The following is a 57,671-nucleotide window of genomic DNA, read 5'->3' as shown; positions in this document are numbered from 1 at the left end:
GAAAGGCCGGAATCGATTCCCTCAAAGGTCTCCAACCATTGCACGGCATACTGCAGCTCATCGGACGTATATATGCTTTTAACCTTGGATAGATCTGGTTCCCGAAACACGATGACGCGTCCGGAATCCCGCTGCCCTCGTCGGTTCACCCGACCGGCGCGCTGCACCAATGCGCTGGCCGAAGGCAATTCGGTGATCAACGTGCAGAAATCGGCGTCGATGCCCACTTCCAGAGTCTGCGTGGCGATGACATAGTGCAGATTCGTAGATTCGACAGCCTGTTCATTGCCTTTTATGGCCTCGAACAGATCACTGTCGGTAAGCTGCTTCTTGTCATATCGACGCATCGGACCAACGAAAGAACAAATCTCCCCGCGGAATGTTTTTCCTTCCTTCCTCCACTCTTTCTGAATGGATCGCATGGCCTTCATCACCTCCTCGGCCATTTTCACGGAATTGACAATGCACCCCACGACGGATTTAGCGTTGTACTCGGCGACGCACCGTTCAGCCATCGCTCGAGCCAGGTCTTTTCGATCGACAGTGACGATATCCACCGGCTTGGGTTTGGTCAAGCGAGCGCACAGATCCGTATCCGTTTCGAAATCGGACTCTTCGACGGCCACATTCAGATCATCATCACTGATCGTCTGAGTCGCCGTGGTCGACATCACCTGCAATGGTGACACTCCCCGCAGTACAACGCCATTCCCGGACCGTTCCAATCGCTTCACGGATTTTGCAGTCTGAACCAACTGCCGACTAAGATGCGCCTCATCGGCGACCAACACCGTATCGTAGGCGAGCAGACCGGCTTCGATCGGGCGCGCTTGCGGTGTCGTACCGTATCCGCTGAACAGCAGACGACTGCCGAACATATCAGGAGTCGCGCAGATCACCTGACAGGCGGTTGGACGATACCGCCACTCCCTAATCGCATGATCCACCGGTTCGCCGCCACGGAGTCTGGTGACACGGAAGGAATCATACGACTCGGCATCGCCACGCTCCTGGATGATGGCGCCTTCACGTGCATCCAACCCGTGACGAATCAGGGAGAGAATACAACTCTCTCGCCCATCAACTTCCCTATCGACTGTTCGAATGCGATTCTCCAGTTCGACCGCCTCATCATATTGATCGTCCACCAGAGAACGTCGGTTGACGGTCATGACCAGACGCCTCGGAAGCGTCTCCAAACATAAACCACGCACTGCAGCGACAAGTTCAGGATCGGAAGATTCCTCATCCTCACGAGATAGGCCGGCAAGAGCATTAAGAAACACATGCACGTCGATAACCATGGTCTTACCTGAACCGGTAGGGGCAGACAGCCGATCCGGCCAGCGCCCAGAACCGATGATGGTGAGAACCAAACGTTTCTGCCACTGGTATGGTCTACGGCCATCATGAACGGCAGCGATGAATCGTTCGAACCGTTCCTCGATAATGGTTGCAATTGTCTCGTCAATCATCGTATCCACTTCGGCTTTCCTGTATCGTCAAACAGCTGCTTGGGAACATCCATCGGTATGAGCAGCCCTCCTCCCAAATGCCGACTCTGACCAATCACCAGAACACTTCGATCCAGTCCATACCGCGCATCGAATGACAGCAAAGCGGACAATCCAACCAGCAGATTCCCACGTTGCGTTTTATGTACGTAATCATTCATATGGGTACGTGTCACCATATTGGCATCATGAATTCTGACGGGACTGTGCTCGCCGAAAATCCAGTCGACCTGTCGCCAGTATTGTGTTTCCCTATCAAGGTTTCCATTCACCGCATCATCATTCGATTGGTTGAAATAGTCACGCCAGACATGAGCGATTGTGAGGGCGATGCTTTCCCGTGCTCCCCATTTGCGTATACCGGCCGGATCGGGAATGCGCCTCGTCTCCCTCATGCACAACGGATAGGGTACCCACAGTCGAGCACATCCTTCCTCAACCGGCCGCCACAGCCTGTTAAGATCAATCGTCGTATTGGCGGCGCCCAGTTCCAATGTCTGGGAACGTTTAGAATAGAACAGTTTCCTCCCCTGTAACCGGTCGCATATGTCCGCCATTATATTCATTTCCTCTACCGGCATATCCCGAGGGATCATCAGCAGGAATCCAGGAAGGTCAAGATCAAGATTCGAACTGATCGGCATGTCTGATGTCAATATCTGTATAGCCACATTATTTGCCGGCCGTTCCATAGCATCAGCTCGCTCATACTTTCCCGTGAGCATTGGAGAAGCGCCATAACCCCACTCTCGGACCAGTGTGCGATGCATGGCGACGGCCCACGAGACCAGCGTGGACTCTTCGGGTTCCCACTCCCGATACCGGCTAGATGCGTGATCGATAGAATTCTCTTGATCTATAACGACCCGCGCCGGAATGAAAAAACCCTGCGTCCATGGTTGCAGTAACTTCTGCCCGTCATTGCCTCTGAGACGCCTATATCCGATATGCCGTACGCAAGAAACCAGCGTATTGGGTAGTACCTTTTTCTCCTCCTCGCCACCATTTCCACGTATCCTGGGCGGCTTCCGCGAATATACGCTGGAATACCCGCGCTGTAGTTCCTGAAGATGACCTTCCCAAGGCACGGAAAATTCCATCGTCGATGACATCCCATCAAAGGACAGATCATCATCGCCGATTTTCAGACAGTGCTCCTCATCAATCGGAAATCCTTCGGCATCGACTGTCGTTGCAGTGATTCTGACCGGAACGCACGCCTCTCCCAAATATGGAATCTCCCAACACATGCGAGACAGCAGATCGACGATTTCCGGCTCAGGCGTTCGATCCCATTGCCAAAGCAGCAGGTCGCTTTCGGTATCGCCATACGCCACCGAAGACATGGCGCTCACGCCCTTGGCCTTTGCTTTGCTATAAGACCCTCGGTTGCGATACACGATTACCGACGAACGCCGGTTGTCCCGCATATGCAACGGTAATCGAACCCAATCAGGAGGGTTGGATTCAAGCCAGTGGAACACCGATTCCAGCTGAGCATCGGTCACACCACTTTCACCCTGCCCATATTCAGAATGAAATCCAAATGACCCGTAAGCCACGGAAACCAGCGCCTTGTATAGTCGTTCAGGAGACGGATAACATTCCGGACCACCGGTATCGTCCGCCCCCTGATAGGTGTGCATTAGGAAGCCAGCGGAAATGACGAAAGGCATGAACTATCGCCCTCCCCCTACTCGTTGGATTCATCGTCGCTGCCAGACTTCACCACCAGCGAGTTGCCTTCGACCTCCAACGTCTGACCTTGCCAGTCGATGCCCGCCTTGTCATGCGCCTGTTCATAGGCCTGCTTAAGAAGTACATCGGCGTCTTCGAGCGTGATCATCGAAAGTTCCTCACTCTCACCAAAGCGCTTGTCGAGAATGGTCGTCGGTTTCCCGGACTCGCGCAGAAGGCAATTCGCTCGCAAATTGAGTTCAGCGTTGCTACCCGCCATGGCATCAATAATCATCGCAGCGATCAGAGCTCTAACGGCCTCATCCCCCTCTCGTCCCTTACCGAATCGCAATGAACGCAACGCGGAAAAGCTCAACACATGAGTACGAATGATATTACTGACGGCGATGCCATCGAAGTTCGCTTCGTTACTGGACGGCGGTATGGCACCAAGTCCAATGACAGAACCCTTGCCATCCTTTTCAAATTTGGTTTTCAGCTTCTTGCTGACCTCCGGCTCAATAATCTTGCCGATTTTTTTGGCATCTCCCGTATCAAAACTAATGCTCGCAGCGACAGGATCCACTCGCGCTCCAGCACGGAACACGGGACGGTCGTCATTCTGATTGGCCAATACGCCAATGATTTCCCCATTAAATGACGATGCAATACGCAGCTGGTTCTTGTTCCGAGTGGAATCCCAAGCGCCAAATGCCACGGTAACCGGAGAGAGTTCAAATAACGGCATCATGTCGTCCGCCGTTGAATTACGCGCTCCGACATATTCCGGAAGCTCGGACGTCGAGGCGCCATTCACCGTTCCGATTCGGACATGTGCGTCAAACGCACGATGCGGAAGCTGAATCTCAAGATAGGACCGTTTGACCGCATTCCCCACTTCATCAGAAAAGTTATAATTCACCTGGATACGAGGCATCCGGGAAAAAATCGGGTGCTCATTCTTAATGGCCTGTACGATATATTCCTCAAGTCTGTTACTTTGCGACGTTCGTGAATCAATCAGAACCGTCCGGACCGATTTGCCATTGACATACCGGTCCTCGAAAATATAAGTGGCGGCATTCCCCTCCGTGTACTTGGCTGGAGCAACGATCCCTTCCTCTCCAGCAGCCGGTTCTAGAATCGTTTTTTCCGATAATGTACTAGAACCCCCAAGACGAGAGGCTTCATTCAAATCTTCAAGAGTCAATTTGCGTGCCATTACGTACCCTTTCCATCAGCAATCACAAGAAACGTCATAGTTCCCAGATATAAGAAGCTAGGCTCTGCCTCCTTTCCCCCAACTCTACCCGAAAAACGGGGGAATTCATGGAATGGGCGCTTCAGCGAAAACCAGCTCCGCTGAAGCGCCCGAAATATGATGCTACTCAAGGAAATCCAGGAATTCCAAGAGCAGCACCCCCAATGAAGGCCTCTGTAACCACAAAGGCAGTATGAATCCATTCCGCTAAGGCGGATTATCACACCTACCCTCAATGAATAAAAATGCGGTAGCGGAATCGTATCAGACCTAGGGTACCGATCCTTATCAGTTCTTATTGATTAATACCCAAGCCTTTGAACCAACTCCGGAGATTCAATGCGTGACACCGGAGAACGTTTAAATGCCTTGCGGTCAGTACTCACGATGTAATCAGCACCAGCTAATTCGGCACACGCCCTGACCAAGCCATCTTCAAAATCAGGTTCATCCGATGCCAATGACCGACGACATAGCGCCGCATCAACCGGTACCACATCAAATCTATCGAGGAAAAATGACAACCAGCCGCGCCTACCATCCTCAGTGCAGAAATTTCGTGCCACATAATATGCATCGTTCAAGCTCCCGGCACAAAGAACAATCGACACAGCACCGTCATTGAAAGCATCTATCACACGAATCGAACTAGAAGAGTTGACACGGTCCGGAATCATCAAATCAAGAAGAAAATTCGTATCAATGAGAATTTTCACGATTCGAAAGTTCCTTTTTCAAATCATCAGGTGACATCGTCGCAAAGCGAGTGCCCAACGGCGTCAACGACCTCAAACGACGAAGTTCCACATTCGCCTGCTCCGTCGTCATACGACGCGGTGCACGATCTACACGAAAATTAACGTCAACAACCGTCATAATTACACCTCACTTTCACTCGTAATACCAAGCATACCCGTAAACGACATACGAAATATAGTCTAAGACTCACAAATCCTTCTTTCTCTACTAGGTTTGATATTTTGCGTTAGCAAATATCAATTTCATACCAACTCTATCACGTATCGATACGACCCAACTTCACCGATAACGAAATGAGGCCCGCATCCCTCTCGCTAGAGGGATGCGGGCCTCATTTTGGCGTCAACACAATCGACGAATTACTTCGCAGTGATCAATTACTCCACGGCATTCTCCGGGACGTCGATGCCGTTGCCGAACTTGACGTCGCGGGCGGCGGCGACTCGGCTCGGCAGACCGTAGATGTCGATGAAGCCGTTGGAGGACTTCGAGTCGAAACTGTCGCCGGAATCGTAGGTGGCGAGGTTGTAGTCGTACAGCGAGGTGTCGGAACGACGACCGGTGACCACGGCACGACCGCCGTGCAGCACCATGCGGATCTCGCCGGAAACGTACTTCTGGGTTTCCTCGATGAACGCGTTGAGCGAGCGGACGGCCGGGCTGAACCACTGGGCGTCGTACACGAGCTCGCCCCAGCGCTTGTCGATGTCGCGCTTGATGCGGTGCTGCTCGCGCTCGAGGCAGCAGTTCTCGAGCTCCTGATGGGCGGTGATCAGCGCCACGGCACCCGGGGCCTCGTACAGTTCGCGGGACTTGATGCCGACCAGACGATCCTCGATCAGGTCGATGCGGCCGATGCCCTGAGCACCGGCACGGCGGTTCATCTCCTCGATGGCCTGCAGCGGGGTGACGTCGCGTCCGTCGATCTTCACCGGAACACCCTGCTTGAATTCGATGACGACCTCATCCTCGACCGGCGGGAAGGCCGGGTCGTCGGTGTAGGAGTAGCAGTCCTTGGTCGGGCCGTTCCACGGATCCTCGAGGAAGCCGGTTTCGATGGCGCGGCCCCACACGTTCTGGTCGATGGAGTATGGGCTCTTCTCGGTCTGCACGATGGGCAGCTTGTGCTCCTTGGCGAACTTGATCTCCACGTCACGGGTCAAAGCCAGATCACGGATCGGGCTGATGGCCTTGAGCGTCGGGTCGATGGAGGCGATGGACACCTCGAAACGCACCTGATCGTTGCCCTTGCCGGTGCAGCCATGGGAGATGGTGTCGGCGCCGAACTGGTGGGCGGCGCGCACGAGGTGCTTGGAGATCAGCGGGCGGGAGATGGCGGAGACCAGCGGGTACACGCCTTCATACATGGCGTTGGCCTTGAGGGCCAGCATGCAGTATTCGTTGGCGAATTCGTTACGGGCGTCGACCACGTAGGCTTCGACGGCGCCGCAGGCCAGAGCACGTTGCTTGATGGTCTCCAGGCTTTCGCCGCCCTGACCGACGTCGAGGGACACGGCGACGACGTCCTTGCCGGTGCGCTCCTTGAGGTACGAAATGGCAACGGAGGTATCGAGACCGCCGGAGTATGCCAGAACAAGACGATTGTTATCCGCCATGACTTCCCTTTCTAGTCGGTATGGCCCGCTCTTCTATGATTCGCGATTACGAGTTCACGATTACGTGCTGCGTATATTATGCACGACTATGCATAACTATGCAAATCGGTGAGTCGCAGCCCCTCACTCCGCTGTATCGGCCCAATGTATCGGCCCAATGTATCGACCCAGTGCATCGGCGCACGCACCAACCGGCACATCCGACCGTCAGCTATACCCGACAGTCAGCCGTACCCGACCGTCAGCTCTTCGACACTAATGCCAACAGCCAGTCGGCACGCCTTTGGGCGCTGTCGTCGTCGGTGCAGATCATCATCACCGTATCATCCCCGGCGATGGTGCCCAGCACATCGGCTATCGGCTGACGGTCGATCACGCTGGCAACATACTGCGCGGCACCGGACGGCGTATGGATGACCACCAGATTACGAGCCGCGGCCACCGAGGTGATCAGTCCGGAAAGCACCTTGGCCATCTGCTGTTCGCCCTTGGACTCCCCGCCCGCCTCGGAACGGGCCGGCGCCTCCACGGCCCGTCCGATCGCATACGCCACCGTGCCGTCGGTCAGACGGGTTTTGGTGGCGTTCATCTCATCGAGATCACGACTCAGCGTGGCCTGGGTGACGGCGATGCCCTGATCCGCGAGAATCTGGGAAAGCTGCGACTGCGAGGTGACGACGTAATGGGCCAGCGCCTGTTCGATGGCGCTCAGCCGCGCTGCACGATTCGCCGGACGCTGCAATGACGGAATGGAATCGGCCATGGAGATCAGGCGAGCTCACCCAGAAGCGACAGATCCTCACGCTGCCATGCGACCAGCCAGGTCAGCAGGGCCTTCTGCGCGTGCAGACGGTTTTCGGCCTCGTCCCACACCACCGACTGCGGCCCGTCGATCACTTCGGAGGTGACCTCCTTGCCGCGATAGGCGGGAAGGCAGTGCTGGAACAGGGCGTCCGGCTTGGCGTACGACATCAGCTCGGCATTCACCTGATAGTTCCAGAACGGCTTGGATCGGATGGCGTATTCGGCCTCCTCACCCATGGAAACCCAGGTGTCGGTGAACACGCAGTCAGCATCAGCCACGGCCTCCTTCGGATCGGTGGTGACGAGGATGGACCCGCCATTTTCGGCCGCGATGCGTTCGGCGTCGGCCACGATCTTCGGGTCGGGCAGGTATCCCTCCGGGCCGGCCACGCGCACGTTCATGCCGGCGACGGCACCACCGAGCAGATAGGAGTTGGCCATGTTGTTCGCCGCGTCGCCAAGGTAGGCGATGGTCTGACCGGGCAGTGCGTCCACGCCGCCTCGATGCATGGCGATGGTCTGCAGATCGGCAAGCACCTGACAGGGGTGGAACTGATCGGTCAGCGCGTTGACCACCGGGCAGGTGGCGTATTTGGCCATCTCCTCAACACGATCCTGACCGAAGGTGCGCCACACGATGCCGTAGGCCATGCGGGTGAGCACCCGGGCCGTGTCGGCGACCGGCTCGCCACGACCGAGCTGGGAGCTGGACTTGTCGATCACCAGCGGGTATCCGCCGAGTTCGGCAACGCCGATGGAGAAGCTGGATCGGGTGCGGGTGCTGGGCTTGTCGAACAGCACCGCCACCGCCTGCGGGCCTTCGAACGGGCGAGAGTAGAAGCGGTCGGCGCGGAATTTCTCCGCGAGTTTGAGGATCTGCCTCTGCTCCTCATGATTGATGTCGTCGTCGCGCAGCATATGCCGCAGTTCGTGTGCCATCGTGTGTTCTCCTTAGGCGTTACGGGATTCGATTACGGATTTGTATGGGAGTGAAAGACCACTGCTGATCGTCGGAACGATTCCACGAGGCCCACGTTCCGACGTCAGGCAGGTCAGCCGTCGTGCGGATCGACAGTCTGAACGGATCAGTCGTCAGGCAGATCGGCCGGTACCCCGGCGAGAATCTCCAGACACTGATTCACATCATTCTCGGTGATGATCAGCGGCGGGGCAAACCGCAGGGCGTTCGGAGCCACGGCGTTGACGATCAGCCCGCGCTGAAGCGCCCAATCGGCCACGGCATGCGCACACGGATGGGCCAGCTGCACCGCATCGAGCAGACCGCGGCCGCGCACCGCAACGAACAGCGGATTGTCAAGGGAGGCAAGGCCTTCGCGCAGCTGGCGTCCACGTTGCTCAGCGTTCTCCAGCAGGTTCTCGTCCTCGATGACCTTCAGCGTGGCGAGGCCCGCTGCGGCGCCCAACGGATTGCCCGCGAAGGTGGATCCGTGCGAACCGGGGGTGAACAGGGAGGAGAGCTTCTCGCCGAAGGCGATCAGACCGCCCATCGGGAAGCCGCCGGCCACGCCCTTGGCGAAGGTGATGGCGTCGGGAGTGATGCCCCCGGAAAGATCGTCGCGTTGGAACGAGAACCACTTGCCGGTACGACCGATGCCGCACTGCACTTCGTCGATGATCAGCAACGCGTTATGACGATCGCACAGATTGCGTGCGGCCTTCACATAATCGGAGCCCAGAGGCACCACACCGGCCTCTCCCTGAATCATCTCCATGATCACCGCGGCGACCGGCCCCTTGCCGTAACGGCCGAGACCCGTCTCATTGAACGCACGCTGCAGGGATTCGACGTTGCCTGCCTCCACGAATTCGATCGCGGGAACCAGCGGTTCGAACGGCTTGCGAATCGCAGGCTTCCAAGTGGCGGAAAGCGCGCCGAGCGTACGACCGTGGAAACCGTGGGTCATCGCCAGAATGCGGGCGGGCTTGCCACCGATGTCGGGCAGGGCACCGGGCAGGGTCCGGCCGTAAAGCTTGGCAAGCTTGATGGCCGCCTCGTTGCCCTCAGCACCGGAATTGCCGAAGTACACATGGGACCCCTTCGGAGCGCCGGCAAGCTCGACCAGCTTCGAAGCCAGTTCGATCTGCGGCTCGGTGGCGAAGTAGTTGCTCACATGAGCCACCTTGGCGGCCTGTTCGGAAACAGCCTTCACCCATGCCGGGTGGGCGTATCCAAGAGCGTTCACGGCAATGCCGCCAAGGAAGTCGAGGTATTCGTTGCCATCGACGTCCCAAAGGTGAGCGCCCTCGCCGTGGTCCATCACGCGAAGCGGGGTGCCGAAGACGTTCATATGCACGTCACGGTAGGCACCCAGCCATTTGCTGTCGTTGCTTCCCAGCGTTTCCAGATCAGCCATGATAATACGCGCTCCTCATCTCGATGCCATCTTCGGGAACGACCATGGTGCCGATGCCCTTCGTGGTAAAGATCTCGTTCAGAATCGAATGCGGCTTACGACCGTCGATGATGTGAGCCTGCTCGACACCGCCGTCGATCGCCCGCACGCATGCCTCCATTTTCGGACGCATGCCGGACTCCAGCTCAGGCAGCATGTCACGCAGATTCTCCACACCGATGCGGCCCACCAGCGAATCCCTGTCGGGCCAGTCGGCATACAGGCCGTCGACGTCGGTGAGAATCACCAGCTTCCGGGCGCCAAGGGCGGCGGCCAGCGCGGCCGCGGCGGAATCGGCGTTCACATTGAGCACTTCGGTGGGGTCATCCTCGTTCGGTGCCACGGAGGAGACGACCGGAATACGACCGGCCGCGATCAGATCCTCCACAGCGGAGGCGTCGACGCTCACCACATCGCCCACCAAACCGATGTCGGTGGGCTTGCCGTCGATGATCGGCTTGCGCTGCATGGCGGAGAACAGACCTCCGTCCTCACCGGAAAGGCCGACCGCCATCGGACCATGGGAGTTGATCAGTCCCACCAGTTCGCGCGACACCTTGCCGGTGAGCACCATGCGCACCACATCCATGGCCTCGGGCGTGGTGACGCGCAGACCACCCTTGAACTCCGATTTGATGCCCAACGCCTTGAGCATGTTGGAGATCTGCGGCCCGCCGCCGTGAACCACCACCGGGTGAAGGCCCACCTGACGCAGGAACACCATGTCCTCGGCGAAGTTCTGCTTGAGCTTCTCATCGACCATCGCATTGCCGCCGTACTTGATGACCACGCACTGACCGTAGAACTCCTCCAGCCACGGCAATGCCTCGATAAGCACTTCGGCCTTCTGGTCGGCGCGCAGATCGGTATGCACGTCGAAGTGGAAGCCCGGTCCCACCACGTTCTTCGTTTCCGCCTTAACCATTGTTCCTCTTCGTTCCTGTTCCCCTATCGTATGGGATGTTCCGGCCGCAGGGGATTCCCTGTTCCCGAAATGTCGCTGGCGCCCGGAACGCCCGGACGCCAGCGATCCAGCACCGGCTCACGACTCGTAGTCGGCGTTGATATGCACGTATTCGTGCGTCAGATCGTCGGTCCACACGGTGGCGCTTTCGTCGCCTTCGCCCAGATCGATGTCGAAATGCACCTCGCGCGGCGTCATGTCCACGTCGGAGCGCGGGGCGCCGGGCTTGCCGCCGTCGCACACGCGCACGCCGTTGACGTCCACCGTCACGTTGTTCGGATCATACGGCGCCACCTCTTCGGGCACGGTGCCCAGCGAGGAGACCACACGACCCCAATTCGGATCGTTGCCGGCCACGGCGCACTTGAGCAGATTGGAAGCGGCCACGGCGCGAGCGCAGGCCAGAGCCGCCTCTTCGCTGGTGGCCCCGGTGACGGTGACGCGAATGTCGTGCGATGCGCCTTCGCCGTCGCCGATGATCTGCCGGGACAGCGATGCACAGGCCTGTGCCACCAGACGATCGAACTCGGCTTCGTCGGGCTCCACACCAGAAGCTCCGGAGGCGAGCAGCAGCACGGTGTCGTTGGTGGACATGCATCCGTCGACGTCGATGCGGTTGAACGAGGTCTCCACGCCGGCTCCGAGAGCCTTGCGCGCCTGTTCGGCGCTCACCTTGGCGTCCGTGGTGATCACGCACAGCATGGTGGCCAGCTGCGGAGCGATCATGCCCGATCCCTTGACCATGCCGCCGATGCGATATCCGCTGCCTTCGAGAGCCACGGTCTTCTTCTTGGTATCGGTGGTCAGAATGGCTTCGGCGGCCAGCTCCCCGGCCTCGTCGCTTTCGGAAAGCTCGGCATGTGCGGCCTTCACGCCGGCAAGCACGTTGTCGAGCGGCAGCAGATCACCAATCATACCGGTGGAGCACACCGCGACGTTCGAAGCATCGACACCTTCGAGGGCGGCCAGCTCGGCCGCGGTGTCGGCGGACTGACGGTATCCGGCTTCGCCGGTGCAGGCGTTGGCGCAACCGGAATTCAGCACGACGGCCTTGATATGCCCGTCGGCCACGGCCTTACGCGACCACTGCACGGGCGCCGCGCAGAACCGGTTGAAGGTGAACACGCCGGCGGCCACATCCAGCGGCCCGTCGTTCACCACCACGGCGAGATCCTTCTTACCTTTCACCGCCGAAACCCCGGCCGCCACGCCGGCTGCGGAAAATCCCTTGGCGAACGTTACGCTCACGGTGCCACTCCAATCTTTGTCAATCCGGTATCTTCTTCAAGTCCAAGCGCGATGTTCAGCGACTGCACGGCCTGCCCCGCGGTGCCGCGGTTGAGGTTGTCGATGGCAGCGAACGCCAGCAGCCGCTTCGCCCTGCGATCAACCGCCACCTGAATGTGTGCGGCGTTCGATCCGATGATGTTGCCGGTGGCCGGCAGCACACCTTCGGGAAGCAGGATCATGAACGGCTCGTCCCGATAGGCGTTCTCCCATACGGCACGAATCTCGGCGTCGCTCATGGCCAGCGCCTTATCGGTCAGATGCGAGGAGACCGTGGCGAGAATGCCTCGGGACATCGGTGCGAGCACCGGCGTGAATCCCAGAGTGAATCGTTTCGCTTCGGCGGCACCCAGACCGGCCGCATGCGCGAAGTTCTGCAGGATCTCGGGAATATGACGATGGGTGCCGCCCACACCGTAAGGCAGCGCGGAGCCCAGCGCCTCGGCCGCCAGCAGGTTGGTGCGCTTGAGGTTCTTGCCCGCTCCCGAATAGCCGACGACGAGATCGGCCACCAGATCGTCGGGCTCCACCAAGCCTTCGGCGATGCCCGGCTGCATGGCCAGCGTGGTGGCGGTGACATTGCATCCCGGCCCGGCGATGCGTTTCACCTCGGCAAGCGTCTCACGCTGACGCCGGTATGTTCCGTCGCCGTTCTTGCCGGTGATGAGCTCGGGCATGCCGTACGTCCAATGCTCGTAGAAATCACCGCCGTAGTATTCGTCCCATGCCGAGCTTTCCTCCAGACGATGGTCGGCCCCTAGGTCGACCACCACGCTGCCGGGGTCGAGCTGGGCGGCCAGAGCTCCCGAAGCCCCATGCGGCAGCGCCAGAATGATCACGTCGTGACCGTTCAGCACTTCGGGGGTGGTGTCCTCCACCGTAAGATCGGCCAGCTGCGGGATGTGCGGCATATGCTTGCCCAGCTTGTCTCCCACCGAGGAATGACCCGCCACGCAGGTGACCTCCATATTCGGGTGTGCGGCAAGAATGCGCAACGCCTCGCCACCCGCATATCCGGTGGCCCCGGCGACCGCGACCGTATATTTCGCCATGACTCTCCCTATATCGACCGCAATGGCAGGCATCGCAGTCCCTTCGTCCAGTAACAAGCGACGATTATACACACATATGCAGAACTATGCATAATTATGCAATATATCGGGAGTCCGCGTGTTGCCCGACGTCGAGAACGACCATCAGACGCTGGTCGAACCATCTCCCGACCCGCCGGCTCCACCGGTTCCACCGGAATAGTCGAACCCATACAACTGCGCGACGAACTGATACGGATCCATGCCCGTGGCCATCAGATACACCGACAGCGCCGTGGTCAGCAGACTGATAATCACGGCGGCGATCGCCAGACCACGACCCTTCATCCGGAACAGTCTGGTGCGATACACGGAGAGCCCGCCGAGCAGCAGCGGCACGATCGGCACGGACAGCAGGGCCATGACGAATGAGATGATCGCGGCGGGATCCCATCGACCATACAGCGGATTCTGGTTCGGATCCTCCAGATCGATGCCGCCACGATATCGACTCCGATCATTGGGATCCCCCGGAGGCGGCACCTGCGGACCGTAACCGTAGCCGTCCCGTCGACCATACGGATTGCCATACGAATCCGGACCACGCCGGGAATCAGGGGTCTGCGGCCGAGGTCCGCCGCCGTACGCATGCCCTCCGCCGTCATATGCCGATCCCGTATCACTACGGCCGTTTGCGGTCTGGCTCCCGCCATCGTTCTGCGGTTCGGGATCCGGTTCGCCATACACATACGGATTCCAGTTCGGATATCGGCTGGCCAGCTCGCCGTACTCCGGCTCGCGATACTGTCCGTACTCCGGTTCCTGCCGACGCCGATCGGATCCCGACGCCGATTGACCAGTGCCGTTCGAATCGAACCGGTCATGCCATAGGTGCTGTATGTTCATAGTTCCCTTACTAGCAGCATCCTGAGGAAAAATCATGGATTTAGCCGAAACCACGCGCCCTGCCTCACCGAGGATTCGCCCAGGGATGAACGGACCACATATACCGATCTGCATATGCGAAACAGTCCGTACCTACGAACAGACCCCCGCAACCGATTCAACGGTCCGCGGGGGTCGGCAAAGCGTCAGGCGCGCAGCTGGGCGCCCAATTCGGCGGCCTTCTCGACGATGGTCTGCCGGATCGCCTCGCTGTCGGAGGCATCCAGCGTCTTGGTCGGCGAACGGAACACCACGGCGTAGGCCAGCGACTTCTGTCCCTCACCCACCTGCTCGCCGGAGAACACGTCGAACAGTTCGATGGATTCCAGCGCGCCGCCGGCGGCTTCACGGATCACGTCCTCCAGCTGCTTCGAGGTGATCGAATCCGGCACGGTGAACGCGAGATCCTGCCTCACCGGCGGGAACGTGGAGATCGGCTTGGCCTGCACCGGCTTGTCGTCCAGCGTCGGCAACCATGCGGTGAGGTTGAGCTCGAACGCCGCGGAGTGCTCGGGGAAGCCCAGCGCTTCGTTAACGTGCGGGTGGAACTCGCCCACCTCGCCCACCTTGGTGCCATCGGCGGCCACGATTTCGGCATAGCGGCCCGGATGCCATTCGGCGGGAACCTCGGATGCGGCGGGCTGCACGAGATTCATCCCGGCTCCCAGTCGATCGAACACGCGGCGCACGGCTTCAACGGCATCGGACCAGTCAACGTCACGGGTCTCACCGAGCCAGCCCGCGTCCTCGGCCTTGCCGGTGAGGATGGCCGCCACATGCTGCGGCTGTTCGGGCAGGCCCGCGTCGAGCGCGGCCAGCTGTTCGTCGGTCGGCTTCACGCCGCCGGGCAACGCCGGAATGGCGGGGGCGCTCGGATCCCACAGGAACACATGACCCAGCTCGTACAGGCTGACGTTCTGCAGACCACGGCGGATGTTGCGCTGCACGGTTCGCGCCAGCGTCCACAGCAGACGGCGACGCAGGAACGGACGGTCACCGGCCAGCGGATTGGTGATCTCCACGCTCACCGGCTTGATCTCATCGGCGTTCAGCGAGAATGCCTTGTAGTCGGCATCGCCGACGAACGGATAGCTCAGCGTCTCCACCAGACCGTACTGGGCGAGCTCGTCCGCCACCCAGCGCTGACGCCGCTGCTCCAGCGTGAGACCGGTATCGCCGGTCACCGGCACCGGCGGCACGATCACCGGAATCTCGTCGTATCCGACCAGACGGGCCACCTCTTCGACCAGATCGCACGGCTCGGTCAGATCGGGTCGCCACGTCGGCGGCACCACGGAGAACTCGCCGTTGCCGCCACCACCCACATGACATCCGATGTCGGTAAGGATGTCGGAAATGCGGTTGGTGTCAAGATCGAGGCCAGCCACTCGCGACACCTCGCTCACCTTGAAGCGAATGTCGTTCGGACGCTTGGTCTGATCGTAGTCGACCGGGGTGCGCGAACCTTCGCCGGCACCGTAGCGGGTCAGCAGCTCGACGGCCATCTCCACAGCGGCGGGCTGCAGCTGCGGATCCACACCACGCTCGAAGCGGCGGGACGCCTCCGAGGGGATCTTGTGACGGCGGGCGGAACGCGCGATGGTCACCTGATCGAAATGCGCGGCCTCGATGAACAGATCGGTGGTCTCGTCGGTCACCTCACCGTACAGACCGCCCATCACACCGGCGAGGCCGAGAATCCGGGAGGCCCGTTCGTCGTTCGGGGAATCGGTGATCAGCAGATCCTCGGGGCTCAGCTCGTGCTCCTTGCCGTCCAGCGTGGTGAGCTTTTCGCCTTCGCCGGCGCGACGAATCACGATCGGACCTTCGATCCTGTTCAGATCGTAGGCGTGCAACGGCTGGCCCAGATCAAGCATCACGTAGTTGGTCACGTCCACGGCCAGCGAGATGGAGCGCATGCCCGCACGAACCAGACGACGACGCATCCAGCTGGGCGTGGGGGCGGCAGGGTTGAATCCGCGTACGACGCGACCGTAGTATCGATCGCAGCCGATCACGCCGTGGATCGGATTGGAGTCCTCCACGAACACGTCCATGTCCTTCACCGGCGCGGCACCGTCAACGCCTGCGGCCTGGTGAGGGGCCTTCCTGCCCAGTTCGATGGCCGGATCCACGTAGGCGGCGCCGGTGGAATGATGGTATTCGCGGGCCACGCCACGGTAGGAGAACGCATAGCCGCGATCCGGGGTGATGTTGATCTCCAGCAGCGGATTGTTCAGATGCAGCAGCTCCATGGCGTCGTCGCCCGGCTTCAGCTCGTTGTACTCCTCCTTGGAGAAGCCGTATTCGCGCAGCAGAATGATGCCGTCATGGGAATCGCCCAGACCGAGTTCGCGCTCCGAGGCGCACATGCCGTTGGAAATGTGGCCGTAGGTCTTGCGCGGTTCGATCTTGAAATCGCCGGGCAGCACGGCACCGGGAAGGGTCACGACGACCTTCTCGCCGGCGGCCATGTTCGGGGCGCCGCAGATGATGCCGCGCGGCACCTTGTTGCCGTTCTCGTCGGTCTCGTTGTATTCGTCGCCGACGTCCACATGGCACCAGTTGATGATCTTGCCGTTCTTCTGCGGCTCGGGGGTGGCGTCCACCACGTAGCCGACCACGATCGGTCCGGTCAGCTGGGAACGGTGGATCTCCTCCTCTTCAAGACCCACGCGCACCAGATCCTTGGCCAGCTGCTCGTAGGTGAGATCCTCGGGAACCTCGACATGGTCCTTGAGCCAATCAATATCAATCATCGGCATGGTACTTCACTCCCCCATCGCGAACTGTTCGGAGAAACGCACGTCGCCCTCGACCAGGTCGTGCATGTCGTTGATGTCGTGGCGCAGCAGCAGCGTGCGCTCGATGCCCACGCCGAAGGCGAAGCCGGTGTACACGTCCGGGTCGATGCCCGCGGACTTGAGCACATTCGGGTTCACCATGCCGCAGCCGCCCCATTCGATCCAGCCGGGGCCGCCCTTCTTGTCGGGGAACCACAGGTCGAGTTCGGCACTCGGCTCAGTGAACGGGAAGTAGCTCGGGCGCAGACGGCTCTTGGCTTCGGGGCCGAACATGGCCACGGCAAGCTTGTCGAGCACGCCCTTGAGATTGGCCATGGTCAGGTTCTTGTCGACGGCCAGAGCCTCGCACTGGTGGAACACCGGGGTGTGCGTGGCGTCGAGCTCGTCGGTGCGGAACACACGGCCCGTGCAGGCGATGTACAGCGGCACGCCGCGGGTGAGCAGCGCACGCACCTGATCGGACGAGGTCTGGGTGCGCATCACCATGTTGCTGCCGACGAAGCCGGCGGCGTCCTTGGCCTGATTGCCCTTGATGTAGAAGGTGTCCTGCATCTGCCGGGCCGGATGATCGGGACCGAAGTTCAGCGCGTCGAAGTCATACCATTCGGTCTCCACTTCAGGGCCGTCGGCGACCTGCCATCCCATCGAGACGAAGAAATCCTGAACATCCTCCATCACCTTGGGAAGCGGGTGGCGGGCGCCCAGCGGCTTGCGGCGAATGGGCTGAGTCATGTCCACCGTCTCGCTCGCCAGCTTCGCCGCCTCCTCGGCGGCCTTGACCTCGGCCTCCTTGGTGCCGAACGCGCGGCCGAAATCGGCGCGCAGCTTGCCCATCAGCTTGCCCGCATCCTTCTTCCGATCCTTCGGCAGGGCGCCGATGGCCTTGCTGGCGTGGGTCATCGCCGAGTCGGCACCGGCGTAACGGGTCTTGATAGCCTTCAACTCCTCCATCGAGGAGGCGTTCTGAATTTTCTCGATGCCTTCGGCGACGGCAGCGGCCACCGCTTCGGCATCGAATGATGCAACATCTGCCACAGGGACACCTTTCCATAGGCATAACAACGTTTGCTTACAACATTTTCGCGCTGAGACGGCCGGTCCCCGTGCGAAACACCAATCTCACATTGTCCCCATATGACTCGACATAGCCGGTGCGATCACAGGCAGGCGGTTACCGGGGACGGCATTCATGCACTCAGGCCATACGGTCGTGCATGGCCAGCGAATAGAGCAGCACCGAGGCGCTGGTGGCGAGGTTCAGCGACTCCGCCTTCCCGTAGATCGGAATGGAGACGATGCCGTTGCACCGATCAAGGATGTCGTCCTCCAGACCCCTCGCCTCATTGCCGAACAGGATCGCCCTGCCCGAGTGCCCGGCAGCCGCATGATCGGCGATCAGTTCGGGCAGTGGCGTGGGATGCGACGATTCGGTGCCGTACACGTCGGCGGCGAGGGTGGTCAAACCGCTGTCCGCACACCATTCGAAGAACTCATCGGCGGAAGCGCGCAGCACCGGAACGTGGAACAGCGAACCGGCGGTGGAACGAATGACCTTCGGACTGTACGGGGTGACGCAGTCGTCGACCAGCACCACGGCGTCCACGCCCGCGGCATCGGCCGTACGGATCACCGTGCCGGCGTTGCCCGGATCCCGCACCTGCCAGAACGCGGCGACCATCGGCGCACCCGTCTCGCCCCGCCGGCCGCGTTCGCCAGCGGAACGTCCCAGCGTGCCGTAGAGCGAGAAGTCAGCAAGCGAGCCGACAAGATCGCCCATGTCCGCGATGGCGAAGATGCCCTGCGCGTCCGTGCTGATCGAGGTCATCACACGCGAGGAGACATGATGGATGAACACCCGCTGCACGCCCTGCGGCACCCGTTCGGGGGTACCCGACAGAATCTCGCGTTCGATCTCGCCCGCACGCTCGCTGATCGGCGCACCCTCATCGTCCACCTCAAGGTAGAGATCCTCCACCAGATCCGTCCGATACCGCAGGGCCTCGCGCACGGCCTGCGGCGCCTCGATGATGAACTTGCCGGCCTTTCGACGCCCGCGGTTCCTCATGAGTTCGGCCACACGCCTGATGCGCGTGGCTTCGGGATTATCAAGCGTTTCATCATACAGAATGCCATACGTATCAACCATGCGTTCCATGCTAGCGGCATCGATGCGCAACACGGCGATCAGTGAACGTCCAGCTTTCTTTCTGGCAATTGCCCCGTTTCTGCCCGAACACTTCGAGCCGCAGACCAGAGATCTTCCACCACGGCGAACGATTCTCGGAAATGACCATCGCATAGCACGCGGGCGAAGAGCATCGCGTCGCGAACCAATACGAAATCGATACCAGCAAAGGACGATCATGTTCATTCTCAGGAACGCCTGGAGATCGGTGACGAGAAACAAGGGGCGCAACATCCTCATCGTCATCATCGTGGCGATCATCGCCGCGGCGGCCACCATAGGACTGTCCATACGCGACGCCGCGCAGACGGCACGGGACGAAGGTCTGCAGAACACCACGGTGACGGCCACGATCAGCGTGGACCGCGAAAAGCTGATGAGCGAGGCCCGCAGCTCCTCGTCCAGCTCCTCCGACTCCGACGGCAAACCGGACTTCGACGCCATGCGTTCGGCTCTCGATCAGAGTTCGCTCACCCTGAGCGACTATCTCAAATACGCCAAAGCGTCCAGCGTCAAGGTAAGCACCTACTACACCGAGGAAACCTCGGTGAGCGCCACCGACGACTTCCAGCCCGTGGAAAGCAGCACATCCAATTCCAGCGGCTCCAGCAGCTCCGATTCGACTTCGGATTCCGCCTCGTCCGAAACCCGCAACGGCGGCGACCAGAACGGCCAGCCCGGCCCGGGCGACGAAAACGGCCAAGGCGACCGGGGTATGGTCCAAGGCGACTTCTCCCTGACCGGCTTCTCCTCCGACACCGCCGTGGCCAACGCCCGAAACGGCTCGTTCACCATGGTGGACGGTGAGGTCTTCGGCTACGATTCGGCCAGCAACGGCGAAGCGATCATCTCGAAATCGCTGGCCGATTTCAACGATCTCTCCGTCGGCGACACCATCACCGTCACCAATCCGTCCGACGAGTCCACCACCTACAAGCTGAAGATCGTCGGCATCTACAAGAACTCCACCAGCGAGAACACCACAACCACCGGTCCGATGGGAGGCACCAGCCAGGACGCCGCCAACGCGATCTACACCTCCGTCTCCACGCTCAAGTCGCTCGGCCTTGATTCCGATACCACCGCCACGGCCGCATCATCCTCGGATTCCTCCTCGGAGGCGACGACCGCGGCAACCCAGTTGAACTTCACCTACGTGCTCGGCAGCAAGGACGACTATGAGACCTTCGCCAAGGATGTGGCCAAGGCCGGTCTCGACGACACCTACACCGTGCAGTCGTCCGACGTGGAGAGCTACGAATCCTCCCTGGTGCCGCTCGACAATCTCGCCAAATTCGCGCTGACGCTGCTCGTCATCGTGCTGGCTGTGGGTGCCGTGGTGCTGATCGTGATCAATCTGTTCAACATCCGCGAGCGCAAATACGAGGTGGGCGTGCTGACGGCCATCGGCGTGAAGAAGGCGAAGGTGGCCGCCCAGTTCGCCATCGAGCTGCTGATCGTGACGATGATCGGCATCGCGCTTGGCGTGGCCGGGGGCGCCGCCGCATCGGTGCCAGTCTCGAATCAGCTGTTGGCGCAGCAGATCTCCTCGCAGCAGTCCGAGGCACAGTCGCAGCAGGCTCAGTTCGGGCGGAACGCGAACATGGGCGGTCCGGCCGGGCAGACCTCCTCGAATTCCGATGCCGATGACACCGAATCCTCAGGCTCGTCCGATTCCGGCAGCTCCGATTCCACGGATACCGGTTCCACCGAGGCCCAGCCGTCGAACAGCCGCGGCCCGGGCGGCATGCAGCGCGCGGTTGATTACGTCAGCACAGTGAACGCCACGGTGAACTTCAGGATCGTGACCGAGATGATCGGCATCGGACTGCTGCTCACCTTGATTTCGGCATTGGCCGGCATCATTTCGGTGATCCGATACGAGCCGTTGCAGATTCTGGCGGATCGATCCTGATGGATCGTGGCAGGTCATCCGTCATCGTCACGAACATGGAACGCCATACGAATACGAAAGGAACCATCATGACAACCGAACAGGAAACCGTTGCACCGGAAACCACCGAGGCGACGGCGGCAAGACCACGGAATTCGGAACGGAACGCCGCGGATGGCGGCAGGACCGTCGAATCCGGGTCTCAGGCTGTACTGGCGCTTGACAACGTCTCCTACTCCTACACCAAGGGCGGCAAGAAGGTGATCCACGGTCTGAGCCATGCGTTCGAAGCCGGTAAGGTACACGCCATCACCGGTCCGTCCGGAGCCGGCAAGACCACCGTACTGTCGCTGCTTTCGGGGCTCACCAGCCCCACCGAGGGAAGGATTCTGTACAAGGGCGCCGATCTGAGGCAGACCGACAGGTATGACTTTCGCAGTCATGACGTCGGGGTGATCTTCCAGAGCTTCAATCTGCTGCCGTCGCTCACCGTGGAGGAGAACATCATCCTGTCGATGGATGCCAGCGGCAAAAGCTTCGAACGACCGAAACCCGAAATCGTTCGGGGTCTTCTGGCTAAGGTGAGGCTTGCCGAGGAGTATGCGAACGAGCGGATCCTGCATCTTTCCGGAGGCGAGCAGCAGCGTGTGGCCATCGCCCGCGCGCTGAGCTACGGACCGGATGTGATCATCGCCGACGAGCCCACCGGCAACCTCGATCTGGATACGCAGGACGACATCATGCGCATTTTCCGGGATCTGGCTCATGACGAAGGCAAATGCGTGATCATCGTCACGCACAGCCCCGATGTGGCCAGGCAGTCCGACGAAGTGTTCGAACTCGCCCCGCTGAACCGTCGCTGATCCCGCCGCGGCCTTACGAATTTCATCTCTCGTTCATCTTCACGTCAGCCCACCGGTTTTCTCCGTCGGTTTCGTTGCATTAGATTTTGTGTGGTAGCTTCCGAATTGTCTTGCAGCGATGATGGAGGGATCCGCGTGGGCATTCCCGTCGATATACGTCAACGAATCGGCAACATCTACGCTTCGCTTCGCCCTGCGGAGCGTATGGTGGCGACCTATATCCGTGACCATTACGACGACGTGGCGTCGATGACCGTCTCCGACCTCGCCGACAAGGCGGGTGTAAGTCAGCCCACGGTGATCCGTTTTGCCCGCAAGCTCGGATTCACCGGATATCGTGATCTGCGATACACGTTCAATCATCCGACCGAAAGCCCGCAGTCGTTCGATCCGCTTGATGGTTTCGACCTTCATCCGTGGGACAACGTGGATGAGATTCCCGCACGCGCCGCGGCGGGCGCGAAAAGCATGCTCGACGAGCTGCTCGAATCATTGTCCACCAAGGATTTCCGCAAGGCCGTGAATCTGATCGGCGGGGCGCGCGTCATCGACATCTACAGTGTGGAGAACTCCGTGGTGCCCGCCACCGATCTCAACATCAAGCTCGGATATTTGGGATTGCAGTGCCGCATGAACACCGACGCCTACATGCAGCGGATCAGCGCCGGACATCTGACCGATCAGGACGTGGCCGTGGCGTTCTCCTATTCCGGCAGTTCCGACGACACCGTGCGCGCGTTGCGTCTTGCCCGCAATCAGGGCGCCAAAACCATCGCGATCACCAACTTCAACGGTACGCCGCTGTCCAACTGGGCCGACGTGTGCCTGTACGCGGGCCGCGGCGAGCGCACCATCTACGGCAATGCGATCTTCTCGCGGGTTTCGCACATCGCCATCGTGGACATGCTGTACATGGGCGTGATCCTCAGCGACTACACGCGCTATTCCTCGGCGCTCGACGATTCCGGCCGCTACATCCGAGACCGCGTCTTTCAGGGCTGAACCCGTTAAGAAAACGCCAGAGGCGTTTGTGCTGGACCCGTCAAGAAAACGCCGGCGGCGTTTTTAGGGTCCAGGCTCGCCGACAGGCGAGCACCTACGGAACAGCCGACAGGCGAGCCAACAAACCAAGGCCGACAGGCGGGCACAATGCTTGGTCACCGTTTCTTCGCTGGTTCGCACGTCTCATGCCTCGTTCATCACCTCATCAGTCAGCCTGCGGCTGCCAGCTTCCCCTCAAGGGGAAGCCCAACAATCAGCCGCACCCCATCAACCGACAGCACCTCATCAGTCAGCCTGCGGCTGCCAGCTTCCCCTCAAGGGGAAGCCCCACGAACTCCAAACCGCACGGCTCACACGCACTCGAATACCCAATCGCCCATCCGGGAATCCCCTTTCGGATCACCGGGTGTTGCAACGACCACCGGAACCCGCCCCTTCGGCCTTCCCCTGTGAGGGGAAGGTGGCCGGCGAAGCCGGTCGGATGAGGTGCCGCAAACTACAGAACTACTCTACAGCTACGTAATTTTTCTTATTATTCACTTTGGTTTACTGAACACTTCAACAGCAGCCTCTTCTCCTCAGCCGTTACGGTGGAACAATTTTTATCGGAAGGCGGAAGGCCCAGCGGTATCGGGATTCCCGATTCTTCTACATAACTGAATCCCATAACTGAATATCACCTGTGTAAGCAACACCAACAGCTGGGCATGCAGCGCCCGGCAGAAGGCAGATATCATGCTGGAATTGAAGAACATCACCAAATCCTTCGGGGACACCCACGTCCTCAACGGCATCTCTCTGACCATTGGGGATGGTCAGATCATGTCGATCCTCGGCCCTTCCGGCGGCGGCAAGACCACGCTGCTGAACATCATCCTCGGCATCTCGCAGCCGACCAGCGGCCAGATCCTCTACAACAACGAGGACCTCACCAACGTGCCGATGGAAAAGCGCGGATTCAACATCGTGTTCCAGGACTACGCCCTGTTCCCGAATCTCAACGCCTACGAGAACATCACCTACGGTCTGAAGAACAACCCCGGCATCTCCACCGAACAGGAGATCAAGGAGATGATCAGCCTGCTCGGCCTCGAAGAGCATCTCAACAAGAAGATCGACGAGCTTTCCGGCGGTCAGAAGCAGCGCGTGGCCCTCGCCCGCACGCTGGTGATGAAGCCGAAGCTGCTGCTGCTCGACGAGCCGCTCTCCGCCCTCGACGGCGTGATCAAGGAGTCGATCAAGGCCAAGATCAAGCAGATCGTGAACCAGTACAACCTCACCACGATCATGGTGACCCACGATCCTGAAGAGGCCTGCACGATGAGCGACAAGGTGCTGATCCTCAACCAGGGCAAGATCGCCCAGTTCGCCAGCCCGGACGACATCATCCACCACCCGGCCAGCGAATTCGTGCGCAAGTTCATCCTCCACCAGCTGGAAGTCAAGCGCAACAACATCTACTCCCTGTTCAACGAAGGCGACGCCAACGCCGCCAAGCAGCCCGCCCTCGCCGGTCAGGAGGCCTGATCCCCCATGAGCGTCGAATCCATTCAGGCGGGCAAGCAGCTGCCCAACATCGCGCCTGAGATCAAGAACCACGAAAACCGACCGTCCAAACCCCGTCAGCCGGAGCTGACCGCCATTCTCGTCGCAGTCACCGCGATCTTCGCCATCTTCCTCGTGATCCCGATGGTGATCGTGCTCGCCAAGTCGTTCCAGACCGGTGACGGCGCGGCCACGATGAGCAACTACGCGGCGATCCTCGCCCGGCCCGAATTCCTCACCTCCGTGCTCAACAGCCTCAAGGTGGCAGCCGCGGCCGCACTGGTCGCCATGCTGCTGGCCTTCCTGCTCGCCTACGCGGTGAACTGCACCAACCTGCCGCCGAAGTTCAAGAAGGCCATCGCCCTGCTCACCCAGGTGCCGATGCTGCTGCCGACCATCACCTACGGCTTCGCCATCATCTACTCCTTCGGCAAGGAAGGTCTGATCACCAAGCTGTTCGGACACCAGCTGTTCGACATCTACGGTTTCAACGGCCTGCTCATCGGCTACGTGATCTACACGCTGCCGACCTGCTTCCTGCTGATCAACAACAGCTTCCAGTTCGTCGACAAGAAGTTCATCATCGTCTCGCACATCATGGGCGACAGCCACCTCAAGACGTTCTTCGTCACCACCGTGCGCCCGCTCATCGGCACGATGTGCGTCGCGTTCATCCAAAGCTTCTTCCTGAGCTTCACCGATTACGGTATTCCGACCTCTGTGGGCGGCACCTACGACGTGCTGGCCATGACCCTGTTCAACCAGATGCTCGGCTCGATCCCGAACTTCAACCGTGGTGCCGTGATCGCCGTGTTCATGCTCATCCCGTCGATCATCTCGATCATCCTGATGACGATTCTGGAACGGTACTCAATCCGCTACTCCAAGGTCTCGCAGATCGACCTTCCCGAAGGCAAGAAGCGTGATCTGTTCTGCGCCATCGCCTCCGTGGTCGTGCTGGTGTGCGTGCTCTCCGTGTTCGCCGTGATCCTGCTCATCCCGTTCGTGGAGATGTGGCCGTTCAAGCTCAACTTCACGCTGAGCCACATCACCGGCGTGTTCGCGGATTCCGAACTGACCGCCGTGTTCACCAACTCGCTGTACGTGGCCGTGATGACCGCCATCCTCGGCTGCCTGTTCGCCTACGCCGCCGCGCTGGTGACCTCGCGATCCAAGCTGCCGGCCGCGGCCAAGCGCTTCGTCGATTCGATCAGCTCGATCATCAACACCGTGCCCGGCATGGTGCTCGGCATCGCGTTCCTGTTCACGTTCAGCGGCACGCCGATGCAGAACACCTTCTGGATCCTGATCATCGCGAACATGATCCACTACTTCGCCACCCCGTACCAGATGATGAAGGACTCGCTCTCGAAGATGAACGCCTCGTGGGAGACCACCGCCAAGCTCATGGGCGACAGCTGGTTCAAGACCATCGTTCGCGTGGTCACGCCGAACGCATGGCCCACCGTGCTGCAGGTGTTCGGCTACTACTTCGTCAACGCGATGGTCACCATCTCCGCGGTGGTGTTCCTCACCGGCGCGAAGACCCAGGTGATCACCACCAAGATCTCCGCCCTGCAGCACCTCGCCAAGTTCGACGACATCTTCACCCTCTCACTGCTGATCCTCGTGACCAACCTTGTGGTCAAGGGCCTGATCGCCCTTGCCACCCGCAAGAAGCCGATCAAGGCCAAGGCCACCGAGGCCGCGGCCGCGACGGTGAAGCAGGGTGCGCGCAAGAGCGCCGAACAGATCGCCGCCGGCAGCTTCGCCCTGCCGCCGATCAACCCGCGCTCCCACGGCCGCAACGTGGTGACCGGCATTGCCTCCGGTGTGGTGGCAGCGATCCTCGTGGCCTTCGGCTTCGGCGCCTTCTCCGGCACCGCCGCCGCAAGCCAGCAGGTCGTGATCTACACGAACGCCGACGACGAGGCCGTGGCCGCATTCGAACATGCGCTCGACAACAACGGCTACAAGGGCAAGTACATCATGCAGAGCTTCGGCACCTCCGAGCTGGGCGGCAAGATGCTGGCCGAAGGCAGGAGCCTTGAGGCCGACATGCTCACCATGAGCTCCTACTACGTGGACTCCGCCGAGCAGCGAAACCACATGTTCTCCGATCTGACCGACGTGAAGTCGAAGCTGCTCGGTACGAACGAGAACACCAAGGCGCCGAAGTACCGTAGCCCCACCACCGCTCAGGAGGGCGCGATTTTCTACAACACCGAGGCGATCAAGCAGGCCGGCGTACCCGTGCCGACGAGCTTCAAGGATCTCGCCGACCCGAAGTACAAGGGACTGATCTCCGTGCCCGACATGGAAGGCTCCTCCACCGGCTGGCTGATGGTACAGGCCATCGTGGGCGCCTACGGTACCGGCGACGAAGGCAAGCAGATCCTGACCGACATCTACAAGAACGCCGGTCCGCATCTCGAACAGTCCGGCTCCGGCCCGCTGAAGTCCGTGCGCTCGGGCGAGGTGGCCGTCGGATTCGGTCTGAGACATCAGGCCGCGGCCGACAAGAAGAAGGGTCTGCCGATCGACTACGTGGATCCGACCGAAGGCAACTACTCGCTGACAGAGTCGGTGGCGGTGCTCGACAAGGGCGCCAAGACCAACCCGATGGCGCAGAAGATGGCCGGTGTGATCATCGACCAGGGCCGCAAGGAACTGCTGGAGACCTACCCGACCCCGCTGTACCAGGGCGAGCAGGAACCGGCCAACGGATCGAAGTATCCGAAGACCTTCGACAAGCCTCTGACGGTTGACCTGCTGCAGCAGCATCAGGACTTCTCCGAAGCCTGCAAGCGAGCCGCCAAGGAAGGCTGACCCACCTCACCCTCACACCCCCATTGTTGTGACGGGCATGGGTCTCACCCCGCCGCCCGTCACAACAAATCCTTGAGCTATGCTGCCCGACCGTGGACAGACGGCCGCATGAGGAGACTCCTCAGCGGGTCGAACGGACCTGAATGTATTCGAGCAGAGCATACCGGCAGCCCACGGTCACAGCATTCGCCGCTCTCATAGAACCCGATCTTTCATCCCATAATTCAATCAACCCAATAGAGAAGGAACACCAATGACCAACGAATACAAGCTGCTCACCCCCGGCCCACTGACGACCACGCGCACCGTCAAGGAGGAGATGCTGTTCGATCACTGCACCTGGGACGAGGACTACCAGAAGATCACGCAGAAGATCCGCCGACAGCTGCTTGAGCTCGCCCACTGCGATCCTGAGGAGTACACGGTCGTGGTGATGCAGGGTTCCGGAACCTTCGGCGTGGAAAGCGTGCTGACCTCCGTGATCGGCAAGGACGAGAAGGTACTGCTGTGCACGAACGGCGCATACGGAGACCGTCAGGTGAAGATCTGCGAGCATGCGGGCATCGCCCATACGCAGTACGCCGAACCGTACGACCGCATTCCCAGCGCCGAGAAGGTGGCCGAATATCTTGACGCCGATCCGTCGATCACCCACGTTTCGATGATCCACTCCGAAACCACGTCCGGCCTGCTCAACGACATCGAGGCCGTGGCCAAGGTGGTCAAGTCCCGCGGCAAGACGTTCATGGTGGACGCCATGAGCTCCTTCGGCGGCGTGGACATTCCGGTGGCCGATTGGGGCATCGACTTCATCGTCTCCTCCGCGAACAAGTGCATTCAGGGCGTGCCCGGATTCAGCTTCATCATCTGCAACAGGGCCAAGCTGGAGGCTTCCAGGGGCAAGGCCCGCAGCCTGTCGCTCGACCTGTGGGACCAGTGGAACACCTTGGAGAAGGCGAACGGCAAGTGGCGCTACACCTCCCCCACCCATGTGGTGCTCGCCTTCTCGAAGGCGCTCGACGAGATGTTCGAGGAGGGTGGCATTCCGGTGCGCTCCGCCCGCTACCAGCTGAACAACGATCTGCTGATCGCCCGTATGAAGACGCTGGGCTTCAGCACGTTCCTCGCCGATCATCAGGGCCCGATCATCACCACGTTCCTGTATCCGAAGGGCACCTCGTTCGACTTCCACGACATGTACGAGTTCATCAAGGAGCGCGGCTACGCGATCTACCCGGGCAAGCTCACCGACGAGGAAACGTTCCGCCTGGGCAACATCGGCGAGATCTACGCCGACGATATCGAAAAGGTCACGGAGCTGCTGGCCATGTACATGGGCGAGCGCGGTCTGCTTGAGGCCGCCACCGGTTCGGACTCCGTGCCCGCAGCGATCGCCGCGATGGACAAGGCCGGCGAGCCGATCAAGAACGCCGCTCCGATGGGCATCAAGCTCGCCGCCTGAGACCACGCACTAGCCCGCGGCCCGCAAAACGGACGAGACAAAACGAACAAGGGTTAAGCACATCCACGAGGGGCGTTGTTCCTTTCCCGACCGTAGGCAGCGGAGGGGTTTGCTACGCTGTGCGAGCAAACCCCGGAGCGAGGCCGAACGGCCCTGAGTGTGTCGGGAAAGGGACAACGGCCCGATTCCAACACGTTCGTTGCATCCTCAATCGTTACATCACAACCAATCAGCACATACAAAGGAAGAACCATTATGACCAACCGTTTTAAAGCCGTCATCTTCGACTGGGCCGGCACCACCGTCGACTACGGCTGCTTCGCCCCCGTCCGCGCCTTCCAGGAGGCGTTCCGCGAGTTCGGCATCGATCCGACCATGGACGAGACCCGCAAGCCGATGGGCATGCTCAAGCATGATCACATCAACACGATGCTGCACATGGAGCGCATCGCCCGCGCCTGGGAGGACGAGCACGGCCACGCCCCCACCGATCAGGATGTGGATGACGTGTACGCTCATTTCGAGCCGAAGCTGCTGTCCATTCTCGACAACTACGCCGATCCGAAGCCGGGCGTGCTCGACGCGGTGGCTGCGCTGCGCGAATCCGGCCTGAAGATCGGTTCGACCACCGGCTACACCGACAAGATGATGGACATCGTGGTGCCGAAGGCCAAGGAGAACGGCTATGCTCCGGACTTCTGGATCAGCCCGGACGGCACGAACGGTTTCGGCCGTCCCTACCCGTACATGATCTTCCGCAACCTTGAGCAGCTGGGCGTATCCTCCGTGCATGCCGCCGCCAAGGTGGGCGACACGCTTTCCGACATCCGCGAAGGCAGGAACGCCGGCGTGTTCACCATCGGCGTGGTGGAAGGCAGCTCCCAGCTGGCGCTGAGCCAGGAGGAGTTCGAGTCGCTGTCCGAGGCCGACAAGGCCGAAGCCTACGCCAAGGCCAAGGCTGCGTTCACCGAAGCCGGAGCCGACGCCGTCATCAACACGATGGCCGAACTGCCGACGCTGCTCGACCAGATCGCCTGAGTTCGCCCACCGTTCCCGCTTGATTCACCTGCTAAGGCAGGGCGTGGCCTCTGTTCTCGATCAACGGCCACGCCCTGCCTTTTCCGTCCTGCTTGTTCATGATGCTCGATAATGCTCGTTATCGTGTTTTCTTCCCTCGAGAAACGGCGTCCGGGAAAAATCGAGCGACCACTTCATCCAAACAATGGGCGATATCGGAGAAATCCCGGCTGAGATCCACGGCGGTTACTGCGATGAGATTACCGTTCATCAGGAACTCACCTCTCGGCTGCCGCTCCTCGTCCGTTTTCGCATACATCAGCATGCCGGAAACCATACGTTCAGGCCCTTCTCCACTGAGTTGTACAGATTTGTTCTTGACGTACGTGAACATCTGATACAGATTCGCGGAATGCAGTTTGTACCCGTCGAAATGCCGCCGCATAGCGTGCGTATAGTATTTCGCATCGATGATCAAAACATCATGCCCATCGTCCAGCACGACGTCTGGTTGCATGACCGGAAGGCACTCGGCGCAGGAGCTCCCATCCTCATCAATCATCCATGGAATGCGATGATGCGTGACCTTGACGGCATCCCGCCATTCCTGCGCATAGTATTCGAACAGGAATTTCTCATAGAGCTGATGCAGTTGCTGATCGTCAAGGAAATCCATCAGCAGGGTTTTCCCCGACTGCGAACCTTGCAACAGGCCATTGACGACGAGCCGGCAGATTCCGATCAACATTCGATAGGTTTCATTATTGCGGTCGTATCGCATGTGCCAATCAGCCCGCCTAAGATCGATTCGACGAACATCGCTCAGACACGCGAGAAGTTCCCACAGCCGGGATCTCCGACTCCGATTGATATCGGCGCGAACCAACAGCAGCATGGTTGATTTGATGATTCGGTTCGGTTTCGAATCCACCGTGAAATCATCGATCGTGCATATAATCCGTTTTCGCGACAGCGAAGCCGTACGAACGGTCCGCGATATCTCGATCCTCCCCCGAGGAGAGGCAAGCTCATCGGTATGAGACACATAGTCCCGGCAGAGCCCCCGCTTGATCTGTGTCGACATCCCCTGTATGAGGATGGCCGCACACAGATCGGCGATATTGTCGAAAGGCTCCGTGGCCAGCCTTCGATACTGCTGTTCCCGGAGCGAGCGGAATGCATACGACAGCATGTAGTAGACATTTCTGACCGGAATCTGAGATGTCATCGTATGGCAGCCCTCAGGTTTTCGGATTCCGCCTCAGCCTTCGCGGGATCATCAAACCAATACTCCTCGATCAGTGGAATCAGTTCATACTCGACGATGAGCGGCAACTGCTCGTCTACCGTCTCCGAATTCAATCCGCAGAAGTAGCTGTGTCCGATTCGAAAACCCTTTCCAAGGGAATCGTCCCGCGATATCTCATTGTTGAGCGTTTCAACGGCGGCGATAAGCCGGTTGAACCGGTCATTGTTCAATGAATCCGCATACTTGCCGAAGCCTGCAGTTGCGAATCCGGGAGTCAATTCAACGAACGCGAACCGGCGACGAAGCGCGTAGTCGATCATCGCCAGACTTCTGTCGGCGGTGTTCATCATGCCGATGATGAACACGTTTCCGGGTATGGAGAAGAGTTCGTCCGCATCGGGAAGCCGAAGACTGAGCCCACGTTTGTCGTTCTCGATGAGCATGAACAGCTCACCGAAGATCTTGCTGAGGTTGCCGCGGTTGATTTCGTCGATGACGAAATAGTATGGCCTCTCTTCATCCTCTTCCGCTTTTTTGCAGAATTCGTAGAAGACTCCATATTTGCGTTCAAAACCGCCAGTGGGTGTCGGCCGGTACCCGAACATGAAATCCTCATAGGAATAGTTCTGGTGGAACTGCACCATTGTCACCCGACTCGGATCCTTCTCCCCCATGATGGAATATGCAAGACGTTTGGCAATGAACGTTTTCCCAACGCCCGGAGCTCCCATCAGAATGATGTTCTTCTTTCGTTCGAGAGCCGACACAAGATTGTCGTAGGTATGCTCACCGACATACACCTCGTTAAGAAAATCCTTACGCGAGTATGGATCAAGCGGAATCTCCTCGACGATCAAGGCATCATCGCCTTCCTCCCCATCGTCATTCATCAGTTCGTCAATCTGACGAACCATATCGAGATTCGGTGTAATGTCGTTCAGCGTCTTGTTATGGAATTGCTTTTCGGAGCGCAGCGTGCTGTCATCGTCATCCACAGTCATCCATGACACCTGTCGGGCATTATTGAAATCATCGGCGGCTTTCTCATAATGCTCGTAATCGGATTGCACTTCACCGATACCAAGAATGGTTCTGGTGCCTGCAATCGCCACCACCACATCACCAGGCTTCATGTCATTGGCGAACTGCCAAAGCATGCGGGCCGCATTCCGGGGAATCCCATCCATCTCATAGGAATCCCGTAGCCTCTGCTGTATCTCACTCCGACTGTCGTACTGTGAAATATCACCGATCTTTCCCCACCCGATCAGCATAACGGAGCCGTCCTGGCATTCCTGCCATTTCTTCGCTCCGGAGCCGGGACGGTACGACCAGTACCTCTTTTCCGGAACGCCACTGTCTCCGACGGCATTGGCCGATGACGTTTTGAGAGCGCGTTGGTCGCGACCATATCGGTTGAGCTTACGAATGATATCCGAGGCCAGCTCATCGGTCATATCCACGGTTATGCCCTTATTCGTCAACTTCCAGATCCCTCGCTCACCGCCATCGATATAGCCTCCGAAGACGAGAGCATTTCGCGCGAATGCAACTTCATTGCCGAATTTGTTGACTTCTCTCTTCCCTCGAGTGGCCGAAAGCTCATCCTGGGTCAGATGAAGATCCCCGGCAATCTGCTCTCTCACTTCCGAAGGGCTCGCTTTCCCTCCCAATTCCTTCAATGCGTCAAGAATTGGCTTCATCCATCTCATATGCGAAGTCTTCAGATTGGGCTGGGCAGCGTCTTCATCGGTCATCGTCGACTCCTTTCACCGGCATATCCATCCAGCATATACGTTCGCACTCAATCCAGCCCGTCATCAGGGATGATGCTGGCGGGATCGATGGAGGATTAGCTGACCACCGATGGACTAGCCTGTAAAAACCGCGGATTTCGGTCTAATCCATCGCAATCGGATCCGCGTGATTTCAAGACCCTTGCAATCATGCGGTTTTTGGATTGTCATGATTTCGGATTTGATGGACTGAGGCGCATTCGACGCGAAATGCGCCTCAGTCCATCGAATTCTTCACAAAAGAGCCGACCGTGGATCATGATCGGGCTGAATCACCTCATCCGACCGGCCATGCCGGCCACCTTCCCCTCAAGGGGAAGGCCGTACCCATGACGGCAAGGCCGCCGTCAACCCGGGTCACGCCAGATCGTAGGCGTCTTCGAAGAAGCGACGTTCAAGGTGCACGATGCGGCGGAACACTTCGGCTTCAGGACCGTCCACGCTGGTGTATTCGTTGACCAACGCGATCAGTCGGCCCGTCCATGCGCGGAACAGCTCGCCCTCGTGCAGATCGACCCAGCCCTTGTGGGCGGGCACCTGCTGCACCACGCCCGCATCCACGGTTCGCTTGGCCCAGGCGAGATACAGCCATTCCATACAGCACAGGGCGGTGATGAGCTCTTCCCAGGTGCCGTTGACCACTTCGGCGAGGTAATCGCAGTACTCCTTGTTGGCCGGGGTCTGCGGAGCGTTCTCGTATTGCTCTTCGGTCACATGGTAGACCTTGAGGAAATCGGTGAAATACGGCGCTTCCTCATCGGCGAAGAACTTCGACTGCCGGCGCAGCATCTCCTTGGTCTCCTTGCGGGGGGCCAGAGCGATGGCATGCTCCATGATGCCCTGATTGAAGAACTTGAAGTCCTGAATCAGATACGAGACGAGCACGCGATCGGGCAGGGTGTCGTCCAGCAGCTCGTTGACGAACCGCGAGTTGATGGCCTGGTTCCACTCCTCGGCGGCCGACATATACAGCCGATCGGCCACGCTGCCGGCTTCTGCGCCGAGAAACGCCCAGTCTCCGCTATGCGAGGCCGCGGCCTCGGGTACATGATTGGTCATGATGATCCTTTCCTTGGTTATCCAACGACACGCGCGCACGTCGATCATGTCGACATCATCGGCAAGTTCCAGTACCCGGTCTTCACGGCCAGTCCCACCGAGATGACGGGAATCACCACCGAGATCGCATACCCCACCCAGTCGATGGGATGCAGGCTGGAGACGCGGGCGAACGTTCGCGTATCGGAGGCGCCGAATCCGCGGGCTTCCATGGCCGTGGCGAGTTTGGTGGCACGTCGGATCGACAGCACCAGCAGCGCGAACGCCTGAGACAGCACCCGACCCACCGGATTGCCGTCGCCTATGCCGCGCGAACGTCTCGAAAGACCGAGGGCGCGCCAATCCTCCTGAAGCAGGGTGAACATGCGGATTCCCGCCAAAGCACCGTAGACGAATTTGGCGGGCAGATGCAGGATCTGCACCAGACCATCGGCCAGATCGGTGGGATCGATGCCGAGCAGGAAGACCACGCTGGGCACGGCGATGGCGACGACACGCAGGAACGTGGCGATGGCCAGATGGAACGACCCATCGCTCACCACGATGGCAGCCCAGTGGAAATACACTTCGCCGCTGGTGCGACCGTAGAGCAGAATCGGGATGAAGCTGCCGACGGCGGCGATCCACACCGGCCATGTACGTCGCAGGATGACCAGCGGGTTGATGCCCGCGATCCACAGCAGCACCACCGAAAGGATGATCTGCGTGGAGGCCGAGACCACGTCGAGCGTGGAGAACAGCGGCAGGCTCATCACCAGCGGGCAGATGAAGCGGCTGACCGGATTGAGCTGGGCTATGAACCATGACTGCGATGCCGGCCTGGCTTGTTCGTGGCGTGCGGACGGCGGCGTGACGAGAATATCGGTCATCGGTTTTCCTCCTGTTCCCGTACGCCGAAATGAATCGGCACGGCCTGCAGCGAACGCACCAGCGCTTCGTCGTGCGTCACCATGATGACCGTGCACCCGCGATCCCGAATGCCGGCGATCAGTTCGACCATCTGCGTCCAGGTGCGGAAATCCTGCCCGAACGTCGGCTCGTCCATGACCAGTATCCGTGGTGCCGCGGCCAGCATCGACGCCACGGAGAGGCGACGCTTCTCACCGCCGGACAGCGTGTACGGATTGCCTTTGGCGAATCGGGCCAGTCTCAATCGTTCGAGCAGATCGTCGGCGATGGCGTATGCTTCGTCCTGCGTTTTACCCATCGACTTCGGACCGATCGCCACCTCGTCGCGTACGGTATTGGCCGCAAACTGATGCTCCGGCTCCTGAAACACCATGCCGATGCGGCCGAGCAGCTGCCGGCTCTTCCAATGGATCGGCTCGCGCGACGTCCTGCCCGGGGCCAGCCGTTCGCTGATCAGCACCTGCCCGGCGACCGGTTTGAGCAGTCCGGCCAGTGTGAGTGCCAACGTGGATTTGCCGGCACCGTTCGGTCCCATCAACGCATAGATCACACCACGACGGAAATTGAGATCCACATGTTCGCCCAGTGCCACGCCGTTTCGTCCGAAGGCCAGATTGCGGGTGGACAGTACGACGTCGTCAGATTCTGCCGGATCGGTCGTATCCTCCGCGCCGCTTACGTTCGCGAGACCTGTGTGCCCGCCGCCTCGCTTCGGCGGAAAGCTCGGAATCGCACGGCCCGGCACCCATGATCCGCCTTCGGCCAGCACGTCGCCCATCGTGGAGAACACCTCGTCGGGCGTACCGTCCGCCAGCACGCCGCCCTCGTGCCCGCCGCCGACCGCACCGAGCACCACCACACGGTCCACCAGATCAAGCCAAACGTCGATGTGATGCTCCACCACCACCATGGTCTGCCCGGTGGATTCGATCACATGCTTCACCGCATCATGCACCTCACGCACCCCCGGCGGATCAAGATTCGCCGTCGGCTCGTCGAGCAGCAGCAGTCCCGGTCGCATGGCCAGCACACCGGCCAGTGCGAGCCGCTGCCGCTGACCGCCGGAAAGATGTCTGGTGGAATGCGTCAATTCCAACGATTCAAGTCCAACGATGTCAAGCGACGAGCGCACGCGGCTCCACGTCTCCTCCAGCGGAATATTGAGGTTTTCACAGCCGAAGGCCACGTCGTCTCCGGCACGTTCGAGAATGATCTGCGCATCGGGATCCTGCAATACCAGACCGGCCTTGCCGCGGGCCTTCGGCGCGTCCACGCCGCCCACGGTGAGCGCACCCTCCTGCACGCCCTCGTCGTCACTGCCCAGCACGCCGGCCATGGCCGCCATGAACGTGCTCTTGCCCGCGCCGGACGCCCCGAGCAGCAGCACATGCTCCCCCGGTTCGATGGTGAGGTTCACATGCCGCAACGCAAAATCCTTGCGTGTGGAATGACGCCAGCCCCAGTCTTCCGCCTGCACGCCGACCGCAACGGTGCTGCCATACTCGACATACGCCTCATACGCCGATTGCGTCAATGTTGATTCAGTCACTGATTCCGACCGATCCCTTTCAATGCCGTCAAGTTTCGATGCGTTCGAGTTTTTCCCCGGGCCGATCCGCATTCGAACGAAAACGCCGGTCGGCATGAACCGACCGGCTGTATGCCGAAGCGTCTCAGACCAGAGCGGTCTTGGTGCGACCGGATTCGAAACGATCGAGCACGCCTGTGGACGCGATGGCCCGCTGCACGTACCACATGAGCAGACCGGCCAGGAACGCACCGGAGATCAGGGTGGAGAAGAAGTAGCTCACGCCGTACACGCTGAAGATGTCGGTGGCCACACGGCTGCCCAACGGCGAGAACGTGTACAGGAAGTTGCCGAAGGCGGACAGCGCGCCGGAGAGCATGGTGACCGCCGGGTTCCACTTGCGGTAGCGCACGATCAGGAAGGCGAGCTCCGCGAACACGCCCTGGATCAGACCGATGATGATCGAACCGCTGATGCCGAACACGCCGCCGGCTCCCACGATGTATTCGATGCAGGCCGCGATCAGTTCGGCGTAAAGAGCCGCGCCGGGCTTGCGAACGATGATGGCGGCCAGCGGGGCCGCGAACAGCCAGAACGCCACCACAAGGCCGTTGGAGCCGGGAAGCAGGGCGTCGAGGGCCGTGATCGGAATGTTGTAGACCAGATCCCAGCCGGCGAAGATCACGCCGGATGCGACCGCGATGATGGAGGCGACGACGATGTCGACGACGCGCCACTTGAGATTGACTTTGGTTGCTGTTTCAGCCATGGAACTGTGCCTTTCCTCTCTGGACGAAACGCGGCGCGCGTTCCGTCAGGTTCCGTCAAAGGCACGGGATCAAGAGAATGTATCGACGTCCGTGCGCCGGCATTACCCGGTATACGTTCATACGGTTGAAGCTGCGCTTCCTCTCAGCCTTGCGGTTTCCCCCCGGACGCGTTCATGCGCATGCCGCTGAAAATCACAAGACCCCCGTGTCATCTGCGATGATACACGAGGGTCTGACTACATCGACGGCGTCGTCCCGTATCGGCGAGACCGACGCCTGGCGCAATGCCTGACCATTCGGCCATACGGCCATACGACTATCCGGCCATACGACTATCCGGTCTATCCGGTCATCCGGATCATTCCGCCAGACGGATCATTCCGCCAGACCGTCCAGCAGCAGCGCCTCGGCGAGAATGTTCTTCTTCAGACTCGGCAGGTCGATCGACTCGTTGGGGCTGTGCGCGTTGGCCTTCGGATCCTCCGGGCCGGTGACCAGCACCTGGGCGCCGGGGAACAGCCGCTGCAGCTCGGGAATGAACGGAATCGAACCGCCCTCACCCTTGTTGGCCGGAGCCACGCCGAACGCCTGCTCAAGCGCCGTTTCGGCGTCCTTCACCACGGCCGAGTCCGGATCCATCGCCCATCCCTGACCGTTCTCACCCGCTTCGACAGTGACCTCCGCACCGAACGGGGCATTGGCCTTCAGGAAGTCGGCGAGCGCCCGTTGGGCTTCGGCCGGCTTCTGGTTCGGCGACGTGCGCATGGAGAGCCGGAATCGGGCGGAGTCGGCGATCACGTTGAACGAACCGTCCACCGGGTGCGCGTCGAATCCGATCACGGTAACGGAGGGCTTGGTCCACATGCGGCCCGCGATCGATCCGCTGCCGGCGAAGCGGTAGCCGGGCGTCACGGCGGCGTCACGGCGGATCGTCTCCTCGTCGAGGTCGCGCTGCAGACCACCGATCGGCTCTTCGGCCATCACGCCCGGCACCACGAGATTGCCTTCGGCGTCGTACATGGAGGAGATCAGCATCGCCGCGAGCGTGTTCGCGTCGAGGATGGGACCGCCGTACTGTCCGGAGTGCACGGGGTGGCCGAGCACCCTCACGGTCACGTCGACGCAGGTGTTGCCGCGCAGGGATGTGGTGAGACTGGGGATTTCGGCGGACCAGTTGCCGGAGTCGGCCACGATGATCACGTCGGATTCGAATTCCTCGCGATGCTTCTCGATGAACGGGATGAAGCTCGGCGAGCCCATCTCCTCCTCGCCTTCGATGAACACCTTGATGTTCACGCCGAGGTCGTCGCCCAGCGCACGCAGAGCTCCGGAGTGGATGGCGATGCCGCCGCCGTCGTCGGCCGCGCCGCGCCCGTACATGCGGCCGTCGTCCTTGGTGACGGCGACGAACGGATCGGTGTCCCATTCGGCCGGATCAGGCACGGGCTGTACGTCGTGGTGGGCGTAGAGCAGCACGGTGCGGGCGTCGGGGTTCACGATCCGCGAGCCCACCACCTCCCAGGCGCCGGGAGTGCCGTCGGGGTTTTCGGACTGCACCACGCGGGCATCCACGCCTTCGTCCCGAAGCAGATCGGCCACGAACTGGGCCGAGCGCTTCATATGCTCGCCGGTGATGCCTTCCGCGGAGACCGACTTCAACGCAATCTTGTCTTCCAGCACCTTCACCACGCGCTGCCAGTCCGCTTCGACGCGTGCGCGCAGCTCTTCGACGGACGTATTCGTCATGTTCCCTCCTTGGGTGTTTCCCGTAGTGTTCCGTATGTTCCCGCCTCGTTACGAGTCTAGGCGTCACCGTAACCTGTTCGCATGACATGGAACCCGTTCAATCGTTCTGAGAAGAAGGAAGAGCAAGCTCAGCAGACCGCACAGCCGGCCGCTCCGAGCGACAAGAAGAATCGCCCCACCCCCAAGCGCAAGGATGCCCAGGCGGCCAATCTGCGTCCGCTGGTGCCCAAGGACCGCAAGGCGAGCAACAAGGTGGCGCGTCAGAAGCTGCGCGCCAAGCAGGATGAGGAATACGCCGCGATGAAGTCCGGCGACCTGCAGCACATGCCGAAGTCGGAGCGTCTTGATTTCCGCGTGTACATCCGCGACTACATCGACGCACGTTGGAATCTGGCCGAGTGGATGATGCCGTTCGTCATCGTGATGCTGTTCGTGTCGATGTTCATCACCTCCGCCTATCCGCAGCTCACCTTCCCGATCATGATCGTGATGTACGCCTATTTCATTCTGGCGATCATCGACACCTTCGTGATGTGGCGCAAGCTCAGGAAGCAGCTGATCGCCAAGTACGGCGAGAAGTCCGTGTCCAAGGGCATGCGTTCCGGCTGGTATGCCGCCAGCCGTGCGATGCAGATGCGTCGCTGGCGCATTCCCCGTCCGCGCGCCCCGAAGCGCGGAGACTGGCCGAAGTGATCACGTCTTTGTGATCACGCGCCTGTGATCACACTTGAGGAAATCGCAGGCGCTTCACTATGATTCGTGAGCAACGTCCGCATACCGTATGGGTATGCGGACGTTGTCGCTTGTATGACGTCACAACGGCATGACCGGCGACATGACCGACATGGTCGATGAGGACGGGCCCTCACCCCGTGGCACGCGGATCCATCGCCGGCCGAATCGCCATCGCCGGTCGAATCGCCATCGTCAAACGATCGTCATTGCAAAAACGACCAGGCATTGCCGAACAATCATCATTGCCAAACGACCGTCATTGCCAAACAATCAATGGTCGGTAGATTAGTGATTGGTTAAGGAGTGATATGGCAAATACGAAATACGACTACGACGTCATCGTCATCGGTTCGGGCCCTGGAGGCTATTCCACGGCGTTGCGCGCGGCCCAGCTCGGCCTTTCCGTAGGGCTGGCCGAACGGGACGACCAGCCGGGCGGCACCTGCCTCAACCGTGGATGCATTCCCACCAAGGCCCTGATCCACGCCGCCCGCACCATGTACCATGCGCAGCGGGCCGAACGCTTCGGCATCATGATGAGCGTGGACGGCATTGATTTCGGCCGTCTTCAGGATTACAAGGACTCCACCGTACGCACCATGACCGAAGGGCTTTCCGGACTCCTCCGCGCGCGCAAGGTAGAGATGCTGCGCGGCGAGGCACGCGTGCTGACGGATGGTCCGGCGACCGGCGAAACCGTGTCGGACGGGCATACCGTCGCGATCCGGGATCCCGAAACCGGTGCCGAACGTTCATTCACCGCACGTCATATCGTCGTCGCCACCGGATCGCGCCCGCGGCCTCTTCCGGGAATCTCGTTCTCCCAGTCGGTGATCGATTCCGATACGGCGTTGCGTCTCAACGGATTCCCTCGCAGCGTGATCGTCATCGGTTCCGGCGCCGTCGCCTTGGAGTTCGCGTCACTGTGGGCGATGGCGGGAAGCCAGGTAACGCTTCTCGCCCGCAAAGGCAGCGTGCTTTCCCAGTGGAACCGCCGTATCGGCACCACCCTGACCCGCGAGCTCAAGCGCATCGGCGTGAACGTCGTCACGCATGCCTCGGTGACGGGCATCGACACCGGAGCCAATCTCGGCGCCACCGTTCACTACCGGCGCGGTGAGGCGGACAAGGCCCGTAACGAATCCGCTGACGAATCCGCGGCAGCCGAGATCGTTCTGGTCGCGATCGGGCGGAATCCCAATACCGACGAGGATTGGTTCGACGCCGTCGGCATCGACCGAAACAACCATCATTACGTCGTCACCGACGAACTGGGCCGTACCAGCGTTCCCGGAATATGGGCGGTGGGTGACATCACCGGCGGCTACGAACTCGCTCATCGGGCGTTCGAACAAGGCATCGTGGTGGCCGAGGCGATCGCCGGACTGAACCCGCAACCCGTACTGGAACGCACGATTCCACGCATCGTGTTCTCCACGCCCGAAGCCGCCGCGGTGGGACTGACGCGGGACGAGGCGGAATCATGCGGCGACTACGACGACGTGAAGGAGACCATCTATCCGATGCTGGGCAACGCCCGTACGCTGATGGCCGCGGAAAACGGGTCGATCTGCCTCGTTTCGGCGCGACGTCACGGGTCGGACTCCCCTCGCATCGTGGTGGGCGTGCATATGGTCGGCCCCGAAGTCTCAGAACTATCGGGTGAGGCCGAGCAGATCGTCGGCAACGAAACCCCGCTCAGCGAGGCGGCACGACTGATCCACCCGCATCCGACATTCTCCGAAGCGCTGGGAGAGACGCTGCTCAAGGCCGACGGCCGTCCTCTGCACACCCGATAGCCGCGACCGGCCGTGCCCGGCGGAGGATCTTGGCAGAAAGTCAAGTACACTATTCTCCAGCACCATCGTTGCATGACATCAACCGTTGCATGAATCAGAAAAGGACATTACGTAGAGGACATCATGGCAGAAGACAAGAAGCCGAAGAAGCAGAGTACGTTCAGCCAGATCAAGCAGATCTATCAGTTCACCGCGCAGGACGACAAGCAGCTGCCGTTCCTGATCGGCGGCACCATCGCCGCGCCGATCATCGTGGGCATCATCGTGTGCCTCGTATTCAAATTCGGCTGGCTCAACTGGATCCTGACCATGGTGCTGGCCGTCATGATCGGTCTGCTGCTGGGAACCATGGTGCTCACCCGCCGCGCCGACAAGGTCGGATTCCGGCAGCTCGAAGGCAAGCCCGGCGCGACCGGCGCGATTCTCGCCAACATCACCAAGGGTGGTTTCAGTTTCCCGCAGGAGCCGATCTGGGTGGACGCCCGAACCAAGGACGCGATCTGGCGCGGCTCGGGACGCACCGGCATCTATCTGGTGGGTGAAGGCGATTACGGCCGTGTGATGAAGGCCATGAACCGTGAGGAAACGCGGATCCAACGCATCACCCGCGGTTCGGAGATTCCGATCCACCGCATCAGCGTGGGCGACGGCCCCAAGCAGGTGCCGCTGAACAAGCTGCAGAAAACCGTGATGAGGCAGAAGGTCAAGCTCACCAAGTACGAGCTCGAACAGCTCAACGATCGTCTGCAGACCCTGCAGGCGAAGAGCACCATGGGCATTCCGAAGGGCATGGATCCGAGCAGGATGAAGATCAGCCGCCGTGCGATGCGCGGCAAGTGATCGATCGGCCGGAATAATCCCGGAATAATCAATGAGATGACCGTCTCATCCGATCGTTCCGTCGTCCATCTCACATAGCGGTATCAACGGTTTCGCGTCATATCGACGCGAAACCGTTTTTTCATGCCTCCACACCATTCGGCAAGGCGGCCGCACATTCGATTTCGCGATTACGAAACATTCTCGTAACCCAAACGACGAGTATGCGAAACGCGCACTTTTAGACTGTTATCCGTAAGTTCTCATGAATAAAGGAGCGATCGTGGCAGAGAATAAGATTTTTGCCCACACGCCTGAGGAAGTCGAAGCGCTGATCAACAAGGAAGGCATCGAGTATGTCTCCGTCCGCTTCACCGATCTCATCGGCGTTCAGCAGCACTTCACCGTGCCGGCCAGCGAATTCATCGATAACGCCTTCACCGATGGCATGCCGTTCGACGGTTCCTCCGTCCAGGGCTTCCAGGCCATCAACGAGTCCGACATGAAGCTGGTCCCGGATGTGACCACCGCCTACGTCGACCCGTTCCGCAAGCACAAGACCCTGAACGTGGCCTTCTCCATCGTCGACCCGCTGACCGACGAGCCCTACTCCCGCGATCCTCGTCAGGTGGCCGCCAAGGCCGAGGCCTACCTGAAGTCCACCGGCATCGCCGACACGGCTTCCTTCGCTCCCGAGGCCGAGTTCTTCATCTTCGACAAGGTGCGTTTCGAGAACTCCATGCAGCGCTCCTTCTACGAGGTGGACTCCATCGAGGCTCCGTGGAACTCCGGCGTTGATGTCGAGGACGACGGCACCCCGAACCTGGGCTTCAAGAACCGCGTCAAGCGCGGCTACTTCCCGGTTCCGCCGATCGACCACTATCAGGATCTGCGCGACGACATGGTCGCCAACCTGCAGAAGGTCGGCCTGCAGCTCGAGCGTTCCCACCACGAGGTGGGCGGCGCCGGCCAGCAGGAGATCAACTACCGCTTCAACACCCTGCAGCACGCGGGTGACGATCTGATGAAGTACAAGTACGTCGTTCACGAGACCGCGTTCCTCAACGGCAAGTCCGTGACCTTCATGCCGAAGCCGATCTCCGGCGACAACGGCACCGGCATGCACTGCCACCAGTCCCTGTGGAAGGACGGCAAGCCGCTGTTCTACGACGAGAAGGGCTACGGCGGACTCTCCGACCTCGCTCGCTGGTACATCGGCGGTCTGATCAAGCACTCCTCCTCCGTGCTCGCCTTCACCAACCCGTCGCTGAACTCCTACCACCGTCTGGTTCCGGGCTTCGAGGCTCCGGTCAACCTGGTGTACTCGGCCCGTAACCGTTCGGCCGCCATCCGTATTCCGCTGGCCGGCACCTCCCCCGCCTCCAAGCGCATCGAGTTCCGCGCCCCGGATCCGTCCTGCAACCCGTTCCTGGCCTTCTCCGCCCAGCTGATGGCCGGCCTCGATGGCATCCTGAACCACATCGAGCCTCCGGAGCCGGTGGACAAGGATCTGTACGAGCTGCCTCCGGAAGAGCACGCGGGCATCAAGCAGGTTCCGAGCTCTCTGGCCGAAGCCATGGACGCCCTCGAAGAGGATCACGACTTCCTCTCCGCCGGCGACGTCTTCACCGAGGACCTCATCGAAACCTGGATCGACCTGAAGCGCGGCGAGATCGATCAGGCCCGTCTGGCCCCGACCCCGCTCGAGTACGAGCTCTACTACCACATCTGATTGATTATTCGAATCTCGATTGATTCGATAGATCCATAGCTAAAGAACCCCTTGACATGCGTCAAGGGGTTCTTTGCGTCAGGGGTTCTTGAAACGACTTTGTTGGGAGGTGACTTCGCTTTGACGAAACTCGGGATCTGTCAAGCCCCGCCGTCGTCTCGTTTGCGAACGAAGACCCGGTCCCGATGCCGAAACCGGAACCGCCGGACCTCCCCCCTGTCAGAGCTCGGTTTCAGCCATGATCAGATGCACGTTCGTGCGCATGATCTTCGCATCGGACTTCGTGATCTCACCGTTTTCCAGCATTTCACGGATCGTATCCAATTCCATATGCAAGGCGTTGGCACGCACACCGGCCATGCCGTTCGGCTCCACGGGAATGCCGTTGATCAGCACCCCCCTGCCTTCGATCTGATTGAGTCCCCTGCGGTATTCGACGAGCAGATCAGCCACCACCTCCACAGCCACATACTGCTTCTGCAGCAGCACATCGTCAAGACGGTCAATGACGTAGTTATACAGAGGCACCTGCACCTTGCGGATGGCCAGGGTGCGCTCGGCCTCGATGGCCGGCGTATGCCGGGCGATCAGCGCCCATGCCCGCCGCGCGATGGGCATGAACCGACGGCGGATCCGCGCCAGGCGGAATCGCAGTCCCCCCGGTCTCGGGCCAGCCGCATCCAGACGCTCCAACGCGCCTTCCACATGGTCCAGCAAGTATCGCGCCCCCTGCAGCTGCTTCCTCGTCTCGGCGTCGGGATGCTGAATCCCGCTGCGAGAATCCAGCATCTCCTGCAGCCAGTCGCGCTCCCATTGCAGCGTGCGTATCCGCAGCTCGTTGGCATCCTTCAGAGTGGACGTCGGCAGATTGGTCTCCACCCGGTGAATACGCTCGTTGTAGCTTTTCAGCACCTGCGTGGTGGCGGCGTGCGTCTCCGGGGTGTCGTTGTCGACGATCTTCGCGATCGTCCGGCGCAGCATCTCCACGTCGCGTCGAGCCCACTCCTCCTTAGAGGAATCCGTCGGCTTGGGCGAAAGCAACGGCAGCATCACATTCGACATCAGAATCGAAATGATGATGTACGCGGAGACGATGAACAGAATGATGTCACGCACCGGCACGCTTGCGCCGTTATCGATGGAATACGGCAACGAGTACGCCATCGCCAGCGATATCGCGCCCTTCGGCCCGCCAAAGGTCATCACCACGGCCGAGTGCCAACGCTCCCTCGTCATCTTCCTGCGCAAGCCGGTCTTGCGGTCCTTGGTAATGCGCAACGTCGCCACGCACCAGATGAATCGCAGCACCAGGGTCATGACGGTGAGCAGCACCACCATGCCGAGCACCATACGCAGATCAACCCGATCGTCCTCCACGATGGTGCGCATGGCACCGGGCACCTGAATGCCGAGCAGCACGAACACCGTGCCGTTGAGCAGGAAATCGACGAACTGCCACACCGAATTCGACACCAGATTGACGCGCGCCACGTCGCCGCCGACCCCCTTATGGGGGAACGTGATGACCACACCGCAGGCCACGACGGCGAGCAGCCCCGATATGCCCAGCCCTTCGGCCGCCAGATAGGCGCCGAACGGCAGGAACAGTTCCATGAGGATGCGCATGGTCACGTCTTCGAGATTGTGCCGGCGCATGGTGAGGATCATCCGATCGAACACCAGTCCGATGACGGCACCGACCGCCGTGCCCAGAATGAAGCTGATGATCACCTGCTCGCTGAAGCTCACCGGCGAGAACCGCCCGGTGGACAATGCCACGAGCATGGTCTGGAAGCCGACGAGGCTTACCGGATCGTTGAGCAGGCTCTCGCTCTGCAGCACCGAACGCTGACGAGTGGTCAGCCGCACCACGCCGCCCAGCTGCGCCACGGAAACCGCGTCCGTGGGGCTGATGATGGCGCCCATCGCCACCGCTGCCATCATGGGAATGGCGGGCCACAATTCATGCACGGTCACGCCGCTGAGAATCATCAGCACCAGAACAAGACCCACTGCGAGCGACAGCGAAGGCCCAAGATCCTGCCGCAACGCCTTACGGTCGATGTTGCGCGATTCGAGGTAGAACAGCGGGACGATGAAGAACAGCATGAACATGTCCGGCTCGAACGTGACGTTCGGCAACGAGGGCGTGAAATACCAGACGATGCCGAAGGCGATCTGGATCAGCGGCGTGGAGATCTTCGGCAGAAACCGACTGAGGAACGACGACACCAGCACCGCAAACAGAACCTCGGTCACCAGAATCGCACTGCCCATACCCCATCACCCTCATTCTCCTCATGTCCGAAGGATCAAAGCCCTCGAACGGTGCAGGCGATGACGCAAATATCGCCAGTACCTCAGATTCCCATATTATGGATGGTCACACGACCAAACGCATTTCCTTACGAATCGCTAACGACACGGTTCCTCCACTCGGCGTTTCCCTTACGGGTTACTAACGAACAGCAATACGACACGCCGATATTTGACGTCACCACATCACATACATAATATTTATGTCTTGTGCGCAGCACAGTGCACCAACGTATTCCTGCGTAGCTCAGTTGGCAGAGCATCCGACTGTTAATCGGACGGTCGCTGGTTCAAGCCCAGCCGCAGGAGCCACCAGATCCCGGAACCGAGGTTCCGGGATTTTTTATATTAGATTTTCTATTCCGGTCGAGTTTGCCATCCCGGCCGATCCTTCATCCCGGCCGATCTCGCCATCCACCTGATCGCGTGATTGCGCTATCGCCTCCTCCCCGCCACAAGCGACTTCACGCCGTACACGGCATAGCACAACACGATGATGACGATCATATAGATCAACGACGATCGCATGGACTCATAGACACCGGAAAGAACGATCGTCCCCACGCTGAGCACCAGCACGACGATCGGCACCGCAGGCCACGCCGGCGTATGAAAGGCCAGTTCCCGCTCTGATCTTCCCTCACGCTTCATCTCACCGCGAAACCTCAACTCGCACACGGCCAGCACCACCCACACGATCACGATGGCGAGCCCGGCACTGGAAACCAGAGCGAGATAGATCACCGACGCGGCCGTCACCGAGGAGAGCAGCGCGAGCAGACCGCCCAGCATCGCCGTGCACAAAGCGATCAGCGGTACGCCGCGTTTCGTGGTGCGCGAGAACACCCGCGGGATCATGCGTTCGTTGGACAGCGACCAGAGCATGCGGGTGGAAGCGTACAGGCCGGAGTTCGCGGCGGAGAGAATGGCCGTAAGCACCACGAAGTTCATGATGTCGCCGGCGAACGGCAGACCGATCGCGTCGAACACCAGCACGAACGGGCTTTGCTCCACACCGGCGTTCTGCCACGGGATCAACGCCGACATCACCACGATGGATCCGATGAAGAAGATGGCCAGACGCCAGAACGTCGTGTGGATGGCCTTGGGGATGTTACGGCTCGGATCCTTGGTCTCTCCAGCCGTCACGCCCAACAGTTCGGTGCCGGCGAAAGCGAACACCACGGTGGACATGGTGGAGAATACCGGGGCGAAGCCATTGGGGAACACGCCGTCGCGGATCAGATTGCCGAATCCCGGTGCATGCGTGTATCCGGCGATCGGGATGATGCCAAGAATGGCGAGCAGCCCGATGGCGATGAACACGATGATCGCCGCCACCTTAATGCCGGCGAACCAGAACTCCGCTTCGGCGAACGACCGCACCGACAGCGCGTTGAGCGTGAAGATCAGGACGATGAACAGTGCGCTCCACGCCCATGCCGGCGAATCGGGGAACCACTTGCGCACGATGAGGCCAGCCGCGGTGAACTCCGAGCCAAGCGCGCCCATCCACGCCAGAAAGTAGATGATGGCGACGGTGAATCCCGTAGCCGGACCGATGAACCGTTTCGCATATACATGGAACGATCCGGTCTGCGGCATGGCGGTGGCGAGTTCACCAAGGCACAGCATGACCATATAGACGTTCAGAGCACCTATGCCATACGCCAGAATCGTGCCGATGGGCCCAGCCTGATGGATCGTGTAACCGGAGCTGAGGAACAGCCCCGTACCGATCACGCCTCCCAGCGCGATCATCATCAGATGTCGGGTCTCCATCTTCCGCTGCAGGCCGGTGTGCGCGTTCTCACCCACCGTCCGTTCGGATTCCCCCGTCGATCGTTCCGGTTTCATCACCGCCGTCATGCTTCACCCCTTCATCATCGGCATGTCATCCGTTTCACTGTATGGCGGAGAGCATCTTCATATGGCGGCTCTTCCAGTGGACGGCCATAGATAATACCTATGGCCTGTAATCGCGACCATGCGCCCCGAGAGTCGTTCGCCGATACGAGCCGCATGCCGTATCGAATATCTGCGTGATCGCCTGTTCATCCATGTGAACGACGGCTGCCGCATATCATCAGAGCGGCAACAATCCACCGGGTATGGTACGGACGCCTTTGGCCGTATCCCCTGTCAGCGCGCGGCGAGGATCACTTCTCGTCCATCATCATCTCGCGGCTGATCTCGCACATGGTCTTGGCCATGTCCTCGCTGATGTAGTTCATGTCGGAGAAGCTTGCCAGAGCCAGACCGCGAACGAAGTTCTTCTTATCGAATGCCATGATTGCCTCATTTCCTATGTTGTTGTACGTCATCTCCCGATGACAGCGCCCACCATAGGAACGAAATGTGAAGATTGCGCAAACGAAGCCATGGTTTGCAAGGTGATCTATGCGACATATCTCCGGTCGGCAGGCGCAGCATCATCGTTGGCTCAGCGAGCTGGAAACCTGCTGCTCGATGCGGTCGTACGCCTGAGACATCAGCATGTTGCCGGGCACCGTGGTAAGCAGAAACGCCAGCGCCGCCGCGACGATGCCGCCCACAATGCCTGCGATGAGCCGTATCACGATTTTGAACGCCACATACGCCACAGCCGCCCCGACCACGACGGTCACCACCGTCTGCATGGCGGACGGCAGCTGCCCGTACCATAGGATGATCTGATCAATCGTCGAAGTCATGTCATGCTCCTTGTCGTGCCGATAACCCGTTCCACGATACAGGGCAGGGAGACATCGGCCCGCAGGTCACAGCACGGCGGCAAGATTCAGCAGAATGGCCTGACGTCTCATGGTGGCTCGTATCACCTCGATGATCAGCCTCCTCGTCCGATCGGTGCGCAGATCGTCGGCGGTGACGAATACGATCTCCCAGCCCAGAGCACGAAGTTGATTCCAGCGGGACGCATCGGCTCGCATCTGGGAGGGATCCGCATGATACGCTCCCTGATATTCGATGGCCAGCTTCAGATCAGGGTAAGCAAGATCAACCAAGCGATAGCCACCATCCGGAAGGTCGATTCTGAAGTTCGCTTCGGGACGCCCCAACCCTGCGCGCATCACCAGCACCGCCAGAGAAAACGTGGGCGCGATCCCAATTTGCTCCGCAAGACGGGTGCAGATCACCCGCTGCCGGGAGCTGCATAGCTCCGAATCCTTTTTCATAAAGCCAGTCATGGGGTCTAAGGTAGCGATTTTCCGCCTTCCGGATGGGGAATTTCGGGCAATGTGGATAACCGTGCGTTCACTCTTTGAGCCATGGCCGCGAAGAGTGAATGAAAATACCATCCATGTACCACTTTCAGGCGCCCAAAACGAACATGAAACTAGTATCATCGCACAGAAGCAAACAGAAGCCAATTCACTCTTTCAAGATCGTTTCAAAGAGTGAACGAAGCGAATACACTTGAAGGTCAGGAACACCGCTCGACGACGAACAGGGGCATGCCATGAATCGATTCGAAATCCATCGTGTGGGTTCTCAGATCGCCGAGCAGCTGCACTACCACGACTTTCATGAGATCGACCTGATGCTGCACGGCACCGGCGTATTCCATCTGGGCGGCAGCGAGTACAACATGGAACCCGGCATGGTGGCGTTCATTCGCAGCAATGACCTGCATGACATCACCGGCGGCCAATGCGTCTGCATCCATGTGCATGAGCGGTTCCTCAGATCCCGCTCCACGCCGAACACCGATCTGAACGCCTGCTTCGAAGGCAACAGTCGCGTGATCGCCATGGATCCGACAAGCCTTCGCCGCCATGTGGATCTGCTCGGCAAGGAGCCGGACGATTCATACGGCGTCGATCTGGTCTATGAAAACCGGTTCCTGGACCTCATGATCGAGCTCAATCGAGCGTCGGCGGTCGGCACCGAAGTCGCACCGCATACCAAGATGTCGTCGTTAATCACCAACGTCATGGAATACGTGTCCGGGCACCTCAATGACGATCTTTCCCTTGACGCCATAGCCGAACGGTTCTTCATCAACAAATACTATCTTTCCCGTCAGTTCAAGAAGAACACGGGACTGAACCTGCATGAGTTCATCGTCAAGAAACGACTGCTGAAATCCAAGGAGCTGCTCCGCTCATGCGGCAGCGCGCAGAACGTCTACAAGCAGTGCGGCTTCTCTTCGTACACGCATTTTCTACGGTGCTTCAAGCAGGAATTCCACATGACCACGAAGGAGTTCCTCACCGCCAACACTGCTCATACGGCACGCCCGTAAGCCGCTCCACCACCTCCCTGGCCTGCGGGTCCACGGCATCCTTGGCTCCACCTGCCTTGAGCCGCTCGATTTCGCCGAGCACGATCAGGTCGCCACGCTGGTCGAGGGCGAACCGACGGGAAATGACGAGCGCCATAAGAAAGCCGATCGCCGACCATCCCAAGCACACGAAGGCGATGCCCATCTGGGCTCCGACGCTCTGCCCACCAGCATGATTGGGCTCGAATCCGGCCAAAGCGAGGAACGACCCGCAGGCGATGGAGGCCACCCCCGTGCAGATGAACCGCAGGAACGTGGTGAGTCCGGAGAAGATCGAAGCTCGGTTGCGTTTGGTCACGATCATGTCGACATCGGGAATGAACGGGAAGACCAGCCACGGCAGCGTGCCGGACAGCGAACGAAACACGCACCAGACGAGATACGCCACCACGGAGAGCGCGACCCACGGCCCTTCGGGGAGCACGCCCACCATGCGCCAGACGAGGAACAGCAGCGTCAGTCCCGTCAGCGCGCCGCAGTAGCACAGCGCATACAGGTTCTTCGGACCGATGTGGATGAACAGCCATCCCCACAGCGGCTTGAACACTTCGGCCACCACGGCCAACGACAGCAGCAGCGAGGCGAAAGCGGCGGTGCGATTCCAGTCGTAAAGCACGAAGAACACGAAGGTCTGGGTGAACATGTCCTGCAGGGTCAGGCAGATGAGGTACAGCGTGATGTGAATGCGGAACGTGGCGATGCGGAACGTGGAGGCGTATTCGCGCACCACACGGCCGATGGCCTGAATGATCTCGCGGGCAGTGCGCCGATGCGCCGCGGCACGCCGTCTGGCCAGTTCGTCCTCACCGTAGCCGGCCTCCTCGGGAGTGAGCTCCCAAGTGACCCGCGAACTGATGAACGCCACTGCGGCGAAGCAGACCGTGACCACCGTGGCGAACAGCTGATACGAATGGACATTGTTCTCCCCGAATCGGGTGAGCACCCAGCTGGCGAACATCGGGATGACGGCCGTGGAGATGCCGCTGATCAGCAGCCGCACGGTGGACAGCAGCGAGCGCCCGGCGAAATCCCGGGTCATCTCACCGGGAAGAGCCGCGTAGCATACGCCGAACATCTGCAGCAGCACGATATAGAGCACGTACCCCGCGAAGTAGATCGGTTTCGGCAATCCCGGCACCCACATCAGCAGGGTGATGAGCACCAGCGGAGAGCACAGCATGATGAAGAACCGACGTCGGCCGAACCGGCGCCCCAGACGGAACAGGTAGAACCGTTCGGACAGCAGGCCGAACAGAATCGCGCACACCGCGCTGGCCACCGCCGCGCCGCCGATGATGCCCTGGGCGGTGCCGATGTCGAATCCGCAGAAATGGGTCCAGAACACGGCGAGGTAGGTGCCGGTGAGCGTGGGGCCGCCACCGCCGTAGCAGTCGGCGATGCCGTATCCTACGGCATTGGCGAGGCTGATCTTCCCTGTGTCTCTCGTTTTCACGCGGATAAGAATACTCAGTCCGCTGATTTTCCGCCGATCTGTTGCCGGTTGTGCCGCGTCAATCACACGGTGATCCGCACACGGTTCTACAGTAGGAGGTATGGAAACACCAATTATTTACAATGGCGTGCCTTGGTTCGACGACGAACGGCACACGGTAAACGCACACGGCGCCTCCATCATCGAGGACGGGGGACGCTACTGGCTCATCGGCGAGCGCAAGACCGACGACGGCAACGGTTTCGGCGGTTTCGCCTGCTATTCGTCTGATGATCTGGCCCACTGGCATTTCGAACGCATCATCCTTGCCCCGCAGACCGAGGAGACTTCGCTGCTCGGCCCGCGTCGCATCGGTTCGCGCGCGAAGGTGCTGAGGAATCCGAACACCGGCAAGTATGTGCTGTTGGCCCGCACGGACAACAAGAAGCACACCGACCCGATCACCTGCGTGGCGGTGAGCGATACGATCAACGGCGAGTACCAGCTGCTCGGCGCCTTCGAATACGAGGAGGCTCCGCTGCGTAAGGGGGATCTCGGCCTGTTCCAGGAGGAGGACGGCACCGCGTACGCCGTGTTCTGCGAGGGTGATATCTATCGTCTGTCGGATGATTACACGTCGGCGGCCGAACTGGTGGTCAAGGGCATGGCTCCGGGCAGCTCCTCCCCCGTGCTCACGAAGATCGACGGCACGTATTTCGCGCTGTTCTCGGGCAAGACAGCCTGGGACAGCAACGAGAACTACTATTACAGCGCTCCGCAGATCAGCGGCCCGTGGACCGCTCAGGGAACGTTCGCCCCAGAGGGCACGCGAACGTGGAATTCCCAGTGTTCGTATGTGTTCCCGCTGAAGGTGGCGAATGGTTCCACGGTGCCGGTGTATATCGGAGACCGTTGGTCGTATCCGCATCAGGCGTCGGCCGCCTCGCTGGTGATACTGCCGCTGGCTGTGAGCGGAACCAGCCTGTCGATTCCGGAGTATTGGCCGGCGTGGGATCCGCGTTCGGCGTCGCAGGTGCTGCTCAGCGGACATTTGATTCCGGCGAAGCTGAATTCGAATCATGTGGGTGAGGAGATTCGTCTGCCGTTCGACATCGATGGCGAGGGTCGCGTGGTGATCCTCGGCTCCTCCTCCTGCCATGGCGGGTATGCGAACGTGGAGATCACCGATAGTCGCGGCATTCCGGTGCTTTCGCAGCCGTTCACGTTCTATGCGCCTACGCGCTATAACGGTGCGATGTTCATCGGCCCGCTGCTGGGAACCGGCGACTATCAGCTCAGTGTGCGCGTGCTCGACGAGGGTTCGGTGTTCCATGCGAAGGATGGCACGAAGCTTGGTTCCGAGGACACCAAGGTGGTTGTCAGCGGGGTTCGCACCCTGAATTCCGCCGATTATCGCTGATATCGGCCTGATCGACATGAAGGCGGAGGCTCCGGAATTGCCGGGCCTCCGCCTTCATTATGATGAGAGCGGCCGGCGATCAGGGGCGACGCGGGGGCGATCCGAATATCCAGTGCCCTTGATCGTTCAGTGCCCTTGATCGTTCCGCCGGATCAGTACGGCTGGTTGCCGTGGATGATGATGCCGTGCTCGTGCTTGAGGAAATTACGGGCGGACTCGCGGTCGATGTCGTGACCGCGTTCGAGGCTGTGGTATACAACGGCGATCTGGGCGCCGGAGCTTAGCTTCTCGAACGCCTCGTGGGAGTCCCACCCGTCCTGCGCCACGGCCAGCGTCGGCTCCTGCACGTACCCGTAGCCGGCGGCGTTGGCGTATCCATTGAATGGCAACCCCCATGCGTGATGAAGGCTCAGTTCCTCGCCGAACGCCTTGGCCGAAGCCAGATCGGCTTCGCTGGCACCGTGCGCACGGGCGAGTTCGTCGGCATGGGAGGGGCTGTATCCGGAATCCTCCGGCGGTTTGGGCAGTGGCATGGTCTCCTCTTTCTTCGAAGCCCGTTTCGGGCCTGTTCGACTGCTCTACGTGTAGTCTCACATGGTTATACCACGTTCCTGCCCGGATCATGGACGCTTGCCGGTGCTGTCTCGGAGTACGAGTCTGGTTGGCACGCTCTGCAGCGCGGATTCCGTGGAGCCGCCGGAATACCGAGCCAGCAGCATCTGCGCGGCCTTGACGCCCAGCATGCGTGTCGATCGGCAGATGGACGAGAGCGCGGGCCATGCAAGCTTGCCGACGATGTCGTCGTCTATGCCGATGATCGAATATGATTCCGGGCATTCGTACCCGCTTTTGCGCATACCGGCGATGAAGCCCAATGCCATCATGTCGTTGTAGGCCAGCACCGCGCCGGTGGGACTTCGCAGATAGTCGCTCACCAACGCGTATCCGCCCTCATAGGTGGGCCATCCGGGCCAATGCCGTTTGATGCGCACGCCTTCGTCCGTGCATGCTTTCGTCAGCTCGTTCCAGCACACGCCGGCCGACCATGAATGCGCGGGACCGTCCAGGTAGGTGATTCGATCGAAGCCCAGGGATTTGAAATGCTGCACGGATTGCCGCATGCCGGTGGAGATGTCGCTCACCACGCTGGGCACGCCGCGAATGATGCGATTGGTGACCACCACCGGTTTGACCTGCGCGCATTTGCGGATCATGGAATCAGGCATGCGACTGGAAGCGAGGATCACGCCATCCGCATAGTAGACGGCCCTGTCGAACGCCTTGCGCTCCCGGGACGCGGACTCGCGAGACTCGCACACCAGAAGACCCACATCCTGTCTGGCGCACTCCTGCTGCACGCTGCGCACGATGTCGGTGAAGAACTGGTTGGTCATATCCGGCACGATGATGGCGATCAGCCCCTTGTGCCCGGTATTCGGACGTGATTCGACGGGAATCTCATGGTATCCGAGCTCGTCCGCCACGGCAAAGATACGTTTCGTGGTCTCCGGGCTCACCCTTCCCGGCATCGAAAACGCTCTCGACACGGTGGACGGTGAAACGCCCGCGGCTTTCGCAACATCGCGAATGGTAACCTTCTTCATTTACCAAACTCCATTAAAGTCAGTCGTAACCTGTCTCAAGTCTAATCGGCTGAACCCCGAACGCCGCGACATGGCCTGATCGACGCTCCACGAGTGTCGCGAGAGGAGGCTTCCTCCCTGTGGGCCGAGACTGACCGACGACAACGAAAAACGCCCCGGGGGTACACAGACCCGGGGCGTATAACCGATCAAAGGAAAACGTCGTTCAGCGTATCGCGGCTCCTTACCAATATCCGCGGAAATCAACGGCGGTGCCGAATCATCCGGTATCACCGAACCATCCGGCACCGGCGAATCACTCGGTGATGCCGTCCTTGAAGATGGCGATCTCGTGCATGCCGTACTCCTCGTTGCGCGTGATCTCCTCGCCGTTGACGGTGGCCATCACATCCTCGATGAAGTCGGGCAGGACGTCGTCCATACGCTCACTGAGCAGACGACCGGCATTGAAGTCGATCCAGCGCGAATGCTTGGTGGCGAGCGGCACGTTCGTTGCGACCTTGTACGTGGGCACGTAGGTGCCGTACGGGTTGCCTCGACCGGTGGTGAACAGCACGATGTTGCAACCGGCGCTGGCCAGCGCGGACGATGCGACCAGATCGTTGCCGGGCGCCTGCAGCAGGGTGAGACCCGGCTCGGTGGCCTGATGCCCGTACGCGATCACGTCGGTGACCTCGCATTTGCCGCCCTTGCGGATGCAGCCGAGGGACTTGTCCTCCAACGTGGTGATGCCGCCTGCCTTGTTGCCCGGCGAAGGGTTCTCGCCGATCGGCTGGTTGTACTTGCGGAAGTAGTCCTTGAAGTCCTTGATGAGCTTGACGATGTCCTCGAAGGTCCGCTCGTCCTTGGCCTGGCCCATCAGCACCTGCTCGGCGCCGAACATCTCGGGAACCTCGGTGAGCACCACCTTGCCGCCCTGTTCGGCCAGCCATTCGGCGAACTTGCCGACCAGCGGATTGGCCGTCACGCCGGAAAGACCGTCGGAACCACCGCACTTGACGCCCACGGTCAGTTCGCTGATCGGAATGGGTTCGCGATGATCCTTGAGCGCGGCCGCGTTGATCTCCTCAAGCAGCTTGGCGGCGGTCTCGTACTCGTCGTCCTCAAGCTGGCAGATCATGAACTTCACGCGATCGGGATCGTAGACGAGCCCGTCCTGCAGATCCTTGACGACCTCGTCGCTCGGCTCGTCATCGACCCCGCAGCAACCCATCAGCGGAGTCATCTCGGACTTGAACTGCGGGATCTGGTTGTTCTCACAGCCAAGACCCACCACCAGCACGCCGCCGGCATTCGGATGCATGGCGATGTCCTGCAGGATGCGCTTGGTCATCTCGTGGTCGCCGCCCAGCTGGGAGCAGCCATACGGATGATGCGCGATGATGATGGAGTCGAAGGCGCCGCGATCGGGATGCAGCGCCTCGAACTGCTTGGCGATGTTGTCGCACAGCGAGTTGATGCAACCCACTGCCGGCACGATGTACAGGTCGTTGCGCACGCCCACCTTGCCGGTGGCGCGACGATACCCCTGGAACGTCAGGTCGCTGGGCTTGCTGCCCGGCTTGACGACGTCCGGCACCGGATCGTACGTGTACTTGAGATCCGGACCGAGGTTCGACTTCGTGTTGTGGGTGTGCACCCACGAACCCTTGGGAATGTCGACCTTGGCGTGACCGATCGAATAGCCGTACTTGATGATCTGCTCGCCCGCGGGAATGTCCTCGATGGCGACCTTATGGCCGCGACCGACGTCTTCAAGCAGAACGACCGGCTCGGCAAGCCCATCCACCTTCACGGCCTCGCCCTTCTTCAGATCACGGGCGGCGACGGCGACCTTGTCATGCGGATCGAGATGAATCGTATCCATAGTCATTGTCCTTGAGTCATTGTCCTTTTTCTAGAATCAAGCGTTCGAGAATCAGGCGAGCGCCTTGATCAGCGGTCGGATGCCCTCGGCCTTGATGGCCTCGATGTTGGCCTTCACCGCATCGACCAGACCTTCGACCTCGGTGAGATCCTGACCCCACACGGAGGCGTCGGCGAGGATGGCGGCCACATAGTCGTCGGACTTGGCGGCCTCCTCGAACTTGGCGAGCGTGTCGGGGTTGTCGGTGATCGCCACCTTGCCTTCGGCGAATCCGCCGTAGGTGTACAGCAGACCGGAGAGGGCCAGCACCAGACGCTTGGGCAGACGGCCCTCCTTGGTGTTGCCCAGCAGCACCGGCAGGCAGCGGGTGACGTACTTGGAGGCGGAGTTCAGGGCGATGGAGTCGAGCGCGTGCTTGACGAACGGGTTGGCGTAGCGTTCCAGCACGGCGGCGGCGAACGCCTTCAGCTCATCCTCCGGCAGGGAAAGCACCGGGATGATCTCCTCGGCCATCTCCTTTTCGATGAACGGACGAACGTCCTCATCGTTCATGGCTTCGCCCACGGTGGCGACGCCGGCCAGACGGGCCACGGAGGCGAGCGTGGTGTGCGGGCAGTTGAGCAGGAACACCTTGCGTTCGCGGTAGGGCACTACGGATTCGGGGGTCACCAGATCGATGCCGAGCTGCTTGGCCGGCAGGGCCTTGTCGATGGCCTCGGTGTCGCCGGAGAC

The 57,671-nt window shown here is 60.3% G+C and carries 45 protein-coding genes and 1 tRNA gene (2 of these 46 cut by a window edge); 14 read left to right on the top strand and 32 right to left on the bottom strand.

Translation table 11 applies throughout. The features are described from left to right. The 15 genes from cas3g to Uis1B_RS05005 all read right to left on the bottom strand — a co-directional run. Nucleotides 1–1,475, bottom strand: the beginning of a protein-coding gene (gene cas3g, locus Uis1B_RS05075) for a type I-G CRISPR-associated helicase/endonuclease Cas3g (RefSeq protein ID WP_101616201.1). 1,582 nt of this gene lie to the left of the window's left edge; 1,475 of the gene's 3,057 nt are visible here — the first part of the coding sequence; it begins with the start codon at nt 1,473–1,475; its stop codon lies beyond the left edge, outside the window. After that, the gene (csb2, locus tag Uis1B_RS05070) at nt 1,472–3,190 is read right to left on the bottom strand and encodes a type I-G CRISPR-associated protein Csb2 (RefSeq protein WP_101616199.1); all 1,719 of its coding nucleotides are present in this window, start codon (nt 3,188–3,190) and stop codon (nt 1,472–1,474) included. The genes cas3g and csb2 overlap by 4 nt, the downstream gene beginning before the upstream one ends. Nucleotides 3,191–3,207: 17 nt before the next feature. Further along, entirely contained in the window at nt 3,208–4,413 is a 1,206-nt protein-coding gene (cas7g, locus tag Uis1B_RS05065) for a type I-G CRISPR-associated RAMP protein Csb1/Cas7g (RefSeq protein ID WP_101616197.1), read from the bottom strand. A gap of 341 nt (nt 4,414–4,754) precedes the next feature. Continuing rightward, on the bottom strand, nt 4,755–5,168 hold the full coding sequence (locus Uis1B_RS05060; RefSeq protein ID WP_101616195.1) for a type II toxin-antitoxin system VapC family toxin: 414 nt from the start codon (nt 5,166–5,168) through the stop codon (nt 4,755–4,757). A 420-nt stretch (nt 5,169–5,588) separates the two neighbouring features. Continuing rightward, complete coding sequence (locus Uis1B_RS05055; RefSeq protein WP_101616193.1) at nt 5,589–6,827, bottom strand: argininosuccinate synthase; 1,239 nt, start codon at nt 6,825–6,827, stop codon at nt 5,589–5,591. A 241-nt stretch (nt 6,828–7,068) separates the two neighbouring features. Then, nucleotides 7,069–7,590 carry an arginine repressor gene (locus Uis1B_RS05050; RefSeq protein WP_101616191.1) on the bottom strand — a complete coding sequence of 174 codons (522 nt, stop codon included), beginning with the start codon at nt 7,588–7,590 and terminating at the stop codon, nt 7,069–7,071. Between the two features lie 5 nt (nt 7,591–7,595). Next, nucleotides 7,596–8,570 carry an ornithine carbamoyltransferase gene (gene argF / locus Uis1B_RS05045; protein ID WP_101616189.1) on the bottom strand — a complete coding sequence of 325 codons (975 nt, stop codon included), beginning with the start codon at nt 8,568–8,570 and terminating at the stop codon, nt 7,596–7,598. A gap of 146 nt (nt 8,571–8,716) precedes the next feature. Then, on the bottom strand, nt 8,717–10,006 hold the full coding sequence (locus Uis1B_RS05040) for an acetylornithine transaminase (RefSeq protein WP_101616187.1): 1,290 nt from the start codon (nt 10,004–10,006) through the stop codon (nt 8,717–8,719). After that, nucleotides 9,999–10,970, bottom strand: coding sequence for an acetylglutamate kinase (argB, locus tag Uis1B_RS05035; protein ID WP_101616185.1), 972 nt, complete (start codon nt 10,968–10,970; stop codon nt 9,999–10,001). The genes Uis1B_RS05040 and argB overlap by 8 nt, the downstream gene beginning before the upstream one ends. 117 nt (nt 10,971–11,087) lie before the next feature. After that, nucleotides 11,088–12,257, bottom strand: a complete 1,170-nt coding sequence (gene argJ / locus Uis1B_RS05030) for a bifunctional glutamate N-acetyltransferase/amino-acid acetyltransferase ArgJ (RefSeq protein WP_101616183.1) — start codon at nt 12,255–12,257, stop codon at nt 11,088–11,090. Then, a complete protein-coding gene (gene argC, locus Uis1B_RS05025; RefSeq protein ID WP_101616181.1) occupies nt 12,254–13,348 on the bottom strand; it encodes an N-acetyl-gamma-glutamyl-phosphate reductase in 1,095 nt (364 codons plus the stop codon). The genes argJ and argC overlap by 4 nt, the downstream gene beginning before the upstream one ends. A gap of 144 nt (nt 13,349–13,492) precedes the next feature. Beyond that, complete coding sequence (locus Uis1B_RS05020) at nt 13,493–14,233, bottom strand: DUF4190 domain-containing protein (RefSeq protein WP_101616179.1); 741 nt, start codon at nt 14,231–14,233, stop codon at nt 13,493–13,495. A gap of 185 nt (nt 14,234–14,418) precedes the next feature. Beyond that, nucleotides 14,419–17,037, bottom strand: a complete 2,619-nt coding sequence (gene pheT / locus Uis1B_RS05015; protein WP_101616177.1) for a phenylalanine--tRNA ligase subunit beta — start codon at nt 17,035–17,037, stop codon at nt 14,419–14,421. Between the two features lie 6 nt (nt 17,038–17,043). Beyond that, entirely contained in the window at nt 17,044–18,111 is a 1,068-nt protein-coding gene (gene pheS, locus Uis1B_RS05010) for a phenylalanine--tRNA ligase subunit alpha (RefSeq protein WP_101616175.1), read from the bottom strand. A 160-nt stretch (nt 18,112–18,271) separates the two neighbouring features. Beyond that, the gene (locus Uis1B_RS05005) at nt 18,272–19,222 is read right to left on the bottom strand and encodes a TrmH family RNA methyltransferase (protein WP_101616173.1); all 951 of its coding nucleotides are present in this window, start codon (nt 19,220–19,222) and stop codon (nt 18,272–18,274) included. Nucleotides 19,223–19,439: 217 nt separating this feature from the next. On the opposite strand from Uis1B_RS05005, the gene Uis1B_RS05000 reads away from it, so the two are divergent. From Uis1B_RS05000 to phnX, 7 genes are all read left to right on the top strand, one after another. After that, on the top strand, nt 19,440–21,176 hold the full coding sequence (locus tag Uis1B_RS05000) for an ABC transporter permease (RefSeq protein ID WP_165782741.1): 1,737 nt from the start codon (nt 19,440–19,442) through the stop codon (nt 21,174–21,176). Between the two features lie 68 nt (nt 21,177–21,244). Next, the gene (locus Uis1B_RS04995) at nt 21,245–22,018 is read left to right on the top strand and encodes an ABC transporter ATP-binding protein (RefSeq protein ID WP_101616226.1); all 774 of its coding nucleotides are present in this window, start codon (nt 21,245–21,247) and stop codon (nt 22,016–22,018) included. A gap of 135 nt (nt 22,019–22,153) precedes the next feature. Beyond that, nucleotides 22,154–23,020: a MurR/RpiR family transcriptional regulator gene (locus Uis1B_RS04990; protein ID WP_101616171.1), complete on the top strand. Its 867-nt coding sequence runs from the start codon at nt 22,154–22,156 to the stop codon at nt 23,018–23,020. Between the two features lie 735 nt (nt 23,021–23,755). After that, nucleotides 23,756–24,547, top strand: coding sequence for an ABC transporter ATP-binding protein (locus Uis1B_RS04985; RefSeq protein ID WP_101616169.1), 792 nt, complete (start codon nt 23,756–23,758; stop codon nt 24,545–24,547). A gap of 6 nt (nt 24,548–24,553) precedes the next feature. Further along, nucleotides 24,554–27,394, top strand: coding sequence for an extracellular solute-binding protein (locus Uis1B_RS04980; protein WP_101616167.1), 2,841 nt, complete (start codon nt 24,554–24,556; stop codon nt 27,392–27,394). Between the two features lie 253 nt (nt 27,395–27,647). After that, a complete protein-coding gene (locus tag Uis1B_RS04975; protein WP_101616164.1) occupies nt 27,648–28,856 on the top strand; it encodes a 2-aminoethylphosphonate--pyruvate transaminase in 1,209 nt (402 codons plus the stop codon). 255 nt (nt 28,857–29,111) lie between these two features. Further along, nucleotides 29,112–29,894 carry a phosphonoacetaldehyde hydrolase gene (gene phnX, locus Uis1B_RS04970; protein WP_101616163.1) on the top strand — a complete coding sequence of 261 codons (783 nt, stop codon included), beginning with the start codon at nt 29,112–29,114 and terminating at the stop codon, nt 29,892–29,894. 118 nt (nt 29,895–30,012) lie between these two features. Here the strand turns inward: phnX and mcrC are convergent, their stop codons facing one another. The 7 genes from mcrC to Uis1B_RS04935 form a co-directional block, all read right to left on the bottom strand. Beyond that, nucleotides 30,013–31,101 carry a 5-methylcytosine-specific restriction endonuclease system specificity protein McrC gene (gene mcrC / locus Uis1B_RS04965; protein ID WP_101616161.1) on the bottom strand — a complete coding sequence of 363 codons (1,089 nt, stop codon included), beginning with the start codon at nt 31,099–31,101 and terminating at the stop codon, nt 30,013–30,015. Continuing rightward, nucleotides 31,098–32,879 (bottom strand): AAA family ATPase, encoded by a 1,782-nt coding sequence (locus Uis1B_RS04960; protein ID WP_101616158.1) that lies wholly within the window; start codon nt 32,877–32,879, stop codon nt 31,098–31,100. Before Uis1B_RS04960 ends, mcrC begins: the two co-directional genes overlap by 4 nt. A gap of 396 nt (nt 32,880–33,275) precedes the next feature. Beyond that, on the bottom strand, nt 33,276–33,977 hold the full coding sequence (locus tag Uis1B_RS04955) for a TenA family protein (protein WP_101616224.1): 702 nt from the start codon (nt 33,975–33,977) through the stop codon (nt 33,276–33,278). Nucleotides 33,978–34,021: 44 nt separating this feature from the next. Next, a complete protein-coding gene (locus Uis1B_RS04950) occupies nt 34,022–34,846 on the bottom strand; it encodes an energy-coupling factor transporter transmembrane component T family protein (RefSeq protein ID WP_101616156.1) in 825 nt (274 codons plus the stop codon). After that, nucleotides 34,843–36,363, bottom strand: coding sequence for an ABC transporter ATP-binding protein (locus Uis1B_RS04945; RefSeq protein WP_243390265.1), 1,521 nt, complete (start codon nt 36,361–36,363; stop codon nt 34,843–34,845). The genes Uis1B_RS04950 and Uis1B_RS04945 overlap by 4 nt, the downstream gene beginning before the upstream one ends. A gap of 196 nt (nt 36,364–36,559) precedes the next feature. Further along, complete coding sequence (locus tag Uis1B_RS04940) at nt 36,560–37,183, bottom strand: ECF transporter S component (protein WP_101616154.1); 624 nt, start codon at nt 37,181–37,183, stop codon at nt 36,560–36,562. Between the two features lie 376 nt (nt 37,184–37,559). Further along, entirely contained in the window at nt 37,560–38,930 is a 1,371-nt protein-coding gene (locus tag Uis1B_RS04935) for a dipeptidase (protein ID WP_101616153.1), read from the bottom strand. 81 nt (nt 38,931–39,011) lie between these two features. Here Uis1B_RS04935 and Uis1B_RS04930 point away from each other — a divergent pair, with 81 nt between their 5' ends. From Uis1B_RS04930 to glnA, 4 genes are all read left to right on the top strand, one after another. Beyond that, on the top strand, nt 39,012–39,623 hold the full coding sequence (locus Uis1B_RS04930; RefSeq protein WP_101616150.1) for a DUF3043 domain-containing protein: 612 nt from the start codon (nt 39,012–39,014) through the stop codon (nt 39,621–39,623). Between the two features lie 350 nt (nt 39,624–39,973). Next, nucleotides 39,974–41,464, top strand: coding sequence for a dihydrolipoyl dehydrogenase (locus tag Uis1B_RS04925; protein WP_101616148.1), 1,491 nt, complete (start codon nt 39,974–39,976; stop codon nt 41,462–41,464). A gap of 123 nt (nt 41,465–41,587) precedes the next feature. Beyond that, on the top strand, nt 41,588–42,304 hold the full coding sequence (locus Uis1B_RS04920; RefSeq protein WP_101616145.1) for a DUF4191 domain-containing protein: 717 nt from the start codon (nt 41,588–41,590) through the stop codon (nt 42,302–42,304). A 262-nt stretch (nt 42,305–42,566) separates the two neighbouring features. Further along, nucleotides 42,567–44,015, top strand: coding sequence for a type I glutamate--ammonia ligase (gene glnA / locus Uis1B_RS04915; protein ID WP_279324936.1), 1,449 nt, complete (start codon nt 42,567–42,569; stop codon nt 44,013–44,015). 219 nt (nt 44,016–44,234) lie between these two features. Here the strand turns inward: glnA and Uis1B_RS04910 are convergent, their stop codons facing one another. Beyond that, the gene (locus Uis1B_RS04910) at nt 44,235–46,292 is read right to left on the bottom strand and encodes a cation:proton antiporter (protein WP_101616141.1); all 2,058 of its coding nucleotides are present in this window, start codon (nt 46,290–46,292) and stop codon (nt 44,235–44,237) included. Between the two features lie 275 nt (nt 46,293–46,567). Here Uis1B_RS04910 and Uis1B_RS04905 point away from each other — a divergent pair. Then, a tRNA-Asn gene (locus tag Uis1B_RS04905) sits at nt 46,568–46,643 on the top strand. 123 nt (nt 46,644–46,766) lie between these two features. Here the strand turns inward: Uis1B_RS04905 and Uis1B_RS04900 are convergent. The 4 genes from Uis1B_RS04900 to Uis1B_RS11985 all read right to left on the bottom strand — a co-directional run bounded on the left by Uis1B_RS04900 (nt 46,767) and on the right by Uis1B_RS11985 (nt 49,402). Next, on the bottom strand, nt 46,767–48,188 hold the full coding sequence (locus Uis1B_RS04900) for an amino acid permease (RefSeq protein WP_243390263.1): 1,422 nt from the start codon (nt 48,186–48,188) through the stop codon (nt 46,767–46,769). Nucleotides 48,189–48,490: 302 nt separating this feature from the next. Next, nucleotides 48,491–48,622 (bottom strand): hypothetical protein, encoded by a 132-nt coding sequence (locus Uis1B_RS12445; RefSeq protein ID WP_279324935.1) that lies wholly within the window; start codon nt 48,620–48,622, stop codon nt 48,491–48,493. A 141-nt stretch (nt 48,623–48,763) separates the two neighbouring features. Beyond that, nucleotides 48,764–49,024 carry a hypothetical protein gene (locus Uis1B_RS04895; RefSeq protein WP_101616137.1) on the bottom strand — a complete coding sequence of 87 codons (261 nt, stop codon included), beginning with the start codon at nt 49,022–49,024 and terminating at the stop codon, nt 48,764–48,766. Between the two features lie 66 nt (nt 49,025–49,090). Beyond that, nucleotides 49,091–49,402 (bottom strand): endonuclease domain-containing protein, encoded by a 312-nt coding sequence (locus Uis1B_RS11985; RefSeq protein WP_279324937.1) that lies wholly within the window; start codon nt 49,400–49,402, stop codon nt 49,091–49,093. Between the two features lie 389 nt (nt 49,403–49,791). Between Uis1B_RS11985 and Uis1B_RS04885 the strand changes: the two genes are divergently transcribed. Then, complete coding sequence (locus tag Uis1B_RS04885; protein WP_101616132.1) at nt 49,792–50,577, top strand: helix-turn-helix domain-containing protein; 786 nt, start codon at nt 49,792–49,794, stop codon at nt 50,575–50,577. Here the strand turns inward: Uis1B_RS04885 and Uis1B_RS04880 are convergent. Then, nucleotides 50,543–52,069, bottom strand: coding sequence for an MFS transporter (locus Uis1B_RS04880; RefSeq protein WP_165782739.1), 1,527 nt, complete (start codon nt 52,067–52,069; stop codon nt 50,543–50,545). The two genes, Uis1B_RS04885 and Uis1B_RS04880, sit on opposite strands and share 35 nt — an antisense overlap. Before the next feature lie 100 nt (nt 52,070–52,169). Between Uis1B_RS04880 and Uis1B_RS04875 the strand changes: the two genes are divergently transcribed. Continuing rightward, nucleotides 52,170–53,468 (top strand): glycoside hydrolase family protein, encoded by a 1,299-nt coding sequence (locus Uis1B_RS04875; protein WP_133124842.1) that lies wholly within the window; start codon nt 52,170–52,172, stop codon nt 53,466–53,468. Between the two features lie 152 nt (nt 53,469–53,620). Here Uis1B_RS04875 and Uis1B_RS04870 read toward each other — a convergent pair whose 3' ends face one another. The 4 genes from Uis1B_RS04870 to Uis1B_RS04855 form a co-directional block, all read right to left on the bottom strand. After that, entirely contained in the window at nt 53,621–54,001 is a 381-nt protein-coding gene (locus Uis1B_RS04870; RefSeq protein WP_101616124.1) for a glycerophosphodiester phosphodiesterase, read from the bottom strand. An 87-nt stretch (nt 54,002–54,088) separates the two neighbouring features. Continuing rightward, nucleotides 54,089–55,072, bottom strand: coding sequence for a LacI family DNA-binding transcriptional regulator (locus Uis1B_RS04865; RefSeq protein WP_101616122.1), 984 nt, complete (start codon nt 55,070–55,072; stop codon nt 54,089–54,091). Between the two features lie 295 nt (nt 55,073–55,367). Next, nucleotides 55,368–56,939, bottom strand: a complete 1,572-nt coding sequence (locus Uis1B_RS04860) for a UxaA family hydrolase (RefSeq protein WP_207763382.1) — start codon at nt 56,937–56,939, stop codon at nt 55,368–55,370. A 51-nt stretch (nt 56,940–56,990) separates the two neighbouring features. Beyond that, a protein-coding gene (locus Uis1B_RS04855; protein WP_101616118.1) for a tagaturonate reductase crosses the window boundary here: on the bottom strand, nt 56,991–57,671 show its end. Its footprint extends 771 nt past the window's final position; only the last 681 of its 1,452 coding nucleotides appear in the window; its start codon lies off the right edge, out of view; it ends in the stop codon at nt 56,991–56,993.

It is taken from the genome of Bifidobacterium margollesii, assembly GCF_002860355.1.
GTDB classification, from domain to species: Bacteria; Actinomycetota; Actinomycetes; order Actinomycetales; family Bifidobacteriaceae; genus Galliscardovia; species Galliscardovia margollesii.
The sequence above is the reverse complement of the archived record's forward strand: the minus strand, read 5'-3'. Positions and strand labels throughout refer to the sequence as shown.

Excerpts from the sequence above, each read along its gene's own strand:
- csb2 (WP_101616199.1), bottom strand. The coding sequence starts at position 3,190 with ATGCCTTTCGTCATTTCCGCTGGCTTCCTAATGCACACCTATCAGGGG.
- cas7g (WP_101616197.1), bottom strand. The coding sequence starts at position 4,413 with ATGGCACGCAAATTGACTCTTGAAGATTTGAATGAAGCCTCTCGTCTT.
- Uis1B_RS05055 (WP_101616193.1), bottom strand. The coding sequence starts at position 6,827 with ATGGCGGATAACAATCGTCTTGTTCTGGCATACTCCGGCGGTCTCGAT.
- Uis1B_RS05050 (WP_101616191.1), bottom strand. The coding sequence starts at position 7,590 with ATGGCCGATTCCATTCCGTCATTGCAGCGTCCGGCGAATCGTGCAGCG.
- argF (WP_101616189.1), bottom strand. The coding sequence starts at position 8,570 with ATGGCACACGAACTGCGGCATATGCTGCGCGACGACGACATCAATCAT.
- Uis1B_RS05040 (WP_101616187.1), bottom strand. The coding sequence starts at position 10,006 with ATGGCTGATCTGGAAACGCTGGGAAGCAACGACAGCAAATGGCTGGGT.
- argB (WP_101616185.1), bottom strand. The coding sequence starts at position 10,970 with ATGGTTAAGGCGGAAACGAAGAACGTGGTGGGACCGGGCTTCCACTTC.
- argC (WP_101616181.1), bottom strand. The coding sequence starts at position 13,348 with ATGGCGAAATATACGGTCGCGGTCGCCGGGGCCACCGGATATGCGGGT.
- Uis1B_RS05020 (WP_101616179.1), bottom strand. The coding sequence starts at position 14,233 with ATGAACATACAGCACCTATGGCATGACCGGTTCGATTCGAACGGCACT.
- pheT (WP_101616177.1), bottom strand. The coding sequence starts at position 17,037 with ATGCCGATGATTGATATTGATTGGCTCAAGGACCATGTCGAGGTTCCC.
- Uis1B_RS05005 (WP_101616173.1), bottom strand. The coding sequence starts at position 19,222 with ATGGTTGATACGTATGGCATTCTGTATGATGAAACGCTTGATAATCCC.
- Uis1B_RS05000 (WP_165782741.1), top strand. The coding sequence starts at position 19,440 with ATGTTCATTCTCAGGAACGCCTGGAGATCGGTGACGAGAAACAAGGGG.
- Uis1B_RS04995 (WP_101616226.1), top strand. The coding sequence starts at position 21,245 with ATGACAACCGAACAGGAAACCGTTGCACCGGAAACCACCGAGGCGACG.
- Uis1B_RS04985 (WP_101616169.1), top strand. The coding sequence starts at position 23,756 with ATGCTGGAATTGAAGAACATCACCAAATCCTTCGGGGACACCCACGTC.
- Uis1B_RS04980 (WP_101616167.1), top strand. The coding sequence starts at position 24,554 with ATGAGCGTCGAATCCATTCAGGCGGGCAAGCAGCTGCCCAACATCGCG.
- Uis1B_RS04975 (WP_101616164.1), top strand. The coding sequence starts at position 27,648 with ATGACCAACGAATACAAGCTGCTCACCCCCGGCCCACTGACGACCACG.
- phnX (WP_101616163.1), top strand. The coding sequence starts at position 29,112 with ATGACCAACCGTTTTAAAGCCGTCATCTTCGACTGGGCCGGCACCACC.
- mcrC (WP_101616161.1), bottom strand. The coding sequence starts at position 31,101 with ATGACATCTCAGATTCCGGTCAGAAATGTCTACTACATGCTGTCGTAT.
- Uis1B_RS04960 (WP_101616158.1), bottom strand. The coding sequence starts at position 32,879 with ATGACCGATGAAGACGCTGCCCAGCCCAATCTGAAGACTTCGCATATG.
- Uis1B_RS04955 (WP_101616224.1), bottom strand. The coding sequence starts at position 33,977 with ATGACCAATCATGTACCCGAGGCCGCGGCCTCGCATAGCGGAGACTGG.
- Uis1B_RS04950 (WP_101616156.1), bottom strand. The coding sequence starts at position 34,846 with ATGACCGATATTCTCGTCACGCCGCCGTCCGCACGCCACGAACAAGCC.
- Uis1B_RS04940 (WP_101616154.1), bottom strand. The coding sequence starts at position 37,183 with ATGGCTGAAACAGCAACCAAAGTCAATCTCAAGTGGCGCGTCGTCGAC.
- Uis1B_RS04935 (WP_101616153.1), bottom strand. The coding sequence starts at position 38,930 with ATGACGAATACGTCCGTCGAAGAGCTGCGCGCACGCGTCGAAGCGGAC.
- Uis1B_RS04930 (WP_101616150.1), top strand. The coding sequence starts at position 39,012 with ATGACATGGAACCCGTTCAATCGTTCTGAGAAGAAGGAAGAGCAAGCT.
- Uis1B_RS04925 (WP_101616148.1), top strand. The coding sequence starts at position 39,974 with ATGGCAAATACGAAATACGACTACGACGTCATCGTCATCGGTTCGGGC.
- Uis1B_RS04920 (WP_101616145.1), top strand. The coding sequence starts at position 41,588 with ATGGCAGAAGACAAGAAGCCGAAGAAGCAGAGTACGTTCAGCCAGATC.
- Uis1B_RS04910 (WP_101616141.1), bottom strand. The coding sequence starts at position 46,292 with ATGGGCAGTGCGATTCTGGTGACCGAGGTTCTGTTTGCGGTGCTGGTG.
- Uis1B_RS04900 (WP_243390263.1), bottom strand. The coding sequence starts at position 48,188 with ATGAAACCGGAACGATCGACGGGGGAATCCGAACGGACGGTGGGTGAG.
- Uis1B_RS12445 (WP_279324935.1), bottom strand. The coding sequence starts at position 48,622 with ATGGCATTCGATAAGAAGAACTTCGTTCGCGGTCTGGCTCTGGCAAGC.
- Uis1B_RS04895 (WP_101616137.1), bottom strand. The coding sequence starts at position 49,024 with ATGACTTCGACGATTGATCAGATCATCCTATGGTACGGGCAGCTGCCG.
- Uis1B_RS11985 (WP_279324937.1), bottom strand. The coding sequence starts at position 49,402 with ATGCGCGCAGGGTTGGGGCGTCCCGAAGCGAACTTCAGAATCGACCTT.
- Uis1B_RS04885 (WP_101616132.1), top strand. The coding sequence starts at position 49,792 with ATGAATCGATTCGAAATCCATCGTGTGGGTTCTCAGATCGCCGAGCAG.
- Uis1B_RS04875 (WP_133124842.1), top strand. The coding sequence starts at position 52,170 with ATGGAAACACCAATTATTTACAATGGCGTGCCTTGGTTCGACGACGAA.
- Uis1B_RS04870 (WP_101616124.1), bottom strand. The coding sequence starts at position 54,001 with ATGCCACTGCCCAAACCGCCGGAGGATTCCGGATACAGCCCCTCCCAT.
- Uis1B_RS04865 (WP_101616122.1), bottom strand. The coding sequence starts at position 55,072 with ATGAAGAAGGTTACCATTCGCGATGTTGCGAAAGCCGCGGGCGTTTCA.
- Uis1B_RS04860 (WP_207763382.1), bottom strand. The coding sequence starts at position 56,939 with ATGGATACGATTCATCTCGATCCGCATGACAAGGTCGCCGTCGCCGCC.